The 55,769-nt window shown below is 65.4% G+C and carries 36 protein-coding genes and 3 pseudogenes; 14 read left to right on the top strand and 25 right to left on the bottom strand.

Annotation, left to right across the window (positions count from 1 at the left end):
- Window positions 1-433: 433 nt before the first annotated feature.
- From AC5Y5B_RS24135 to lpqS, 7 genes and pseudogenes are all read right to left on the bottom strand, one after another.
- Window positions 434-695 (bottom strand): annotated as a pseudogene (locus tag AC5Y5B_RS24135) (type II toxin-antitoxin system RelE/ParE family toxin).
- 845 nt (window positions 696-1,540) lie between these two features.
- Window positions 1,541-2,791 carry an MFS transporter gene (locus tag AC5Y5B_RS24130; RefSeq protein ID WP_008257507.1) on the bottom strand — a complete coding sequence of 417 codons (1,251 nt, stop codon included), beginning with the start codon at window positions 2,789-2,791 and terminating at the stop codon, window positions 1,541-1,543.
- Window positions 2,792-2,839: 48 nt separating this feature from the next.
- Entirely contained in the window at window positions 2,840-4,234 is a 1,395-nt protein-coding gene (locus tag AC5Y5B_RS24125) for an MATE family efflux transporter (protein WP_014942261.1), read from the bottom strand.
- An 11-nt stretch (window positions 4,235-4,245) separates the two neighbouring features.
- The gene (locus AC5Y5B_RS24120; protein WP_008257505.1) at window positions 4,246-5,529 is read right to left on the bottom strand and encodes an alanine racemase; all 1,284 of its coding nucleotides are present in this window, start codon (window positions 5,527-5,529) and stop codon (window positions 4,246-4,248) included.
- 80 nt (window positions 5,530-5,609) lie between these two features.
- Complete coding sequence (locus AC5Y5B_RS24115) at window positions 5,610-6,632, bottom strand: ornithine cyclodeaminase (protein WP_014942259.1); 1,023 nt, start codon at window positions 6,630-6,632, stop codon at window positions 5,610-5,612.
- An 81-nt stretch (window positions 6,633-6,713) separates the two neighbouring features.
- The gene (locus AC5Y5B_RS24110; RefSeq protein WP_008257503.1) at window positions 6,714-7,811 is read right to left on the bottom strand and encodes a PLP-dependent cysteine synthase family protein; all 1,098 of its coding nucleotides are present in this window, start codon (window positions 7,809-7,811) and stop codon (window positions 6,714-6,716) included.
- 236 nt (window positions 7,812-8,047) lie between these two features.
- Window positions 8,048-8,479 (bottom strand): putative copper homeostasis (lipo)protein LpqS, encoded by a 432-nt coding sequence (lpqS, locus tag AC5Y5B_RS24105; protein ID WP_225325412.1) that lies wholly within the window; start codon window positions 8,477-8,479, stop codon window positions 8,048-8,050.
- Between the two features lie 514 nt (window positions 8,480-8,993).
- Here lpqS and ricR point away from each other — a divergent pair.
- The gene (ricR, locus tag AC5Y5B_RS24100) at window positions 8,994-9,284 is read left to right on the top strand and encodes a copper-sensing transcriptional repressor RicR (RefSeq protein ID WP_008257501.1); all 291 of its coding nucleotides are present in this window, start codon (window positions 8,994-8,996) and stop codon (window positions 9,282-9,284) included.
- 169 nt (window positions 9,285-9,453) lie between these two features.
- Here ricR and AC5Y5B_RS24095 read toward each other — a convergent pair whose 3' ends face one another.
- Window positions 9,454-10,827 (bottom strand): PPE family protein, SVP subgroup, encoded by a 1,374-nt coding sequence (locus AC5Y5B_RS24095; RefSeq protein ID WP_033717542.1) that lies wholly within the window; start codon window positions 10,825-10,827, stop codon window positions 9,454-9,456.
- 632 nt (window positions 10,828-11,459) lie between these two features.
- Between AC5Y5B_RS24095 and AC5Y5B_RS24090 the strand changes: the two genes are divergently transcribed.
- Window positions 11,460-12,056, top strand: a complete 597-nt coding sequence (locus AC5Y5B_RS24090) for a DUF305 domain-containing protein (protein ID WP_033717556.1) — start codon at window positions 11,460-11,462, stop codon at window positions 12,054-12,056.
- 20 nt (window positions 12,057-12,076) lie between these two features.
- Here AC5Y5B_RS24090 and AC5Y5B_RS24085 read toward each other — a convergent pair whose 3' ends face one another.
- The 6 genes from AC5Y5B_RS24085 to AC5Y5B_RS24060 form a co-directional block, all read right to left on the bottom strand.
- A complete protein-coding gene (locus AC5Y5B_RS24085) occupies window positions 12,077-14,332 on the bottom strand; it encodes a heavy metal translocating P-type ATPase (RefSeq protein ID WP_008257498.1) in 2,256 nt (751 codons plus the stop codon).
- Between the two features lie 80 nt (window positions 14,333-14,412).
- Entirely contained in the window at window positions 14,413-14,619 is a 207-nt protein-coding gene (locus AC5Y5B_RS24080) for a heavy-metal-associated domain-containing protein (protein ID WP_033717539.1), read from the bottom strand.
- A gap of 290 nt (window positions 14,620-14,909) precedes the next feature.
- Window positions 14,910-18,011: a nocobactin polyketide synthase NbtC gene (nbtC, locus tag AC5Y5B_RS24075; RefSeq protein ID WP_014942255.1), complete on the bottom strand. Its 3,102-nt coding sequence runs from the start codon at window positions 18,009-18,011 to the stop codon at window positions 14,910-14,912.
- Between the two features lie 3 nt (window positions 18,012-18,014).
- Entirely contained in the window at window positions 18,015-19,313 is a 1,299-nt protein-coding gene (locus AC5Y5B_RS24070; RefSeq protein WP_008257493.1) for a beta-ketoacyl [acyl carrier protein] synthase domain-containing protein, read from the bottom strand.
- Entirely contained in the window at window positions 19,310-20,068 is a 759-nt protein-coding gene (locus tag AC5Y5B_RS24065) for a thioesterase II family protein (RefSeq protein WP_008257491.1), read from the bottom strand. The genes AC5Y5B_RS24070 and AC5Y5B_RS24065 overlap by 4 nt, the downstream gene beginning before the upstream one ends.
- A 165-nt stretch (window positions 20,069-20,233) precedes the next feature.
- Window positions 20,234-20,785 (bottom strand): GNAT family N-acetyltransferase, encoded by a 552-nt coding sequence (locus tag AC5Y5B_RS24060; RefSeq protein WP_008257489.1) that lies wholly within the window; start codon window positions 20,783-20,785, stop codon window positions 20,234-20,236.
- Between the two features lie 264 nt (window positions 20,786-21,049).
- On the opposite strand from AC5Y5B_RS24060, the gene AC5Y5B_RS24055 reads away from it, so the two are divergent.
- Both AC5Y5B_RS24055 and AC5Y5B_RS24050 read left to right on the top strand, forming a co-directional pair.
- Complete coding sequence (locus tag AC5Y5B_RS24055) at window positions 21,050-26,080, top strand: non-ribosomal peptide synthetase (RefSeq protein ID WP_008257486.1); 5,031 nt, start codon at window positions 21,050-21,052, stop codon at window positions 26,078-26,080.
- A 19-nt stretch (window positions 26,081-26,099) separates the two neighbouring features.
- Entirely contained in the window at window positions 26,100-30,647 is a 4,548-nt protein-coding gene (locus tag AC5Y5B_RS24050; RefSeq protein WP_008257484.1) for a non-ribosomal peptide synthetase, read from the top strand.
- Window positions 30,648-30,769: 122 nt separating this feature from the next.
- On the opposite strand, the gene AC5Y5B_RS24045 is transcribed toward AC5Y5B_RS24050, so the two are convergent.
- Window positions 30,770-32,146, bottom strand: a complete 1,377-nt coding sequence (locus AC5Y5B_RS24045) for a SagB family peptide dehydrogenase (RefSeq protein WP_170320569.1) — start codon at window positions 32,144-32,146, stop codon at window positions 30,770-30,772.
- A gap of 399 nt (window positions 32,147-32,545) precedes the next feature.
- Here AC5Y5B_RS24045 and AC5Y5B_RS24040 point away from each other — a divergent pair, with 399 nt between their 5' ends.
- The 3 genes from AC5Y5B_RS24040 (at window position 32,546) to AC5Y5B_RS24030 (ending at window position 35,340) form a co-directional block, all read left to right on the top strand.
- Entirely contained in the window at window positions 32,546-33,253 is a 708-nt protein-coding gene (locus tag AC5Y5B_RS24040) for a YoaK family protein (RefSeq protein ID WP_008257479.1), read from the top strand.
- A 529-nt stretch (window positions 33,254-33,782) separates the two neighbouring features.
- Complete coding sequence (locus AC5Y5B_RS24035; RefSeq protein WP_225331673.1) at window positions 33,783-33,989, top strand: hypothetical protein; 207 nt, start codon at window positions 33,783-33,785, stop codon at window positions 33,987-33,989.
- Window positions 33,990-34,005: 16 nt separating this feature from the next.
- Complete coding sequence (locus AC5Y5B_RS24030) at window positions 34,006-35,340, top strand: MATE family efflux transporter (protein WP_008257475.1); 1,335 nt, start codon at window positions 34,006-34,008, stop codon at window positions 35,338-35,340.
- 217 nt (window positions 35,341-35,557) lie between these two features.
- Here AC5Y5B_RS24030 and AC5Y5B_RS24025 read toward each other — a convergent pair whose 3' ends face one another.
- Both AC5Y5B_RS24025 and AC5Y5B_RS24020 read right to left on the bottom strand, forming a co-directional pair.
- Complete coding sequence (locus AC5Y5B_RS24025) at window positions 35,558-36,973, bottom strand: sensor histidine kinase (RefSeq protein WP_008257473.1); 1,416 nt, start codon at window positions 36,971-36,973, stop codon at window positions 35,558-35,560.
- On the bottom strand, window positions 36,966-37,691 hold the full coding sequence (locus AC5Y5B_RS24020) for a response regulator transcription factor (RefSeq protein ID WP_008257471.1): 726 nt from the start codon (window positions 37,689-37,691) through the stop codon (window positions 36,966-36,968). The genes AC5Y5B_RS24025 and AC5Y5B_RS24020 overlap by 8 nt, the downstream gene beginning before the upstream one ends.
- 887 nt (window positions 37,692-38,578) lie before the next feature.
- On the opposite strand from AC5Y5B_RS24020, the gene AC5Y5B_RS24015 reads away from it, so the two are divergent.
- The 4 genes from AC5Y5B_RS24015 to AC5Y5B_RS24000 are packed head-to-tail and all read left to right on the top strand — an operon-like array spanning window position 38,579 to window position 41,557.
- A complete protein-coding gene (locus AC5Y5B_RS24015) occupies window positions 38,579-39,238 on the top strand; it encodes a TetR/AcrR family transcriptional regulator (RefSeq protein ID WP_008257468.1) in 660 nt (219 codons plus the stop codon).
- Complete coding sequence (locus tag AC5Y5B_RS24010; RefSeq protein ID WP_008257465.1) at window positions 39,235-40,173, top strand: alpha/beta fold hydrolase; 939 nt, start codon at window positions 39,235-39,237, stop codon at window positions 40,171-40,173. The genes AC5Y5B_RS24015 and AC5Y5B_RS24010 overlap by 4 nt, the downstream gene beginning before the upstream one ends.
- The gene (locus tag AC5Y5B_RS24005) at window positions 40,170-41,144 is read left to right on the top strand and encodes a carbon-nitrogen hydrolase family protein (protein WP_008257463.1); all 975 of its coding nucleotides are present in this window, start codon (window positions 40,170-40,172) and stop codon (window positions 41,142-41,144) included. The genes AC5Y5B_RS24010 and AC5Y5B_RS24005 overlap by 4 nt, the downstream gene beginning before the upstream one ends.
- On the top strand, window positions 41,141-41,557 hold the full coding sequence (locus AC5Y5B_RS24000; RefSeq protein WP_033717552.1) for a hypothetical protein: 417 nt from the start codon (window positions 41,141-41,143) through the stop codon (window positions 41,555-41,557). Before AC5Y5B_RS24005 ends, AC5Y5B_RS24000 begins: the two co-directional genes overlap by 4 nt.
- Here AC5Y5B_RS24000 and AC5Y5B_RS23995 read toward each other — a convergent pair.
- Together AC5Y5B_RS23995 and AC5Y5B_RS23990 are read right to left on the bottom strand one after the other, a co-directional pair.
- Entirely contained in the window at window positions 41,554-42,864 is a 1,311-nt protein-coding gene (locus AC5Y5B_RS23995; protein WP_500007057.1) for a hypothetical protein, read from the bottom strand. The two genes, AC5Y5B_RS24000 and AC5Y5B_RS23995, sit on opposite strands and share 4 nt — an antisense overlap.
- Window positions 42,861-44,744, bottom strand: a complete 1,884-nt coding sequence (locus AC5Y5B_RS23990) for a N,N-dimethylformamidase beta subunit family domain-containing protein (protein ID WP_008257453.1) — start codon at window positions 44,742-44,744, stop codon at window positions 42,861-42,863. Before AC5Y5B_RS23990 ends, AC5Y5B_RS23995 begins: the two co-directional genes overlap by 4 nt.
- Window positions 44,745-44,921: 177 nt before the next feature.
- Between AC5Y5B_RS23990 and AC5Y5B_RS23985 the strand changes: the two genes are divergently transcribed.
- A complete protein-coding gene (locus tag AC5Y5B_RS23985; RefSeq protein WP_008257450.1) occupies window positions 44,922-46,292 on the top strand; it encodes a GMC oxidoreductase in 1,371 nt (456 codons plus the stop codon).
- A gap of 33 nt (window positions 46,293-46,325) precedes the next feature.
- Here AC5Y5B_RS23985 and AC5Y5B_RS23980 read toward each other — a convergent pair whose 3' ends face one another.
- The 6 genes and pseudogenes from AC5Y5B_RS23980 to AC5Y5B_RS23955 all read right to left on the bottom strand — a co-directional run bounded on the left by AC5Y5B_RS23980 (window position 46,326) and on the right by AC5Y5B_RS23955 (window position 52,669).
- Window positions 46,326-47,600, bottom strand: a complete 1,275-nt coding sequence (locus tag AC5Y5B_RS23980) for a DegT/DnrJ/EryC1/StrS aminotransferase family protein (protein ID WP_008257447.1) — start codon at window positions 47,598-47,600, stop codon at window positions 46,326-46,328.
- A 180-nt stretch (window positions 47,601-47,780) separates the two neighbouring features.
- A complete protein-coding gene (locus AC5Y5B_RS23975; protein ID WP_487352189.1) occupies window positions 47,781-48,119 on the bottom strand; it encodes a hypothetical protein in 339 nt (112 codons plus the stop codon).
- A 722-nt stretch (window positions 48,120-48,841) separates the two neighbouring features.
- Window positions 48,842-50,092: a threonine synthase gene (locus AC5Y5B_RS23970; protein WP_225325413.1), complete on the bottom strand. Its 1,251-nt coding sequence runs from the start codon at window positions 50,090-50,092 to the stop codon at window positions 48,842-48,844.
- A 298-nt stretch (window positions 50,093-50,390) separates the two neighbouring features.
- Window positions 50,391-50,684: pseudogene (locus tag AC5Y5B_RS23965) on the bottom strand (transposase); the annotation flags it as partial.
- 216 nt (window positions 50,685-50,900) lie between these two features.
- Window positions 50,901-51,947: a PLP-dependent cysteine synthase family protein gene (locus tag AC5Y5B_RS23960; protein ID WP_008257440.1), complete on the bottom strand. Its 1,047-nt coding sequence runs from the start codon at window positions 51,945-51,947 to the stop codon at window positions 50,901-50,903.
- Between the two features lie 212 nt (window positions 51,948-52,159).
- Window positions 52,160-52,669: a hypothetical protein gene (locus AC5Y5B_RS23955; protein WP_472410102.1), complete on the bottom strand. Its 510-nt coding sequence runs from the start codon at window positions 52,667-52,669 to the stop codon at window positions 52,160-52,162.
- Between the two features lie 481 nt (window positions 52,670-53,150).
- Here AC5Y5B_RS23955 and AC5Y5B_RS23950 point away from each other — a divergent pair.
- A pseudogene (locus tag AC5Y5B_RS23950) lies at window positions 53,151-53,546 on the top strand (response regulator transcription factor); the annotation flags it as partial.
- 366 nt (window positions 53,547-53,912) lie between these two features.
- Entirely contained in the window at window positions 53,913-55,109 is a 1,197-nt protein-coding gene (locus tag AC5Y5B_RS23945) for a sensor histidine kinase (protein ID WP_008257437.1), read from the top strand.
- Window positions 55,110-55,769: the final 660 nt, after the last annotated feature.

Raw genomic sequence — 55,769 nt, 5'->3', positions numbered from 1 at the left:
GCCTTACCACTCACGCCATCAGGGTAGTGGCCTAGCCTGACGCGGAGCAGGGGTTGGCGACTTTGACCTGTATGCCGCCGATATCGACAAGATCTACGTCGAGGGCAAGCCTAAGCAGCTGCTATCGACAATCGATCTCGCTAAGAAGCACGGCGGCTGCGCAGCGAGGTAGTCAGCGTGGACATGGAACTAACCCAGACACAGAGGTCACGAACCATTTCTGGTTTGTGACTTCATGCGTCACAGTTCGTCGAACCGCTCCATGTGGGCGAAAAGTGACTTGCAGTCCGGAGTCCCAAATGTCCGGTCTCGATCTAGTTGGCGGTCACTTACAGGGAGCGCCAGCAAGGATTCGACTCGGAAAGCTGTTGCGTATCTATGAAGTTGGCGGTTCCCAATGAAAATCCGACTGCCAGGTCTTGGCAGTCGCATGTCAGTCTAGGTGCCGCTCGACGTCCGTGTGCCTGTGCAGGATGCGCACTACGTCGATCAGAACTCCGCTGGCGGCAACGCGGTAATAGAGCGTGTGTGAACCCGCAGCATGTCGGCGGTAGCCGACACGAACCTCGTCGCAAGGCCTCCCGATGAGTGGGGTTGTCCGCCACAAGCTCAATAACTCGCTGAATCTCGCGCACGTACGTTTCGGCTTGGTTGGCACTCCACCGGTTACGGGTGTAGTCCCAGATCTGCTCCAGGTTGGACTGGTAGCAGGGGACACCAGGCGCTTATTTCATTGGCTTGACGCGATGTCCTGAGCTTATTTCACTGGCTCGGTGCGATGTCCTGGCAACCAGGCAGACATACCGTCTTGCACTCCGCGGTCTGTCTCTTCCCCTAGGGTGGGGCTGCCCGGAGTAGCTGTGTCTCGACAGCTACAGCTGAGTGTGCCGAACGGATTCGGGTCAGCACTTGTCGCTGGGGCTTGTCCGAGGGAGCCGACAGCGATTGCAGTGCTAACCAGTATCCTGATGATCACCTGGGTTACCCCTCATCTACCGGTGATTTGTCATCGCATCTGCGACTTGATGCGCCCGCAGGCCGCAGAGCTATACGCAGGCCATCATCTGTAGCCAGCGGATACAGTGGCATCGGGTAAACGTCTCTCGGTGTGATCTACACTACCCCCGTACGGTACCTCCGGTCAATGCTCGGTTTCACGCGCCAGGTGTAAAGGCACGCCGTCATCAGGTCTGCGCGCGAGGCCGTGTGACCCGCCACCGGCCGCCCCTGTTGTTCCCGATAGGCCCCAGTCAGTTCCGATCTCGTGCCGGATTGGCACTGTGAGGTGGTGAGCCATGATCAGTCGTTCGCCTTCGCCGCCCCGCCAATGCACATCGTCTAAGCCGGAAAGCTTCCGCTATGGGCGCCCCCGGGAGGTCGCGTAGCCATCACCGCCGCTTTCGTCGGGGTGCCAACGCACCGACTTGAGCTGGCGTGGCCTCGCTGGAGGTAAGGATCGCGTGGGGATTTGATCGCTTACGCATCGCCCTGACTGTATGTAGGCGCCGAACCGTGCTGCGGCCCACCAACAGCCGGCCGCTCAGGTGGGCAAAATGTCAGAGTGGGCGGGCTGCAGGCGGTGGGTCCGGTCTAGGCGGTGTAAGGCCACAGCGGCGACGATTCCGACGAGAACCAGTCCTGCCCATGCCAGTTCGCCCAGGCCCATTTGTCGTGCGGCGCCCATAACCGCGCCCGTGGCCAAATTACCGACGAGGATTCCGGCCCCGATGATGGTGTTGTACAAGCCGTAATGGGTGGCGACCAGTCGGCCGCCCAGCGAGACCACAATGTCCATCTCGAATGGGAAGACTGCGGCCGAGCCGATGGCCAGCAGGCCCGCAGACATCAGAAGCGCCGCGATCGCCGGCAGAGCGCCGAAGCGTTCGCGGTCTGGGACGACGATCAACGGCAGGAACGACGCTGCCATTATGGTCAGGCCCACGGCCAAACTGCGTCTGGTTCCCCACCTCTCGGCGAACCAACGGGTGATGCGCAATTGTCCACCAACCGCGGTGAGCCCTGAAACGGCGAAAAGCGCCGCGACTAGTAATGAATGAGATCCTGGCGCCAGCACCGACGCCTGCAACGGCAGTGCGAGATTGATCTGAAACGAGAGCACATAGGAACCGATCATCGCCGCGGCGAACAACAGGAAAGAGCGGTTAGCGACGACGACCCGCCAATCTTGCAATATCGAGGTCTTCTCCGGCGCTGGGTCGGCGCGGCGGCGAGGCAACGCCAGTAGTTGCACGACTGTGAGCACGGCGAAGACGACCGCCGCGCCGGCCGCGGCGACCCGAAAGTTTATGGCCATCAGGACAAGTCCAACAATTGGGCCAAGCAAGATGCCGGCGTGATTGAAAATATTGAACATCGCGAACGCCTCGACACGGCGGACGCCGACGTCGGCGGCCAGATACGCGCGAATCGCTGGGTTGAACAATGCACCGGCGAAACCGGTAGCCGCGGCGGCGATCAACACGGCGGGCAAGGACTGGCCCGCCACCAGTAACGCGAACCCACCGATGCGCAGTAGACATCCGGCCACGATCAGCCACTTGTAGCCCAGCCGATCGGCCAACGTGCCCCCCACGATGAACATGCCCAGCTCAGAGAAATCCCTGGTACCCAGGACCAGCCCGACAGCCCACGCCGCCAGCGCGAGCGGGCCGGCCAGGTAGCCGGCCAGATAGGGCATCAGCATGTAGAAACCGACGTTGATGCCGAACTGATTGATCAGCAGAATCCGGCTGGGCGTGTCGAACCCGCGAAACCGCGCCACAAAACCCACTGACCGCACCCTATACGTCAATTCCCGCTATCAAAACGCAGGCGCCGGTCAGACTGCTTGAGGCAGATCCTTGCGGAACCGTCGCAGCAGCAGCGCCGCCGTCGCGGCGAAGCCGGTGCTGAGCCCGGTCCACACTCCGGCCCCATGCAATTGCGCCGGGAACGCTAGGAGCAACATGGCGGGCAGGCCAACCAACCAATACCCGATCGTGGTTGCTCGCAAGCCGGCTTTGGTGTTGCCGATGCCCCGCAGCAGTCCCACGGCGATGTTTTGGGTGAAGTCCACGATTTGCTGAATTATCGCGAAGAAGAGGAAGAATTTGGCGATCACAATAGTGGCCGAATCGGCGGGGTCTAAAAATGGCCGTAAAACCCAGTAGGGGGCTACCACGTAGAGCAGTCCGAGTGTCACCGTGCTGATTACCCCTAGGAGAAGCGCGACGACCGCTATCTGCTCGGCCTGCCCTTTATCACCTTTGCCGGTCGCACGGCTGATGAGGATGGATGATCCGTGGGATAAGCCGATGCTGATTTGGAAGGCGATGCGGGTCAGCTGAGTCACCACATTGTGCGCGGCCAGCACGATGGGGCCGAAGGTTCCCATCACCACGGCGGCCAGCGAGGTGATCCCGGCTTCCGAGCCGTACGTCAATGAAATAGGGACTCCCAACCGCAGGATGTGGCGGGCCATTTCAGCGTCGGCATTCCAGCCGTCGATCGACAGCAGCGGGGCGAGGTGATTGTCACGGCGCAGGATGAAATAGAACGCCGCAACAGTGAGTACCTGCACCAGCGTCGTTGCCAGTCCGATGCCCGCCAAGCCCAGCCGGGGGAGGCCCAGCAGTCCGTAGATGAACACCAAATCCAGCGCCGCGTTCAGTGCGATGGAGGCGATGCTGACCGCCAACAGGGGACCGGGGCGGCGCATACCAACGGAGAACTGCCGCAACACATTCAGCCACACCATCGGAACCAGCCCTGGAGCTAAGGCAATCATCATGGGTCGCGCGAGGGCCAGCACGTCTTTGTCCACCCCGAAGACGGGCAATACATAGCCCAAAGCGATCAGCGCGGCGCCGAGAAGGACAGCCGTCAAGGTGGCCACCAAGAAGGCGGATCGGTTGATCTGGCGGATCTCCGTGTGCGCCTTGGTGTCTGGGCGGTCGCTTCCGGAACGTGCCTCCCCTTGAGCGGCCGCAGTGGCGACCAGGTTTCCCACCGCCGTGACTACACCGACGCACATGGTGCGCATCAGGTTGTATAGGATCGCGGCAAGCCCACCAGCGGCGATGGCTTGCACCCCGATGAGGCCCATCATGGCCAAATCGGTGGTGGTCAACGCAACTTGGGCGAATTGCACACCCGCGATGGGCGCGGCCAAAGCGGTGAGCTGCCGGCCGGTGCGCATCAGGGGAGCAAGCCGCACCCAGCGGTTTTCACCCACGGGCGCCCGGCTCACAAGCGATCGCCATTCTGGTCGGGGCGCCAGCGAAACCGGCCCTCGTCGTCACAAGTCACCTCGAGTTTCGGCGGCAAGGGGAGCCCATGGAACTCGGATTCGTTCTTGTCCATCTGGTAGCCAGCGGTATTGGGGTAGATCAGCAGGTCACCATAACGCGGCTGCCGCGGTAGCTCCACTTTTCGCCAGGTCAGCATGTCATAGTCCAGGCAGCTAGCCCCGCCGACGCAGCATCGGACCGGGCCTGTCGACTGCAGCTCGTCCGAGCTTTCTTGCGGCCACAGCGTCGGATCCGGGAGGAACTCGCTGGATTTCCACTGCTCCGACAAGCTCATGCTCAGCCCGAGAACGGTGATGATCCCGTAGTCGCCGCGCCGCTTGAATCCCTGCACGGGAAAAACGGTGAACCCTGCCCCGTTGAGCAACGCGCGGCCGGGCTCGAGCAGGAGCTTGGTTCCCGTCGTGGCGAATCGGTCGCCGACGGTGCCTTGGCCGCCGGCGTCCTCGCTGGAGAGGATTGCGGCCAACATGTCGGCCCCGGTCGGCTTCTGATGATAGGGGTAGAAGTGGGTGAACGTCTTGCCGGCGTGAAAGTCGCTTTCGGTGCTGTCGCGCAAGAACCGGTCCCACGTCTCGCCGTCGAGGTAGCTCACTGCGAATCCGCCGCCGATAGAAATGGACGTTGCCGCCAGGCCCTGCGCTCGTGCCTCAACAACACGGTCAACCAGCTGGGCCGCCAGCTGCGCACGTGGCGCGACCTCGTACCCGTTGAGGTGAAACGAGAATCCTTCCATGGACACACGCGACCGCTGCTGGGCGCATTGTTGTAGCGCGGCGTCCAATTCAGTGGGGTCCAGACCAAATCTGCTGTGCGGGTTCACTTCTGGAAGCACCCGCAACATGATCCGGACGCTCTCGCCGCGATGGGCCAGCGCGATAACCCTGTCGAGCTCGTCGAGGGCGTCCACTGCGATCAAGCAACCGTGGCGGGCGGCTAGCCAGAGCAGATGTTCGCTTTTGGCGGGCCCGGTGACCACGATGTCTGAACCGCGCACACCGCAACTAAGCGCATGAACCAATTCCGGGGCGCTGGCTGCATCGACACCTGCGCCGAGCTGCGCGCAGACGCGCAACCAGCACCCCGCCTTGTTGGCTTTCTTGGCGAAGAATACTTGCCCTTCCACGCCCGCCGAGTCGAGCACATCGGTAAACGCCTTCAGGTTTCGGGCGAACTGCGGCGCGAACAGCACGTGAAACGGGCCTCCGACCGCATGAGCCATATCGGCTACTAACGAACGATCAGATATGACTTCCCGGAACCATTCCGGCTCTACCGCCGGCAGCGACAACGGCGTCTGTGCTAGCTCCACAGTTTGATTTCCTGTCCGCGTCCACGAGCGATCGCTTGGGCGGCCAGTTCGTGCGCCACCGGGATGTCGGTGATGGCCATGCCGCTATTGAAAACGAAGACCCGGTCATCCTTGTCTCGCCTGCCCGGTGCTTGTCCGGCGAGGATGTCGGGAAGCTCGGCGTCCAAGCGTAACGAGCCGTTCTCGTCGGCGAAGCGGGTGCCTGTCACCGCCAGTTGGCCCGCGCTCGTCGCGGCGGCGTAGTCGGCGTCGCGCAGCGAGGACGAGTGCACGCCGGTCCCGTTGACCGAGACGAACAGCGCCCCTGGCTTGAGCCAGCTGGTGCGGAACTTGACCTCGGTGGCCGGGCCAGCCGACGTCGCGACTAGAACATCGGCTTCGTTGGCGGCTTTCTCGGGGTCGGTGACGACTTCGATGTCTCGGTCGGGGTGCTGCTCGCGGACATACGCGCGCACGGCGGCGATGCCATCCGGATGGGTGCCGAACAACAGCAGCCGATCCAAGTCCGGCAGAGCAGTCAACAGGAACGGAAAGGTGTATCGGCCTTGAGCGCCCGAACCGGTCACCAGCGCGGTGCGGGCCCCCGGCATTGCGCATGCGCTCGCGATCAGCGCGGTGTTGGCGGCCGTTCGTAGCGCGGTCACTCGGAAGCAGTCCATAAACGCTATCGGCAAACCCGCCTTATCGTCGTAGAGCGTAATGGTGATGTATTCTTTTTTCCCGTCGTCGTTTTGCATGTAATAATCTTTAAACGCCGTGATTTGTGAACCGCCGTCATAGCCGGGCATCGCATAGGCAGCCGAATCCCGGTACGGCGAGCGCATCATGATTTTCGCCGGCGCCCGAGATGAACCATCGGCCACTCGCAGATAAGCGCCCCTGACCAGCTCCATTACCTCACTGGGACTGATCGCAATGTCGGCGATATCGCTGCGTGTCAGCACGCGCAGCGCAACGTCCTCGCGGTCCAGAATCTGCTGTACCGGTTGGCTGCCTGTTGCTGCAGAAACCATTACTGTATTACGTCCTCTCGTGTTTTTGATTCAGTGCAGTGACCCAATGGGGATCCTGCTCGTGCAATTCGTGCAGCGGGGCTATGCAGGAATCTTCACCTCGACCGAGCCATTCCCCGCCTGAATCCCAGCAGCTGCTTTGCGGATCGGTACCGCCCCGCGCAGCAGTGTGGGGTTGGTGATGGTGGTGGTGCGTGTCCAGGAGGTGATGACGTGTTGGTTGGGGTCGATGAGGGTGGTGGGTTGGGGAGTGGGTTGCCAGCCCAGGAGCTCGTGTTGGCGGCAGTAGTCGTCGTTGTAGATGGTGTCGAAGTAGCGTTGGGGTCCGTCGGGGAAGACGGCGGCGATCCGGGTGTTTTTGGGGTAGGTGCGTGCGGCCCAGCCGGCGACCAGCGCGACGGCGCCGACGCTCCAGCCGCCGCTGGCGAACTGGCTGGCCGCCAAGGTGCGTGCCGCCCAGACGGCTTCGTGTGGGGCCACCCAGTGCACCTCGTTGAAGGCGGGGTAGTCGATGTTGGCCGGGTGGATGCTGGAGCCCAGCCCGCGCATCAACCGGGTGGTGGCCGGTTGGCCGAAAATGGTCGAGCCGATGGTGTCGACCCCGATCAGTTTCATGTCGGGGTTGAATCGGCGCAGCACCCGGGCCACGCCGGCGGAGTGTCCGCCGGTGCCTACCGAGCAGACCAGGACGTCGACGTTGCCGAGCTGGTCCATGAGCTCTAAGCCCAGTGATTGGTAGCCGGTGATGTTGTCGGGGTTGCTGTATTGGTCGGGGCACCAGGCTCCCGGCTCGGCGGCCAGGACTTGGGCGACGCGGTCTTTGCGGGCCTGTTGCCAGCCCCCGATCGGGTGGGGTTCGGTGACCAGGTCGACTTGGGCGCCGTAGGCGGCCAGCATGTGGCGCACGATGGGTTCCATGCCGGTGTCGGTGACCACGGTGACCGGGTGCCCGTAGGCTTGGCCGGCCAGCGCTAGGCCCAATCCGAGGCTGCCGCTGGTGGAATCCACGATGCGGGCCCCGGGCGCGAGCTCGCCGCGGGCGCGGGCTGCTTCGACCATGTGCAGGGCGGGGCGGTCTTTCATGCTGCCGCCGGGGTTGAACCCTTCTAGCTTGGCCCAAAACCCGCGATCGGGTGGGCTCAGCGGGGCCGAGATCCGCAGCACCGGCGTGTTGCCCACCAGGGCGGCGGGTCGCCGGGAGGTGGCGGGGGCGGGTGGTGCGCAGTCCCGCGGCTTGATGACCTTCAGTGCCGGAACGGGGTGAACGCATGTGTTGTCGAGAGGAAGAATTTCAGCCATGGGATTCGTCGCTTTCACGCGGGAGCCGCGAATATCGGTGCGCGGCACATGGTGACAGGGGGTCAGCGATCGCCGGCCGCCGCCACAAAGGGCAGAAACGACCTGGCGCTGACCAGTCAGCGACGAGACAGGCAGAACCGCGTCAAGACGTCTTGACCGGTAAGCGCAAAAGCCGGGGTACGGGGCGGGCCCCGCCCGGCGCGCACCGCAAACCGGGCCGGCCCAGCGGTCAGGGCCACGGCCAGCACCGCACCCAACACCGCCAGCGTCGCCAACGCGGCACCCGAGCGGGGCAGCACCGCTGTGGTGAACTGCTCATGATGGCCGCCCGAGGACCCCTTAGTCGCATGCGGATGATCGACGTTAACGGTGAACTCGCCACCCAGCGAAGCCACCAACGCGTGGGCTGGATGGCCTAGCGAAGACTGGGGATGCCCCAGGATGCTGTGGGCGCCGATCAGCACCCCCCACATCGCCAACCACGCCGCAGCCCCAACCGCCACCGCGTACCGCAGCCGTGGCGTTCCGCTAGCGCTGGCCAATCTCATAACACCCCGACCGTAGCACCGCCGGTCGTGGCCATTCGCGCTCCAAATCGAGTCGATGCCCGGCCGAGACCTGTCCGTGATCGATACCCCATCAGCCGCCCGTGGGGGTCGGCCGAAGGCCCGAACGAAGGCAGGGGAAAGTCCACACCAACGACGATACGGTCTGTACCCCATACCCGCAAAGGGTAGTGCGGCTCCAACTTCGCGTGCCGATACACGCGGCGTCGAGAGGGTCTGCCTTGCGCCGTCATAGCCATACGGGTGACGGCACGTTGCCCTGACGTGCGAGGCTACGCGAGCCCGGAATCGGGCACGGGCCCAGGTGCGCCCTCTAGCGGGCGATCACCCGTTGGGCGCGATACGGCACGGTACGTGCCATAATGAGGCCCATTAGCACTCGCATTTCCGCGATCCTGGCACCGCTTCCACGACACCGACGCCATTGCGATGGCTGACCCTCGTCACTACGCAGTAGGCGCAGGTCTCCCCGATGACCAAGACGCTGGGAGGATAGATGACAACCCCACTCGGATATTCGGCGCAAAAGGACAATTACGCCAAGCGACTGCGCCGCATCGAGGGCCAAGTCCGCGGCATCGCGAAGATGATCGAAGACGACAAGTATTGCATCGACGTCCTCACCCAGATCAGCGCCGCCAGCAGCGCCTTGAGGTCAGTCGCGCTGAATCTGCTCGACGAGCACCTTGACCACTGTCTGACCCGCGCCGCCGCGGAGGGCGGCGACCAGGCCCACGCGAAATTGGCCGAAGCCTCCGCCGCAATCGCACGACTTGTTCGCTCTTGATCGCTGCACGCGTGCATCCATCCGCTGCCGGTGGGGCTCACACGACGCAGTGAGGCGAACGGGCCGCGACAATCCGCGAGCGCGGTCGCACCGCATGACGCAAGCACACGTCGCTCACCCTTCGCGAGGGATTAAGCGCCGGGTAACGAACACACGGCATGGGCCTAAATCATCTTGGCAGCAGGCGCATTCTCTGTTCGTCGAATTCTTGCTGCGTCAGGATTCCGGCGGCACGCAGCGACGCCAGCTCGCGCAGCTCGGCAGCGATGTTGATCGCTCCGACCGGCGAAACCTGCGGGGCGATTGCTGGGGCGTTTGTCTTGTCCTTCTTGTTCGGGTCGCGGGGGGCCTTCGCCGTCTCGGCCCGGCTTCGCTCCCGACCCAACGCGCTCGTGCCGGCCATCGCGCGCCCGGCCATGCTCGCCACCGCCATCTCGCCGAACAGACTCCCGGTGCCGCTGGGGGCGGCCGCGGCGGCGGCTTCCGCGGCGGCGCCGGCGCTGGTCGCCGGCAACGCCAAAGCGGCCGGCCGTATCGCCGGGGCGGCGGCCGTCCACCCGGGCGGTACCGACAGGCCGCCGACGGTGTTGGCCTCACCGAGCCCCGCTGACGCCAGAGTTCCGAATCCACCCGCCGGGTTCGTGATGACCGGGAATGGCGATGGCGGCACCGCGCCCGCCCCCGGCCAGGACTGCACACCGGCCCACCCGCTGACGATGTCATCGGTGTGGAAACCGGTCAGCGCGCCGGCAATGTTGAAGGGAAGAGTCGTCGCACCGAAGGGGGTTACCACGCCGAGTCCAGCGACGCTGGCGGGCCCGTTCAGAAAGACCGTGATCAGATCGCTCTCCACGCCCAGCACGTCCGTCACCGACGGGTCGACGGCAGTTGGCCCCACTGCGGTTCTGGTCAACATGTTGGGTACCGCCGAGAACGGTTGCTGGGCAACCGCGTTGCGTGTGCTCCCGGCGGCGGTGCCGGTGGCCTGCGCTACGGCTCCGGATTGGTCCGCCCCGGGGTTGGTGGTCTGATCCGGCTGGACGAACGGTGTCAGCGTGGTCGCCGACGCCGTGGAACCCGCGTAGCCGAACATCGCCGCGGTGTCACGCGCCCACATCTCCGCATACTCGGTCTCGGTGGTGGCGATCGCCGGCGTGTTCTGCCCGAGGAAGTTCGTCGCGACGAGGGACGCCAGCAGGGTGCGGTTCGCCGTGATCACCGGCGGCGGCACCGTCTGGGCGAAGGCCGTCTCGTAGGCGAACGCCGCGGCCCGGGCCTTGGTGGCGGTTTCTTCGGCCTGGGCGCCGGTGGTCCGCATCCACTCCAGATAGGGGGCGATCGCCGCGGTCATGGCCGCAGCCGACGGGCCGACCCACGGGCCGGAGGTCAGGGCGGTGATCTCGGCCTGGTAGGAGTCCGCCGTCGACTGCAGCGCGGCGGCCAATTCGTCCCAGGCCATGGCGGCGGCCAGCATTGGTCCCGACCCCGGACCGGCGTACATCCGCGCGGAGTTAACCTCCGGCGGTAGTACTGCGAAGTCCACGTTCTCCTCCGATCGCTCTCATGGCCGCGAGGGCATCGACGGCTCCGGTGCGCGTCGTATGGGGGTAGCCAGCCGAACAGCAAACAAATCGCAATCCTTCGGGCAGTGCCGGTACCGCGAAGAAAGGCGACCTAATGAGACCGTCCCGACTGCTGAGGGATCGGCCTCACACCGTCGCAAGCGCTCCCACCTCAACAAACAGGACGAAATTCTCGCTACAGGTTACTTGCACATGACACAAGGACTCACGAAGGGTTTGGCGCCTGGTCCGAGAAATCACGTCCAGCCGCCTTCAGGCGCCGCACAGCCATGATGGGTTGGGGGTTGTCGATGCCCCTGACTGCCATTGGCGGCACAGCCGGATTCATTCGCTGAACGAGAATGCCGTCCGCCGCCGCGATTCGGTATGCCGGTCCACTGGTTCCATCGGGATGTAGCAATACGACCGTTCCTCAGGAGCGTCGTCGGGATCGTGACCGGGTACGGTCTCTATCGAATTCCGTGGAAGCGTCTGGTTGAGCCGAAGCGGCTGCGGGCAGACTTGTAGCTGTCGTGCAGCGGTCGAGAAGTCAGAGCACCGCCAAGGGCCGCCAGGGGAACCGGCCCTCGAACCGAGGAAAGGGCTTGTTGTGATGAGAATCAGGACTCTGACGGCGGCTGTCGCGGCGTTGGCTGCGCTGGTCGGCGCCGGCGCATGTAGTAACTCCCACACTGACCAGGCAGGCGCCACAAAGGGCGCACCGACTTCAGCGTCGGCCCCCGACGGCCATAAGCAGGCTGATGTCGTGTTCGCGCAGCACATGATTCCGCATCATCAGCAGGCCATTGAGATGAGCGACATTGTGTTGGGCAAGCAAGGCATTGACGCCCGTGTCGTAGATCTAGCGAATCAGATCAAGGCAGCTCAAGGGCCAGAGATTGAACAAATGCAGACTTGGTTGGGTCAGTGGGGGACGCCGAGCCAGACCATGATGCCCACGCGGAGCGCGATGCCGGGTATGAGCGGGATGTCCGACGAGGACATGGCCGCGCTAAAGAACGCCCAGGGCGTGGAGGCCAGCAGGCTGTTCTTGACGCAGATGATCCAACATCATCGGGGCGCGATCGCCATGGCCCAGGACGAGGTCAATTCCGGCGGATATCCTGCGGCGACGGCGATGGCCCGCTCGATCATCGCCAGCCAGCAGCAGGAGATCGACACCATGCAGAAGCTGCTGGCCTCGCTGTAACTGTCAAGACGCCCGCGGGATCACCGGATGCCCGGCTGAAACCGGCGAAGCCGCAAGCTATTACTGACGACGAACCCCGAAGAGAGCGCCATCGCGGCGCCGGCCAGCATCGGATTGAGCAGCCCGGCGGCGGCAAGCGGCAGCGCGGCGACGTTATAGGCGAAGGCCCAGAACAGGTTTCCCTTGATCGTGGCCAACGTCTTGCGCGATAGCCGGATCGCATCCGGCACCGCGCGCAAGTCGCCGCGGACCAGAGTCAGGTCACTGGCCTCGATGGCGACATCGGTGCCGGTACCCATCGCCAGTCCGAGGTCGGCCTGGGCCAGCGCGGCAGCGTCGTTGACGCCGTCGCCGACCATGGCCACCACCTTGCCGTCGGCCTGCAGACGCTTGATGGTATCGACCTTGTCCTGGGGCAGCACCTCCGCGATCACGTGGTCGAGGCCGACCTGACGGGCGACCGTGTCAGCGGCGGCCTGGTTGTCGCCGGTGAGCATGATCGGTGTCAATCCAAGCGCGCGTAGTTGGCTGATGGCCTCGGCCGACGTCGGTTTGACCGCGTCGGCGACCACGAGCACGCCGCGTGGCCTGCCATCCCAGCCGACTGCGACGGCGGTTTTACCTTGCGACTCGGCCGCCCGCATGGACTCAGCGAGCTTCTCCGGCAGGTGCTGCGACCAGTCCGCCAGTAGCCGTTCGCGGCCTACCATCACCGCGTGGCCGTCGACCATACCTTGGACACCGAGCCCCTCGAGGTTGGTGAATTCTTCGACGGCCGGAAGGTCACCGAGCTTCTCGCGTGCGGCTTTGGCGATCGCGGTGGCGATGGGATGCTCGGAGGCAGCTTCCAGCGCGCCGGCCACCCGGAGCACCTGATCGGGTTGTCCGCCGTCGTCGGTGATCACATCGATCAGGGTCATCGCGCCAGCGGTTACCGTGCCGGTCTTGTCGAGGACGATGGTGTCGATGCGTCGCGTCGATTCCAGCACCTCGGGACCCTTGATAAGGATGCCGAGTTGGGCGCCGCGGCCGGTGCCGACCATCAGAGCGGTCGGCGTGGCCAGGCCCAGTGCGCAAGGGCAGGCGATGATCAACACCGCGACGGCGGCCGTGAACGCCGCGCCGATCGACCCGCCGACGACCATCCACAATCCCAGCGTCGCCACCGACAACACGATGACAATCGGCACGAAGATGGCCGAGATCTTGTCGGCGAGCCGCTGCGCGTTCGCCTTTCCGGTTTGCGCCTCCTCGACCAGCCTGGCCATCTGCGCTAGCTGGGTGTCGGAGCCGATCCGGTTGGCCCGCACCACGAGTCGGCCGCCGACATTGACGGTGGCCCCGACCACGTGGTCGTCGGGCCGAACCTCCACCGGCACCGATTCGCCGGTCAGCATCGATGCGTCCACCGCCGAAGCGCCCTCGACGACGACGCCGTCGGTGGCGATTTTCTCCCCTGGCCGCACCACAAACTCGTCGCCGACCGCGAGTTGTTCGATCGGAATGCGTTGCTCCACAACGCCTTTGCGCACCACGACATCCTTGGCGCCGAGGTCGAGCAGCGCGCGTAGCGCGGCGCCGGCCCTCCGCTTGGCTCGGGCCTCGAAGAACCGGCCTGCCAGGATAAAAGTTGTGACACCGGCGGCGGCCTCGAGATAGATGTTCCCGGTACCGTCGGTACGCGTGACGGTCAACTCGAACGCGTGCCTCATGCCAGGCATACCGGCGGTGCCCCAGAACAGCGCATAGACGGACCAGCCCAACGCGGCGAGCGTCCCCATCGAGATCAGCGTGTCCATGGTCGCGGTGCGGTGGCGCAGGTTGGCCCACGCGGCCCGATGGAACGGCCACGCCCCCCACACCACCACCGGAGCGGCAAGCGTCAGCGACAGCCATTGCCAGTTGGCGAACTGGAGCGGCGGGATCATGGCCATCACGATCACCGGCACCGTCAGCACCAGCGAAACCAGGAGCCGCTGCCGTAGCGATGCTGTGGGGTCGCCGTCGGGCTGCCCGTTCAGGTCACCATCGGCCGGCTTCGGCTGGGGAAGCGCCGCCGAGTAGCCGGCGTCCGCGACCGCGGCCACCAGCTGATCGGGCGAGACATCTCCGACGTAGGCCACGCTGGCCCTTTCCGTTGCGTAGTTGACCGTCGCGGTGACGCCGTCAAGCTTGTTGAGCTTCTTCTCAATGCGGGCCGCGCACGACGCGCAGGTCATGCCGTCGATCAGCAGCTCGACGTGGCCGTTGGGTGTTGTCTCGATGACGGGACGCACGATGCTCTCCTTTAGGGGCCCGGCCTGCTAGCGGGCCGGCGGACCGTTCGACGGGGGTCGCACACAGTTGAGGGTTTGCTTCAGCCGGCGAGCTGGTATCCGGCCTCTTCGACGGCGGCCTTGAGCGCGTCGTTGTCGACTGGGTTGTCGCTCTCCACGGTGACCATGCCAGTTGACAAATCGACGTCGACTGCGGTGACGCCGGCGATGCTGCCGACCTCATCGTGTACTGAGGATGCGCAATGGGCGCAGGTCATTCCCGCAACCCTGACTGTGACGGTGCTCATGTCGGCTCCTTTCACGTCGACAGGCGTTTCAATCCACACTATACCCCCATAGGGTATCTGTCCAGGTGTCAACACCCCGAACGAACGCGCTGCCGAGCTCACGGGGACGAAGGTTCATTTGGCATAACCACATTTCGCCGAAAATATTGCCCCGATCGAAAGATGGCACGGACCAACAACGGCTGGTTGACGGCCTCACTGCGAAGCGAAGTGCCCATTTCTCGAGTCGCATCGGGCCGGCATGCAGTCCGGCGGCCGAAGCGACGCGACGCACAGGATTTAGTTCCTGGTCAGGGTGCAGCTCGCGGTCCGCCCAACTGCGTCAGAACGTCTGCAAGGGATGCCCCTCCGAGAAGGTCCGAGACCTCTAGATCGTGATTGAATTCGGCCTTCACACGGCGGCGTAACTCCAGTGCCTGCAGGGAATCCAGGCCGATCGCGACCATGGGGGCGGTGGTGTCAATCGTCTCGGCGCGGTCGACACCGATGGCTTCGGCCAGCAGGTTTACTAACCGTCGGGGTAGACCTGTCTCCTCGACGGGCGCTGGAGCTTCGACGATAGAAGTTGCCGCGGCGGGCGAGGTCAGCTGGGACAACAGCGGGCCGTAGCCGTAGACCTCCAGGACTGATCGTGCGCGAGCGAAATCGAATGCCGCGACGATGGCATTTCCAGGAAGTCGGCGCATTCCCAAAGCGATTGCGCCGGCAGGAGACATCGGGACGACGCCGATGGCAGCCAGCTGCGCCATGCTGGCGTCATCGAGATCAAAATGGACGGTCCACTGTCCCCACTGCACGGACACGCAGTCCAAACCCTCGGCTCGGAGTCGGTGCGCCGTAGCGTCGAGCATCCGATTGGCCGCCGCGTAGACGACCTGTCCCCGGCCGCCGATCGTCGCCCTGGCCGAGGAGCATAGGACTACCCGACAGTTGTCCGTCCTGGGGAACGTCCCTAATATGCGGCAGATGCCAACAACTTTGGCGCGTAACGCCTGGTCGACTTTCTCGGCGGTGATGTCCTGGAATTCGACAGCCGAATACTCTACGGCGGCGTGGATGATCAGATCTGCAGGCACGCTTTGGTTTTCGGCAGCCAGTCGTGAGACCGCTGCTTGGTCGCCCACGTCGCACCTAGTGACATGGATCGGCGTCGCTGCGGCCGAACGAATGCGCTGCAGTCGGTCTGCGACGGCAGCCGTCTCGCCCGATCTGCTTACCAACGTGATTCGCTGCGCGCCGCAGTGCGCGAAGTGCTCGCAGAATTCGAGCCCGAGATTTCCTGTTCCCCCGATGATGAGCACATGCTCAGGGGGTGCTGTGTCGCAGTCGCCGGCGGACGTGTCGCTCTCGGCGATGCGCTTGGCGTAGAGGCCGCCGTTGCGGAATGCCACCTCGGATTCTTCAGCCGTGTGCAGCGCCATGAGGATTGCGTGTGCTGAGTCTGACGCCGTCAGTCCGCGCGGCAGATCGAGGTGCCGGAATCCGATGCCTGGATAGTCGGCGCCTATGCTGCGAAACCCTGCGCTGGCTGCTGCGTGAACCGGATCCGGTGGCGCGTCGTCTGCAACAACCGCCTCACCGCCGACTGTTACGAGCCAGCAGTCGGTGACCGCGTCGTGTATCCCCGGCCACCAGCTGCGGTCGGCAAAGAATGTCGCGACCTCGGCTGCGGCGGCGGCGTCGTCCAGTTCGGGCGATTGCGGAACCAGGATGACGAGCGTATTGAGATCGCCACTGGCGGCGCTGTTTTCGGTGTTGATCATGCGACCCGTGGCGCCGATCTCTTCGGCCACGACGCATAAGGTGGTGGCCAGGTCCCCGCAGGCTCCGGTGTGATCCACGAGTCCGAGGGCGCGCGGCGGCATCAGTGAGCGCTGCGACAGCCGGACCCATTCCTCGACGAGGAGGCGCGCGGGTGTGGTTTCGGCGATCCGATCGCGCGCCGAATCGGCCACTGCGGCAACGGGTGTGACAGCGGATGGTTGACGGGCACGCACGGGCAGAACCTCGTTATAGGGCAGCCACAGCCGGGTCTCGTTCATCCGGGTGTTGGGGAAATCGCGTAACGGCAGCCGGACGTGGCCGTCAGATTCGGTGCGCAGGCACTCCCACGAATAGTCGAGGTCGTGTACTGCCACCTGCGCGAGGCCGCGGGTGAACTCGCCCAAATCGGTGGCGGTTCGTTCCGACGTGCCGACCACCACCGCCTCGCGTTCGTCCGCCTGGACAGCGAGATTCTCGTGAATCGCCAACTGCAGCGTCGGATGTTCGGCCAGTTCGACGAAAGTGTCGATGCCGTGCCGCACCGCGGTCGCAATCGCTTTGTCGAAGCGAACGGTGTTGCGCAGGTTCCAGAACCAATATTCGTCGACCGGCAGCTCAGGCATGATGGGGCCGCCGAGAGTGCCTCCGAGGCAGTCGATGTCGGTGTCGAGGAACTGCGGATTTTGCAGTTGGCGCTGCATGGACGCACGTACCGAAGCGGCGAGCTCATTGATCAAGCTGCTGTGCGCGGGATACTGCACGCGAATGACGCGCGCGAACGTGCCGCGCTCGGTCAACGTGTCCACGATGCCCTGCACCGTCTCTTGATCACCTGAAATGCCCACCATGCTCGGGGAATTCACCACCGAGAGCTGGGCCCAGCCCGAGCAACGCGCGAGTAAGTCCTCGCAGGTGTCACGGTCGGTGGCGACAACGGCCATGGCGTAATCACCGGAGGCGAACTCGTCGGCGGCACGTGCGCGGAGCCCGACGACGAGCGCGGCATCTGCCAAAGTGGTCATCCCGGATACGTAGGCCGCGGCGATCTCGCCTTGGCTGTGCCCGATGGTGACGTGGGGCGCAACGCCGAATGATCGCCACATCGCGGCCAGGCCGGCCATCTGTGTGAACAACGCGGGCTGGACGACGCCCGAACTGTCTTCGGCAGGAAAGTTGTCGTCGAGAAGGTATTTCAGCGGTGACTCGCCGAACTGCGTCTGGAATGCCTCGGCACAGCGATCTGCCTCGATTCGGAATGCCGGTATCGCTTCGTAAAAGAGCCGCCCCATCCCCGGTCGTTGGCCTCCCTGCCCGGGAAAAACATAGGCGAGCCGGCGGGTGCTGGCGGGTGTATTGGTGCGCACCAACGAAGGATGTTCGTGTTCATCGATAACCGCGTGCAGGGCGCTGATCAACTCGTCGCGCTGGGTCACCATGGCTAGGGCTTGGTGCCGGCGCGCGATCCGCGTCCGAAACAGCATTTCGGCGATCCGGTCGGGTGTCACCTCGGGATGGTCTGCGGCATAAGAAAGGAGGGCGACAGCCTCATCCCGCAGTAGTTCGCGCGTTTCGGCCGATAACAGGACGGGAATGGTGTCGTTCGGAAGCCGGTAGGTAAGAGGTGCCACTATTCACTCCAGGGAACTTGCGGGCATCGCGATGATCGCATGCGCGTTGGCGCCACCGGCGCCGAACGATGAGACCGCGCCGTAGCGGACGCCGCCTATGGGCTCCCACTGGTGCAGTTTTGTCGCCAATCGCAGGCCCGTCAGGTCCCAGTCCACCGTCTCGGTGGGGTTGTCCGAGAAGAGCGTTGGTGGGATCTGACCGTGCTGGCCGGCGAGTAACAGTTTGATCAGTCCGAGGATTCCGGATGCCGCTTGTGCGTGCCCGGCGTTCGACTTCAACGAGCCCAGCCGCGCCTTGGATCCCGCCGCGCCGTAGGTCTTGAAAAGGGCCAGCAATTCCACCGGGTCGCCCGCGCGGGTCGCGGTGCCGTGCCCTTCAATCATTCCGACTTCGGCCGGATCGATCCCCGACGCGTCAATTGTCTTGCGGATGAGCTGCTCTTGCGCGCGCACCCGGGGTACGAGGATCGGCTTGCCTTTGCCGTTGTGGTTGGTGCGGACGGCCAGGATGCGTCCATAGATCCGGTGTCCCAGTCGGCGTGCGCGGGATTCAGGTTCGACAACGACCATCCCCGCGCCTTCCCCCCACACGGTGCCGCTGGCGTCCTCCGAGTAGGCGCGGCAATGCCCGTCAGTGGAAAGCGCATTGAGCCTTGCGAATTCGTAGAAAGCTCCCGGTGACCCCATGACGCACGCCGCGCCGGCAAGCGCCCATTCGCATTCGCCCGTCCGCACCGCCGTCGCGGCCAGGTGCAGTGCGGTCAACGACGACGCACACGCCGAATCGATACACATCGATGGCCCGGACAGTCCAAGGCAGTGCGAGATACGCCCGGCGGCCCCCAGCTGGCCTAGGCTGGCGATCCGATGCCCGCTGTGGGCATCGGCTAAGGCCGCACGCGGGCCGTACTCCATCGGGGACATCCCGACGAAACAGCCGACGTCGGCGCCGTCGAGCGCGCCGGGGTTTATCCCCGAATTCTCCAGTGCCTTCCACGCCACACGCATCGCCACCCGTTGCTGGGGCTGCATCACGAGGGCCTCGCGATGCGTGATACCGAAAAAAGGAGGGTCGAATGTTGTTGCGCCGTCCAGGAACCCGCCCGCGTCGAAAACCGGCCCCCAGCCGTCTAGCTCGGATACCGACAGGAGATCGTCGATCGGCCAGCCGCGGTCGCGTGGAAAGGGGGCAATCAGTTCCCTGGCTTCGGCAAGCGCGGACCACAAGGCTGCGGGACTGTCGATTCCCCCGGGCGCCTCGACGGCCATTCCGGAAATGACGATTGGGTCGTCGCTGCTCACGCCGTCTGCTCGCGGTGCGCACTAGACGCCAACAACTCCGCGACGGCGCCTATGTGCGATTCCAGGTAGAAGTGTCCGCCGTCGAACATCGTGACCTTGAGGGTGTCGGTATGTTTGCCCCACCCGTACAGATCGCCCAACGTTATATACGGGTCTTGATTACCGCCCATCGCATGTACCGGAGCCGCTACCTTGATGTCGTCGGCGCAGGAGTAGGCGTCAAAGGCATTGTAGTCGGCTTTAATTACCGGAAGCGCCCGTCTCATGATTTCGCGGTCGGTGAACACATCCGTGCTGGTTCCCTCCAGCGCCGCTAGATGGTTGAGGATCCCCTCGTCATCCTTGGGATGCGGTGGCTTGGCCGCGGCGCGGTAAGGGGCAACCGCCGCGGAGACGTTCAACTGGCGCACATCGATTCCGCTGGCTTCGGCGATACGGACAAACTCGAACGCGACCAACGCCCCCATGCTGTGCCCAAACGTGACGATTGGGATCCCGCGATTGTGCTCTGACGTCCAGAATTCGCCGAACGCTCCAGCGGCGATGTCGGGGAGTGATTGCAACGACGCTTCAGCCGCCCGGTCCTGTCGTCCCGGGTACTGGAAAATAATGACCTTGAATGTCGTGCGCAGTGCTTTCGAAAATTCGCGGTAGGCCGACGCGCCAGCCCCAGCATGCGGAAAAATCAGCAACGGAACGCTTTCGGGCAAATCCGGTTCGTGGAACTGTCTGATCCACCCCAGTGTGCGCGGCATGCAACGCTACCTTTCGCTTCGTGTCGCTGTATGCGCCTCGAGGAGCCCGCGCGGCGGCACAACCACCGCATGCGTCATTAACTTAGCGTAGGCTAACATAAGCTCCTCGCCTTCGGGGGATCGCACCGGCCCGCCGTCCGGGTTTGGGGCGGCGCTTGGTCGGCCCTATCGGTCACGGATCATGAGGGCGGCGCGCTTGTTTGGCAGATCGAGGTCCGTGATGCGCTGAAACCCGGCGTGGTCGAGCACCCGGAGCACCCGCACATTGTCAACGTCGGGCTCGGCGACCACCCGTGCGGCCAGCGGATCCGCCTCCAGTTGCCATGACGAGACCGTGCGTAGCAGGTCCACCGCCAGCCGCCGTCCGCGGCACTCGGGTGGACCCAGCAGCATGTGCACGCCTGCGTCGTGCTCGCGGGCGGGGTAGTAGTCGGACAGCGGATCAAGATCGGCGCGGTAAAGCTCCCAGTAACTCATCGGGACGCTATCCAACAGACCCAGGTACGGAACCGAGTGTGCGCTGGAGTGCTGTTGATGCAGATAGGACGCAATCCGGACGCGGGACCACGGCTTCCGCCAGAATCGCGCCACCTCGGGGTCGTTCATCCAGCAATGCATCAGGTCGAGGTCGCCGTCGGGGTCCAGCCGGCGCAGCGAGAATTCGCCCGCGAACACTTCATGATCAACCGCGGCGCGGCATTGCTGCAGATCTTGCATCTGCACCCGTGTACCTCCCGACCAAAGGGGCCCTGTAGTGCGCGACGAGCACATAAAGCGATGGGCGATCCGATCTCGTCGCCGCGGCAGGCGCACGAGCCCTGTAACTTAGTGAAGGCTAACATAAGCCCGCAGTCGCGGTAGGGTGCCGGCGACGAAGGGATCGTTACTGCGTGTCGTGTCGTTCGGGTTCCGGATCTGGGGTGTAGGACGCCCCATGCTCGGACCGATCCGGCGAACTGAATAACGGGAGTGAGGCGAGCCATGGCCGACGACGTCAAGACTTTGGAGCAACGTCGCCTGGAACTGCTACGTAGGCGCATCGCCGAACGCGGTCTGGCGGCGCGGGAGTCGGTCGAGCTGGTGCGGATCTGTGCGGGAGAACGTTACCGTCTGTCGCCCGGCCAGCGGCGGATGTGGTTCCTGCAGGCCATGGACACAAGCGACGTTACGCTGAACATTTGCGTCGCCTACCGGCTCACGGGCGCCCTGGACGAGGCACGCTTGCGCGCCGCCTTCAATCAGGTCGTTGCCCGGCACGCGATCCTGCGTACCACCTACGCGGTGGACACCGAGGGTGAGCCTTATCAAGTGTTTTCCGATGGCGTTGAGATCGGTTGGCGAACAGATGATTTGACCCATCTTTCAGAGGAGGACCGCGATCGCCGGGTCCAGGCGCTGGCACGAGACGAGTTCGGCCGGTCATTCGACCTCACCGAGGAGCTTACGCTGCGGACAACCCTGATCCGCTCCGGCCCAGACGAATTCGTGCTGTTCTTCGTCGTACACCACATTTGTTGGGATGACGATTCCTGGGCTGTCTTCTTCGGCGAGCTGAGCGCTGCCTATAACGGTCTTCAGTTGAATAGCCGTGCGCCACAGTTCGTTTCGGTCGCGGTGCTAGGTAATGAGGCGGAACCCGCGAGTGCCGACGTCGGTTACTGGGCGGACACTTTGCGGCCGTCACCGGATCCGCTGGAGCTTCCCGGTGCGGCTGCCGTGCATCCGTCCAGGCAGGCCGATCGTCGGGCTCGCGCCCTTCCCGCCGGCTTGTTCGGCAGGGTCGAGGATTTTGCCCGAGACCGCTCCGCTTCACCATTTATGGTGTTGTTGGCGGCCTTTGGCGTGCTGATACGCCGCTATACCGGCGCAGCAGATTTTGTGATCTCCGTGCCGGTCACCGGACGCAGCGCCCCGGCCGAGGGGGCGATCGGGTACTTCGGCAACACGCTGTTGCTGCGGATCGTCGTTCGACCGCACGACACGTTCACCTCGTTCGTCGACGCGGTACGCGAAACCTGTTTTGCCGGGTTCGCCCACCAGTCCGTTGGCATCGATCGAGTGGTGCGCGAAGCCAACCCGGAGCGGGCAATGGGGCACGATGGCATGGACCAGCTGGTCCGCTTGGGTTTCAGCATGCGCAACAGCGCAAGTGGATTGATACTGGACGGTGTCACGGTAGGACAACTCGAATTGGGCGCGGTAGCCGCCCAGCTTCCGTTGGCCTTGACGGTTGTGCTCGACCCAAAGGGAGTATCGGTCGAGCTCGAGCACCAGACCGACGTGTTGAGCTCGGCACTCGTTGATCAGATGCTGACCCATTATCTGCAGCTGTTGAACAACGCCCTGGCCGAACCCGAACGTCGCCTAACCAAATTGGACCTGCTCGGCGCCGGCGAGCGGGAAGCCGTCCTGGCGCAGTCGCACGGGGAAGTTGTCGCCACGCCGGCCACCACGATGGTCGCGATGCTTGAAACAGCCGCGGCCGTCGCTCCCGACGCGGTCGCGCTAGTTTCCGACGCGGGTGAAGTCACCTATGCCGACCTGCATGCTCGCGCGAATCGTTTGGCGCGCTGGCTTATCGGACGAGGCTTCGGTGCCGAGGACGTCATCGGGCTGCGCATGACCACGTCGATAGAGTTCATCGTCGCGCTGCTCGCCGTGCTGAAAGCCGGTGCGGCCTACCTGCCGATCGACCCCGCCTATCCCGACGACCGCATCCAATACCTTGTCACGGATGCCCGACCCCAGACGGTTATCGGGCGACAGGAACTCGACGCCGCCGAAGACGCCGCCGCACAGTTGTCGGACGCCGCGCTCACCGATGCCGACCGGCTACGTCCGTTGCGTCCCGACCACTTGGCTTACGTCATCTACACTTCCGGTTCCACCGGGCGGCCCAAGGGCGTGGCTGTCTCGCACCGCGCGATCGCCGAGCACGTGGATGGTTTCATTGCCGAGTGGAGCGTGACCGGAGAAGACCGGTGGCTGCAATCGTCGTCGGTGAGCTTCGATGCTTCACTGGCAGACATCTTCATCCCGTTGTCGCTTGGCGCACAGCTGATCGTGCCCAGGCCCGAGGCCTTCGGTGACATCGATTACGTTGCCGAGCTGATCAATCGCCGCGGCGTCACCGTGCTCCACATGGTGCCCTCCATGCTGAGCACCCTGCTAATGCTGCCGCAGGCCAGCCAATGGCGGCAGTTGCGTCATGTGCCGGTGGGCGGAGAAGCGCTTCCCACTGAGGTAGCCGACAAATTCGCCAGCTACTTCGACGCGGAGCTACGCAATCACTATGGCCCGACCGAGGCCGTCGTGTGCTCGACACACAAGCGGGTCGCGGGGTCGCAGGGCGCGCGCGTAGTGCCGATCGGCGTGCCGAACCGCAACGTCTACGCCTACGTGCTCGACGAGCAGTTGCAACCGGTGCCCGCGGAGGTCGTCGGTGAGCTGTACCTCGGTGGCATTCAGTTGGCGCGTGGGTATCTCGGTCGTCCCGGGCTGACCGCGCAGCGATTCATCGCCGACCCTTTCAATCCCGGCATGAGGCTGTATCGATCCGGAGACCTGGTCCGCCGCAACATCTCTGGCGACCTGGAATTCGTCGGCCGAGCCGACGAGCAGGTCAAGATTCGTGGCTTCCGCATCGAGCTCGGCGAGGTCGAGTCCGTCATCAAAACGCATCCAGCGGTGCGGCACTGCCTCGTCGCCGTGGAAGACACCGAGGCTGGGCCCATGCTGGCCGCGTACCTGGTGCCAGCGGCTGATGAACACCTCTCCGCCGACTTAGATCTCGATGAGATACGCGCACATGCCGCCTCGGCGCTGCCTGAATACATGGTGCCCAGCGCATTTGCAGTTATCCATGAGATCCCGCTGACTGTGAGCGGCAAACTGGACAAACGGGCACTGCCCGCACCTACGCCTATCGCTGTGCGCCGCTACCGTGAGCCGGCGACCGAGACCGAGCGCCGGATGTGCTCGATTTTCGCCGAACTGTTCGGCTGGGAGCGTGTGGGTGCTGAGGACTCATTCTTCGGGCTGGGTGGCCATTCCCTGCTGGCGGCTCGGCTGGTCGCGCAGATCCGTGCCGAATTCGGCATAGAGCTGACCGTTCGCGCCGTGTTCGATACGCCCACCCCGGCCGGATTGGCGGCTGCGCTGGTCGAGCAGTTCCGTGCCGAGTTCGACATCGACCTTGACGCGATGGACGCCGAGGACACTTTCGACGACGCAACGTCGGCTTGGCAATCGAGCCGCCCAGAACTCGTCGAATCGGTTCGCCCGGAGCGGCTCCCGTTGTCCTACTCGCAGCTCGCCGCGTGGTTCCAGTATCGGATGGAAGGGGCGGGGGACGGCTTTAACATGCCCTTTGCGCTTCGCTTCGACGGTCCCCTGGACATCGTCGCCCTCACCGAGGCGGTCAACGACGTCGTTAAGCGCCACGACGCCCTGCGCACGAACTTCGATGAGCACGAAGGCGTTCCGTATCAAATCGTGCACCCGATCTTGCAGTTGGAACTAAAAGTCCGGGAGGTCACCCCGGACGGCTTCGATGACGCGGTGGCGCAGCAGCGCCGGCACGTGTTTACGCCCGAGTCGGGGCCGTTGATTACGGTCACCCTGTTGGCGCTCGGCACGGATACGCATGTGCTGTTGGTGGTCGTTCACCACATCGTCAGCGATCACGCCTCTCTGGGGATCTTCTTTGACGACCTCGTCACCGCCTACCGCGCGCGGCACCAAGGGCAGGCGCCGCAGTGGACCACATCGCCGATCCAATTCGTGGACTACGCGCTGTGGCAACGAGACGCATTCGCTTCCCTATGGGGACAGGCTGAGCTGGCGTATTGGCGTGACGCCCTCGCTGGGTTGCCCGACGAGGTCTCGGTTGCCCACGATTATTCCCGCCCGCCGGCGCTCGGAAAGCGTGGGGAGGTGGTGACTTTCACCGTGCCCGCCACCCGCCGGGCGTCCTTAACACAGCTCGCCGAGCAAAATGGCGCCAGCGAGTTCATGGTTTACCAGGCCGCCCTGGCGGTAGTGCTGCACAAGCTCGGCGGAGGGACGGACATTCCGCTCGGCAGCCCGGTCGCGTCCCGTGTCGAACCGATCACGGCTAATCTGATCGGCTTGTTCGCCAACGTGGTGGTGCTGCGCAACGATCTGTCCGGTGATCCAAGCCTGCGCACCATGCTCACCCGTAGCCGCCACACGGTGCTCGACGCATTCGCACACCAAGAGCTGCCCATCGAACGTCTGGTTGAGGCTCTCAACCCACCGCGCTCACGGTCCCGAAACCCGCTGTTTCAGAACATGATCCACTTTCGCGGAGAGGATTGGGCGCTGATACCGCGCCCTCTCACCGAGACCGGCGGCACCACGGTCGTACCGCTTCCGATGGACTTCGAGGTCTCACTACTGGATCTGGACGTGGGCATGAGCGTGACGCCGGCCGGTGAACTCGACGTGCGCGTCGTCGCCAATGCCGATCTCTACGAACCTGCGTCGGTTGCCCTTATCGCCGCCGCTCTGAACGCAGCACTCGATGCGTTCGCGACGGCGCCGGACCGTCCCGTGTCCAGCCTGGAGTTGCTTCCCACGGATGATTTGGAGAAACTTTTCGCCCCGCCGGCCCCGCCCATCGCTGCGCCCTCGAAACCGGCCACCGCAGGCTCGGTGGAAACCGAGCGGATCCTCATCACCTTGCTAGAGGAATTGCTCGACGTCACCGGTCTCGATCGCGACGACAACTTCTTCGCGCTCGGCGGTGACAGCATCATCTCCATTAAATGGTCGGCGCAGGCCACCGCGCAGGGACTGGCCTTCACCCCGGGAATGGTGTTCGAGTACATGACCATCGGCGAGCTGGCCGCGGCGGTCGACGCGGCAGCGGGTCAGCCGGCGGCCGAGACGGATTCGCCGCCGAAGCAGGAATATACGCCGATGAGCGCGTCGGGCCTGACCCCCGATGCGTTGGCGCAACTCAACGCATCCTGGCTCAACCAGTCGTGACGGCACCCGTGAGGTATTTGTGACCACAGCTCCGCCGCAGATCGAGGACGTGCTCGCTCTCAGCCCTTTGCAGGAAGGGCTGTTTGCGTTATACCGATTGGCGCAGGACAGTATCGACCTTTACAGCATGCAGTTCGTCGTCGATGTCGACGGACCAGTCGATCTCGAGCTGCTCCGCCGCAGCGCTCAAGCCATGCTGGTCCGACACCCGAATCTGCGCGCCGCCTTCTGGGATCGTGATGTACCGAAGCCCGTGCAGATCGTGCCCATGCAGGCCGAGCTGCCCTGGTCCGAACGGTTCGCACCGCCAACGGAATTCGATGCCATTGCACGATCGGAGCGGCGCCGCCCGTTCGATCTGAGTCGTGGACCGGCATTGCGGGTTGTGGTGCTTGGCACTCCCGGCGAGACCAGGCGCCGGATGATTTTCACCGCCCACCATATTCTGGTTGACGGCTGGTCTCTCGCCGTGTTCTTCACCGAGATGCTCACCGTGTATCGGGCGGGAGGATCGACCGACGGGCTACCGAGCCCGCGCCCCTACCGTGACTACATCGTCTGGCTTGCCCAGCAGGACAGGGCGGCCGCGACCGCTCAGTGGATGACGTATCTGCAGGGTGTGTCCGGCCCGCTCATGGTGGCGGATGGGACCGTCGCCGCGGGCGAGGGCGTGCCGGAAAAGACCGAATTGCTGTTGCCTGCGGCCGATACGGTGCGGCTGCGACAGTGGGCGGGTCGCAACGGTCTTACCCTCAACACCGCGGTGCTATTCGCGTGGGCGGTTGTGCTCAGCAGGCTCACCGACCGTCGCGATGTCGTTTTCGGCACCATCGTGTCCGGCCGGCCGGAAAACCTGCCCGGCGTGGAAACCATGGTCGGACTGTTCATTAACGCCGTGCCGGTGGTGCACCAGGTGAGCACCGCCGACTCGGTGGTGGAGCAATGCGCCCGCTTGCAGCGCGAGTCGTCGGCGATGCGCGACATCGGTTATCTCAGCCTGTCGGAAATCCAGCGTGAGCATGGCCGGGGAACCCTATTTGATTCGCTATTCGTCTTCGAGAACGCACCGATCGAGGACGCCATCCGGACGGTGACCACACCAGACGGAGCCCGGTTCAGTCCGGTAGAGATGGAGAGTCTCACGCACTACCCGTTGACTGTGGTCTCGCACATGCGAGACGACGCGCTGTTGGTACTGGTCGAGGCGATTCCCGAGGCACTTCCGCATCTTCGGCCCTCCCAGATCGGCGAGCGCTTGCTCGCCGTGCTGCGCCAACTCCCCGATATTGGCGACGACACCCCCGACACGCTGGATATCCTCACCACGGCGGAGCGCGCCGAGTTCGAAGGACTTGCGACGCGGCCGCTACCCACTGCGGAGAGCACCTCGGTGTGGGAGACATTCGAGCGGCAGGTCCACGCCACACCGCATGCCGTCGCCCTAACTACCGGCGGTGGTGACTGCTATACCTATGCCGAACTACACGCGCACGCTTGCCGGCTCGCGGGGGAGTTGGCCGAACGGGGCATAGGACCGGAAAAAGTCGTTGCGCTGGTGCTGCCGCGCTCGACGAATTCCATCGTCGCCATCCTGGCCGTACTCGCCGCCGGTGGCGCCTATCTGCCGGTCGATATCACGTTGCCGAACGCTCGTATCGAATCTATTTTGCGGCAAGCAAATCCGGTACTCGCCATCGCCGAAGCCGGCTACACGGAGTTGGTAAGCGGCCGGGTCAACACAGTGGTGATCGACGAACCCGCTGCCGCCGGCCGCATCTCGCAACGCGCAGCCGCCAGCTTGGCGGTTCGCCGGCACCCCGAGCACAGCGCGTACGTCATCTTCACCTCGGGCTCGACCGGTGAACCCAAGGGCGTCATCGGCACCAATGCCGCTTTACTCAGCTATTTCGCTGACCACCGCGACCGTGTCTACCGGGCGGCTTCGGCACGCCTGGGCCGCCCGCTGCGGATCGCCCACGCCTGGTCCCTGAGCTTTGACGCCTCTTGGCAGCCCATGGTGGGCCTACTCGACGGGCATGCGATCCACCTGTTCGACGCCGAGGAGATGCGCGACGCAGACCGGCTGGTGCAAGGGATGGCCGCCAACCAGATCGACATGATCGACACCACCCCGTCGATGTTTCTGCAACTGCGTGCCGCGGGACTTTTGGACCACTCTCTTTCGGTGCTGGCCCTCGGCGGTGAAGCAATCGATACCGCGCTGTGGGAGCAATTGCGCGCTCCGTCGCCAACCGCGGTCTACAACTGCTATGGCCCCACCGAAACGACGGTCGAAGCGGTGGTGGCACCGGTCACGGAATACCAAAAGCCGACGATCGGCACCGCGAACGCTGGAACCGTCGGTTACGTCCTGGATTCGGCGTTGCGGATGGTGCCGGACGGTGTGGTAGGCGAGCTCTATCTGTCCGGGGCGCAGCTGGCCCGTGGCTATGTCGGCAGGTCTGCGATGACCGCGGCTCGCTTCGTGGCGGACCCGCTGCGTCCCGGCCAACGCATGTACCGCACCGGTGACCTGGTACGTCGCCTGCCGCACGGTGGATACTCCTATGTGGGACGCTGCGACTGCCAGGTCAAGATCCGTGGCTACCGCGTGGAGATCGGTGAGATCGAGGCGGCCCTGCGCGGTCAGCCGCAGGTGTGCGATGCCGCGGTTTCCGTTCTGCGTCGCGAGACCGGCGCAATTCTGGTGGGTTTTGTTGTGTGGCAGGAGGATGTGGCTGCCGACCTGATACAGCTGCGTACCGCGCTCACCGAACGGCTGCCGCCTTACATGGTTCCCGCCCGAATCGTGGCGATACCTCAGCTGCCGGTGAATGCGAACGGCAAGCTGGATGGCCGTGCATTGGACCGGCTTGCCGAGGATGCGCTCTTGCGTGTCACTGAAGGCGGGGCGGCATCGGCGTCCACCGACACCGAACGATCGCTGTGCAAAATATTCGAGGAACAGTTCAACGGCGTAGTGCCACACGTCGACGACGACGTCTTCTCGCTCGGGTTAGACAGCATCGTGGCGATTTCGTTGGTCCATAAGGCGCGGCGGCACGGCCTGTCATTGAGTCCCCGGATGCTATTCACCGCACCGACAATTCGCCAACTCGCGGACGCGTTGGACCTAGCAGCCGAATCGGGCACCGCCCTCGAGGCCGTCGAATACGGCGAGGTTCTGCCCCTGCCGATGGTGTCCTGGCTCTACGAGTACGGAAACTACCGCCGGTTCACCCATACCGTTTTGCTGCGATTGCCGTCTGAAATCGACCGCCCCTCAATCGAGTCGATGCTGCAGTTGTTGTTCGACGGGCACGACACTCTGCGATCGATTCTGGTTGAGACCGCCGGGGGACCGCGCCTTGTTACGCGCGAACCCGGCGTCGTCCGTGCCACTGATGTGCTTACCCGCGTTGAGCTACCCAATTCGTCCCGCGAGGAACTAAACACGGCCATAACAGATTCGGCGCGTAAGGTCACCGAGGAGATCGATCCCCATTCGGGTGCCATGGTGCGAGCGGTGTGGTTTTCCGGGGCCGTGCACGGCGAGCTGCTGCTGATCACCGCGCATCATCTTGCGGTAGACGTGGTGTCCTGGCACATCATTCTCGGCGACCTCGCTGGAGCTTGGCGCTCACTGACATCGGGCGAAACGCCAAAGACATTGCCAGAGTTTACTTCTTACCGACGGTGGTCGGAGCTGATGTGGCAGCGGGCCGCTACCGCCGAAGTGCAGGCCCAGCGCGATTACTGGAACGCCCAGGTTCAAGGGCCCGATCCTGCGCTGGGTAGGCGGCATCCTGATGCTACCCGTGACACGTGGTCGACTCTGCGGGTCACACGGGCGCTCATACCGATCGACGTCACTGAGCGCGTGCTCACTGCGCTCACCAGAGATAAGGGCATGGACGAATTCCTGCTGGCCGCGCTCACGATGGCCGTCGCGAGTTGGCGGCGTACTCGTGAACAAGATTCGGCGGCTGGCACGCTCGTCACGATGGAGGTCCATGGGCGCGCTGACGCCATTTTGGACACGGACACCACGAACACGGTCGGTTGGTTCACGACTGCATACCCGGTACGGCTCGGAGTGGGTGTGTCAGGCGTCGACGCCGAGCAGGCAGCAAGCGATCCGGCGGCGGCCCGAGCGCTATTCGATTCGGTGGCTGGCCATTTGAGTGCGATTCCGAATGAAGGCCTGGACTTTGGACTGCTTCGTTATGTGGACCATGTTCCAGAACTGCAGGATGCTGTCGAACCTCAGATCATGTTCAGCTACTTGGGTCGCCTCGACCTCGCCGGTGGAACGGATCAGCCCTGGTCCTTAGTTGCCGGCGACCAAGTCGACGTTTTGCCCGTCGACCCTGAGCCAGATCTGCCACTGCGTTTTGCGCTGTACCTAGCCGCGGCAGTACGGGGAACATCCGAAGGTCCGCAACTGACGGCTAACTGGCTCTGGAGCGATGCCCTGTTCGCGTCCTCCGACATCGACCGGCTAACGCAACTCTGGCAATGGGGCATAGCCGCGCTCGCGGCTGGATTGAATGAAAGCCCGGCGTAGAAAGTGGAAAAGAAATGACCCGCCGGTGAAGCTCAGCGTGGCAGGCCGGAATGCCTGCCCGTCATCGCGCCCCACTGCCTCGACGTCGCAGCATTGACCGACGAGGAGGTTCTCGCCGAGGGCTAGTTCGGGGCGGGTGACCCGACGATGATACTGCCGACGCTGCACTCCTGTAGTTCATCGACACCGGTGGCCGCGACGAAAGCGGCGGTATCACCGAAGCCTTGCGCGCACGCGCCGAGGCCCATCGCGGTCGCGGCCAGGTAGATCGTCTGCATGAGGACGCCGACATCTTTGAGGATGGCGGCATAGGCGATCTGCTCGTAGGTCCACATGATGCGACCGCAACGCGCAGCCATGACGACGAGCACTTGCGGCTCGGCACCTCCGGTGAGAGTTGCTGCGGCCGGTTTCAACAGCTGGGACACGGCCTTCGAATCTGGTCCAGCGACAGGGCGTAGGACATGGTCGAACGAGTCGTAGTGGTACATTGCCGGCTCGAGTCCGGCGACATTGCGCACCACAGGGTAGAGCTCCAGCTCATACAGACTGCCACCAGAAGGGTACGGGCGTGACACGAGTTCCTCCCCGTCAGCGACGAGTTCGGTTCTCCGCGTTCGCGCTGTGCGGTAGAGCAGTTCGGCCAACTGCCCAACAGTAATCGGGCGGGCGTCATCGAATGTCCTTGTGGAAACTCGGTCTTCGAGGACGGCCGTCAAAGTCGGGTCCTGCATTCGTTTGGCCGCCAGATCGGGAACCAGAAGGGCAATAGGCTCACCCGGATAATTCGTCCTGCGCGCGGGCGGCTGTGGGAATCGACCCTTCGCCCACTTGGTCGGGCCGAAACGCTCCCAGGTGACGGTGCGTTGCCCCAGAGTGCTGCGGCGGTGAAACCACAGATCCGGTGCGCTCCAGCTGAGAGCATCGAATCTGCTGTCTTCGGCGCCGAGGTTGGTGAGGATGCCACACCAGTGCAGATCCTCGATGAACCGCGAGGTGACGGCGCTCGGCACGCCTGAGACGTCTGCTGCAGGCCCGTCGAGCAGGACAAGCAGGCGTGAGTCGTGAATGCGCACATCACACCACGCCAGCGGATGCTCAAGGACGAAACCCTCTGAGTCTCGGTGCAGTACAGCAAATTTCGATAGCGCGAAGGACCGTGGCGACATCGGCGCCGGCCGTTTTGCGGGCCGCTCGAACGGCAGGATGGAGTAAAAATCGTTCTTTTCGTCGCGCACAGTGACCGTCAGCCAACCGCTCGTGGCGAGCTGATCTATCAGCGTGCCGACACCGCTTTCGTCTGTCGCCGTGAGTATCTCCGACAGCGTTGCCGGCCCGAGATTCAGCGTTTTGAGTGCCTGTAGCTGGCCAGGGGTCAATCGGGTCAGCTTCTCGCTGCGCGGAGGATTCAGCAGCACCGCTCCAGCGGGCGTGACCAAGCAGGTGACACCGGAACGGAACGCGAATCTCGTTTGGCCGGGGTATCTGACGTCGGGCAATCCGCGAACCCTTCCGCTTCCGAATTAATCCACCATCTCGACGCCCTCAGCGTAAGCGAGGCACAGTTCGTGCGGGTTAGCAGCTCCGGCGCGGGCTCACCAGTAAGCCAGCGGATAGCGTGCACGTGACGGGACCCGTCGCAAAACGAGGAACGCGAATCGCGAAGTGCACAATTGCCACGCGTAACACGGCGCTGCTGTTCGGTCTTCCGTGAGAACGGAAGGGGAGTATGACCATCAAATGGGTCGCTCCGGGCACGGCGGGGCGGCGGGTCGGTTGGGATGGGGCAATACAGTGGCCGCCGAGCCCCGCGCCGAGGTTTCCGCGCCCGCCTGGGGTCTTGATAACATTGCTGTGTTTGCGTATGTGGCCGACCGAGCACCGACAGGGTAGAGACGATGCCAACCTGGCCAATTCCCGAGACCTGGATCCCGCGGGTGGTTCTGCTCGGCTACAGCGGGTTGCTCGCCGCGGTCGCCGGATTCGTCAATTCGGTGGCCCTTTTGGTGTGGGCATTTCCGGTGGGCAACCTCACCGCCTTAACCACCAAGGCGGGTATGCATAGCACGAATCCTCTTATCTACCAGGGCCGGATGATCGCGGCGATCGTGTTCGGATTTCTATTCGGAGCCATTGCGGCGGGTGCGGTGCTGGCGGCCGTACGGACTATTGCTGGCCCTCGTCACGCTGCCGTCCTGCTGGCCGAAGCCGCGCTGCTGCTCGCCGCAGCTGGCGTTGAGCACCCGATCGGCAGAGCGCTCCTCGCCGCGTGCGCATGCGGGCTGCAGAACGGAATGACGTCCAATCTTCCGGGGATGCCGATTCGCACCACGCACTTCACCGGCACGATTACCGACCTCGGTCTGCTCTTGGGCCGCAGCCACCGCCACCGGGTGGACAAGTGGAAGGCCACCGTGCTGACGACGACCGTGGTGCTGTTCGTGGGTGGCGCAGCCGCCGGCGTGCTGCTTGGCAACCGGATTGGTGACCACGCGCTGATTCCCCCCGCCGTCGCCTGCCTAGCTCTGGCCGCGGTCATCATGCTGCAATACCGCCGTCGCGGCGCCCGCGGGGCTCCAGTGGCAGCGGTCGTCGAGCCCGCGTAGCGAGTCATCTCAGCTCGCCGGATCGCTCAGCAGCGACACGTGCACTACTGATGCCGAAAATCCTGTCGCAAGCGGTCATGCGCTGCCTCGCAATGTGCGCCCTGAGTGCCGGACATAGCAAGGGTAAGAACCCTGGTGCGGCTACGGGGGCCGGGCTTTATCCCAGCCACCACGACGAACATGCACGCTGAGGGGCAAAAACCTCCATCATGTTCGACGCCGACCACAGTCGTCCTGGCTGGTAGGCGGGCGACCACCACGCGACCGAGCGCCCCTAAACTGAGGTGGCACTCATTTCCCACGGGTAACGACCGACACCGGGTCGTTTCGCTCGCCCTGCCCCGCGCACATCGGCTGGCCACACCGCTGGACAACCCCGCGTTCGCCTGCCTGACGATACTGTCGTGGGTGTTGGGCTCGGCCGCCACGGTTGCCCGAAGCCGGCGGTGGTCGAGCTGGTCTATGCGGCGGTCGGAAACCGGCGGTGGTCGGCGCGCGCCCAGGGGAAGTGGAGAGCATCATCGGTATCGTGTGCACCACGCGACAGCCCGAGGTGGCGACGGTGGTTATAGAGACCGAGCCGCAACAGGGGTCGGTGCCGATGCGGGCCAAAGCCGCGGTGGATGCGGCCGCGATCATGTCGACGCTCGGCGGCGGGGACATGCTGGCCGCCAGCGATACATCCGCCGGTCCTGCCGCCGAAATGGTCACTGCCCTGGTCACGGCAGTTGCCTGACGAGCGCCCGGCGGCTGTGCCGCCGACAGGTCCGCGAAGCCGCCGCGTCGGCGACCTGGAGCGGAGCATCACCGGCCTGGCCCTGCCGGCGCTCGCGGTGCTCGCCGCCGAACCGCTTTACCTGTTATTCGATACTGCGGTGGTGGGCCACCTGGGTGCGGTGAGCCTGGCCGGGTTGGCCATCGGCGCCGTGGTGCTCGGCCTGGTCGGAGTCCAGTTCCTGTTCTTGTCGTATGGCACGACGTCACGCTCCGCCCGCCACTTCGGCGCCGGCGACCGGGCATCGGCAGTCACGGAGGGAGTGCAGGCCACCTGGTTGGCGCTCGGCCTGGGCGCGCTGATCGTCGTCATGGTGCAGGCCGCCGCGGCGCCGCTGGTGTCGGCGATCGCCGCACGCGGGCAGATCGCCGGCGCGGCGTTGCCGTGGTTGCGGATCGCGATCGTGGCCGCCCCGGCGATCCTGGTGTCGCTGGCAGGTAACGGGTGGATGCGCGGGGTGCAAGACACCGCGCGACCGCTGCGCTATGTGGTCGCCGGTTTCGGGCTGTCGGCACTGCTGTGTCCGTCGCTGGTGTACGGCTGGCTGGGCTTGCCCCGCATGGGCCTGGCGGGCTCGGCGGTGGCCAACCTGGTGGGCCAGTTGCTGACAGCATTGCTGTTCGGGCGCGCGCTGTTGGCCGAGCGGGTGCCGCTGCGGCTCGACCGCACTGTGCTGCGCGCCCAAGTGCTGATGGGCCGCGATCTGATCGTTCGGACCCTGTCGTTCCAGGTTTGTTTCATCTCCGCCGCGGCGGTGGCCGCCCGGTTCGGCACAGCGGCGGTGGCCGCTCACCAGGTGCTGCTGCAGCTGTGGGATTTAGCTGTGCTGGTGCTTGACGCGCTGGCGATCGCGGCGCAGTCGCTGGTGGGCGCGGCATTGGGGGCAGGCCAGACCGTGCGCGCCAAGTCGGTGGCCCGGCATGTGGCGGCGTATTCGCTGGTCGCCGCGACGTTGCTTGCTCTCGTGTTCGGCCTGGGCGCTCCGGTACTGCCCACGTTGTTCACTCACGACCGGTCAGTTCTGGACGCGATCGCTGTGCCGTTGTGGTTCTTGATCGCCCAGCTGCCGATCCAAGGGATCGTATTCAGCCTGGACGGAGTCTTGGTCGGCGCCGGCGACGCCAAGTTCATCCGCAACGCCACGCTGATCAGCGCATCGGCCGGGTTCTTGCCGTTGATCTGGCTGTCGTTGATCTTTGGCTGGGGACTCGCCGGGATCTGGTCGGGTTTGGGCACCTTCATGGTGGTGCGATTGGGTTTCGTGGGGTGGCGCGTCTTGTCCGGTCGTTGGACGGTGCCGGGCACCGGCTAATGCCCTTGTGGGCAATGCGCCGAAGTTTCGTGCACGGTTAGCCCAACGCCTCGTCGGCCAGTCGGCCTGCACGCGCACCGAACGACGGATTCCACCACCGCGAGCAGCCGCCACTCATCCCACGTCAGCTCATCACCCATTGTCGGCACTCACTGTGACTCGGTGACCGCGATGAATCGATACCGCTTCGCTGAAAAGCCGCTACAGGCCGCGCGGGTCAGACCGTGGGCCGCTGGTCGGCCCGTGCCGTCCGGGCTGTGCCATTCTGCCGCAAGGCGGGAAGTCGGGTGATGAATGTTGCGCCGTGGCCAGGAGTGCTGTGGGCGGTGATGGTGCCGCCATGGGCCTTGACCAGCTGGGCGACGACCGCCAGTCCGATGCCGGAGCCGTCGGCGCGCGCGGTGCGACTGCGATAGAAACGGTCAAAGATGTGCGGCAGGTCGTCGGCCGAAATGCCGGACCCGGTATCTGTGATGGTGAGTTCGGCCCATCCATCGATCTCGTGCAAGGTGAGGGTGACTGCCCCACCGGCGGGCACGAACTTCAGCGTGTTGGTCAGCTGATTGGCGACGATTTGGGCAACTCGCACCGGGTCCGCGTCAACCCATACCATGTCGAGGTCGGTGCGCACGGCTATTGCAGCTTCGTCGAATCTGCCGGCCAGCGAGTCCGCGGTGTCGGCCACGGTGCTGGTCAGTGAAATCGGATGCCGCTCCAGGGTGAACGCGGCAGCGTCGGCGGACGCGAGCGCTTCCAGGTCGGCGACCAAGTGGGTCAAGCGCAGGGTTTCGTTATGCAGGGAGCGGATGACGCCGTCGGTGGGTTGGCGAATTCCGTCTTGCACGGCCTCGAGTTCACTGCGAAGGATTGCCAGCGGCGTGCGCAACTCGTGGGCGACATCCGCGGTGAAAGCGCGGCGCAGTTGATCCTCTTTTACGAGGTGTTCGACCATGGTGTTGAAAGCCTTTGCCAACTGCCCTATTTCGTTGTTAGGAACAGTGCTGGCGCGTCGGTCCCGATGTCCGGCGGCGAGAGCGCCGGCGGCGCTGGTTAATTCGGTGATGGGTTTGGTGGCGCGCCGGGCGGTGTACACGCCGACGAGCAGCGCTACCAACGCCGCGATCAGCGCGCCGGCCACCAGTAGCCGGTTGACCGATGAATGGAATTCCTTGTCTACGGTAGATACTGAGCCCTGCGGTACGCGGACGACCAGGGTGCCGACCGGCCTGCCCGCGACAACAACGGGCAAGCTGCGGGGTGGTCCGAGACTACCGGCGGCCATCATTTTGCGATGCATCTCGGGTGTGCCGGCATCAGTGTTGGCGTCGGCCACTGACCACACTCGACGACCAGACGCATCGTGAAGTTCGGCCTCAGAGCCGGTCATGATCACGGTAGGCGCGATGCGGTTCAGCGAGACGGGATTCCAGGCATCGTTGCGGCGATAGTCGGCGGCAAACAGCGCCACCAGCTGCTCCTGCTGAGCGTGTTGCTGCTTATCGAGGTAGTCCTGGAACCGTCCGGCGAAGGCCGTGTTGACCAGGACCGCGGTCAGCAGGGCGGAGCCGACGCCGAGCGCGGCGAAGGCGAGGGCGAGCCGGCGGGCGAACCGGCCGGGTAGCAAGCTAGGCATCGCGGTCGAGTGCGAATTTATAGCCGATACCCGGCACGGTAGCCACCACCTGGAACGGTGCGGTGTCGCTGAGTTTGCGGCGCAGGTTCTTCACGTGCACATCGATGGTGCGTTCGTAGGCATCAAATGCGTGGCCCTGGATGCGGCCGACGAGTTCCAGCCGTGTCCAGGCCCGTCCCGGCCGGGACGCGAGCGCGGCGAGCAGATCGAACTCGCTCCGGGTGAGCTCGACAAGCGCATCGCCGGCACGCACTTCGCGGCGATCGGTGTCGATGCGTAGCCGTCCATCCCCGTAGGAGATATCGGTGGACGATTCGGTGGCCGAAGGCCGACTGCGGCGCAGTACCGCCTCGACGCGGGCCACCAGCTCGCGCGGACTGAATGGTTTGACCACGTAGTCGTCGGCTCCCAGCCGCAAACCGGCGACTCGGTCGTTCTCGCTGGCCTTCGCAGTGAGCATGACGATTGGAAGGTCGCTGTCCTTTCGCAGCAGGCGGGCCACTTCGTCACCGGGCAAGCGGGGCAGGCCGAGGTCGAGCAGCACCAGATCAGGGCCCGCGGTCCGGGCCAGATCGAGGGCCGTTTGGCCGTCGGCGGCTTCGAGCACCGCGTAACCCTCGCGTTCGAGGTATTCGCGCACCAGGGTCCGCAGTTTCTTCTCGTCGTCGACGACCAGTACCGTGGGGCTCACGAGTTCACGGTAGGGCACGCCGATCACGGTTTGCTGGCAAGGCGGTTGTTCGAGCGGGGCCGAAAGCTCGTGCCTTTGCCGTTGAATTTGCACATCATCCTGCTGCTGTTCGTCGCGCCTCCGTCTTGCTCGTCGCCGTCGTTCCCGACCCGACGCCGTCGGCGTCGACGTGGTTGTCGCGCGACGACCACCTGCCAGGTGTCTGAGGCGATTCCTCCGACAACCGGGGTGAAGGACATCGGCTCGACAAGAAACCACACCGGCCGCATATCGCACGCTCATCGGTTCTTCACATCCCCGGCATACGTTTGAAGTCGATCCGAACCCCGGATCGCACGCCGAACGGAATCTGTGGAAAAGGAATTCAACCATGACCATCTCAATGCGTCGCGCCGCGCCGTTGTTTGCTGCTGCCACCGCCACGGCAATCTTAGGAATCGGCGTCGCCACCGCCTCCTCCGCGTCCGCCGAACCCAGTGGCTCCGGCTCGGGCAGCGTCTTCGGCGGGTCGGCTGGCGGGGTGCAAACCCCGTTTGGCGGGGGAAACTTCGGGTCCAACACTTCTGGTGGAGTGCAAATCCCGGGCCTGCAACACCCGTTCGGCGGGGGGAGCGTTGCCGGCGGGTCGAGCACCTCTGGCGGCGTGCAAACCCCGATTGGCGGGGGAAACATCGGATCGGGCACCTCGGGCAGCATTGGAGTGGGGCATCCCCGCCATCGTTGAAACCGTTGAACGCATACTTTGCAGCCCAGGCGACCGATACCTCGGGAAGCCGGACAGAACCGTACGAATTGATGACCGCCCGCGGGTTGTAGAACCCGCGGGCGGTCATCGATGCGGCCGGCTACAACCGACTCACCGCCGCCGATCAAATATTGCAATGCAATTCTAATATTGCTATGTTGTTACAACTATGCAGACAGGGACGGCTGCCGAGACCCGGCAAACCCGGCGCAAGGCCCGCACCGCAAGTGCGATCCTCGAGGCCGCCGAACGCCTCTTTTTAACCCGCGGCTACCACGCGACCACCGTCGAGCAGCTCGCCGAGGAGGCCGATGTCGCGATCGGGTCGCTGTACGGGCACTTCGGCGGCAAGGAGGGGATCTACGCCGCCTTGATCGAGCGCGCGCTGGAGCTTGACCAGCGCTACTGCGACCAGGGGTGGGCCAGCGGCGGGGAGGACCCGATAGGCCGCCTGGTCGGGCTCGCCGACGGGTACTTGCGATTCGCGAGCGAGAACCCCGGCTACTTCCGCATCTTTCGTTTTCCGCCCCCGGATGCGCCGACCGACGGGCCGGTCGTCGCCGCCACCGAGCGGGTGACCGAGCGCATCCGGTCCGAGACCGAGCGGATGGCCGGGGCGATCGCCGAGGCCATCGAGGCGCGGGTGATGCGTGACGTCGATCCGCGGCGCGCGGCGGTGTTCCTGTGGGCGGCCTGGGATGGGGTGATCGCGGCCCACCTGCTTCCCGGCAACATGGGGCTCACCGAATCGGAGTTCGAACAGGTGCTCTCGCTCGGTCGCCAGGTGCTCACCCTCGGCCTGCTGGCGCCCCAAGGGAGTGTCGAATGATCGAGCGCATCCCGGTGGAAGGCGACTACGGCCGCCCGGCCGAGCCGGCCTGGCGGAACACGGACTGGTCGGCGCGTGAACGCGACGCCCTTATCCGCGGCCGCCGGCTTCGTTACCTCGACACGGGCCACGGCGACCGCACGTTCGTCCTCGTGCACGGGATGGGCGGTCGCTGGCAGCATTGGCTCGAGGCGATCCCGACGCTCGCCAAGCAGGGTCGGGTGCTCGCCCTGGATCTACCGGGGTTCGGCCAAAGCGAATCGCCCGCCGCCGGCGCATCCCTCGACGGTTTTGCGGACGCCGCGGCTGAGGTCGTCACCAGCCTCGGCATCGAGCGCGCGGTTTTCGTCGGCCACTCGATGGGCGGCCCGATTGCGCTGCGCTTCGCCGCACGCCATCCGGAGCTGGCCGAGGGAATCGTGCTCGTCGCCGGGGCGGTGTTCCAATTCAGTGAAGTGCTCGGCCTCCGCGGGGTTGCCCGGTTCGCTCGGGAGCGCCCGCGGGAGACTGCGGCAATCGCGATGGAGATCGCGACGGCGGGACTGCCGGCACCGGCATCGCTGCGCCGCCTCGTCGTGCGATCGCCCGCGTTGCGTCGCGTCTTCCTGTCGCCATACGTCCTCGATCCACCGGCCCTGCCCGCCGACACCGCCGCTCTGATCGTCGACGGAGCCGGCGCCCGCGGTGTCTTTCCGACCGTGCGGGCGATCGGGCGCTCGGACCCCCGCCAGGGGTTGGCCGACGTGCGCTGCCCTCTCCTTTCGCTGGCCGCCGAGCACGACCGCATCGCCCCGCTGGCAGATACCGAGGCGCTCGACGCCGAGCTATCCGGGGCTCGGACGGTCGTCCTCGAGGGTTCCGGCCATATGCCGATGCTCGAACGCCCGACGGCGTTCAACGCCCAGCTTGTGCGGTTCGCGGAGGAGCTGGGATGACCGAGGATCTGCGCGTCGCGGCCGTCCAGCTCGAGCCCGTCGTGGGCGACGTCGAGGCGAACCTCGACCGGGCCGAGCGGCTCGCTCGGCGCGCCGCCGACGCGGGAGCTGAGGTGATCGTGCTGCCCGAGTTCTTCACCACCGGCATGGCCTTCCTGGCGCAGGTGGGCGGCGGCGCGCTGCCCGCGGACGGCGCGGCCACCGAGATGCTCGCCCGGGTCGCGTCCGCCAAGCGGGTCATGGTCGGCGGATCCTTCCTGTGTCGCGGGCCCGACGGCGACGTCCGCAACGCCTTTCTGCTCGCCGGGCCCGACGGGCTGATCGGCCGTCACGACAAGGACCTGCCGACCATGTGGGAGAACTACTTCTACGCCGGCGGCGACGACCCGGGCGTCATCGAGGCGCCGGGGGGCCTCAGGATCGGCGTCGCCCTCTGCTGGGAGTTGATGCGCGCCCAGACCGTGCACCGGCTCCGCGGTCGCGTCGACCTTGTCCTCGCCGGGTCCGGGTGGTGGAGCGTCCCACAGTGGCGGCCTCGGGCGGTGTTCCGGCGGTGGGAAGCGGCCAACCGGGAGCGGGCGCGGCGCAGCGTGCTCGACTTCGCCCCGCTCGTCGGCGCCCCCGTGGCACATGCCTCGCTGTGCGGGCCGATCGTTTGCCCGCTACCGGGAATGCCGGGACGCTACCGCGGCGAATACGAAGGCCCCAGCGTGATCTGCGACCGCGACGGCGTGGTGCTCGCCGAGAGGCCGGCCCAGTCCGGCCCCGGGGTGACGGCCGCCACGGTGCCCACCGGCGCCGCCAACCCCTCGCGGGATCCAGCCCCGGGCTTCTGGCTTCGCCCGCGAGGCCCGCTGCCCGCGTTCGCCTGGGCCTATCAGGGCTGGCTCGGTCGCCGCGCCTACGCCAGTGGCTTGGGAGTCCCCCAGCGGGCAACGGGCCCGCAGACGATTCGGAGGTGGAGCGCATGACCCGCGTGAGAACGAACGAGACGCTCGTGCTGTCCGGCCTGGTCGAGCTCGCAGCCGGGGCGGTGACGGGATGGCCCTACGCGCTCGCGATCGCCGATGCCGAGCGTGCGCGTCGGATCGGGATTCGCTCGACGCCGCGCCTGCGCCAGTGGCATCTCGACCTGATTGCGCTCGGTGCACTCTCCGTGCTGGTCGGCGCCGCGGTGCCCGAGCTGCCGCGCCGCGTCGCCTGGCCGCTGGCCGCCGGATGCTGGACTAATGCGAACGCTTTCGGCTTGCTCGCCTTCCGCCCCGAGGCCGCCGAAACCCCCGCCTACCGCACAGCGGCGGCGGCGTCGTTCACCACCGTCAGCTGGGGCTTCGTGTCCCTCGCCGCGCTCGCCCTTCGACGCCGCTGGCGGATGGATCGCTAGAGCGGCTCGCTCACCAAGTCCTGCACTGCCATCAACCGGTCGAGCAGGCCGGGCGCCCGCCGGATTCGGACAGACAGCGCGGCCGACCGGTTCTCGACCCAGAGCGACTCCAGGGTCAGACCCAGGGCGGCCAGGCAGTCCTCGATCATCTCGGGGTCGTGCGGGAAGTAGCGCAGCGTGGTGGTCAAAGCGGCACTGATCTCGGCAAGCAAAGCCTCCTTGTCCCGACCACGCAGCGTCGAAAGACGGACCAGTTCGATCGAGTCGGGTGGCGCGACGCGCACCGGATCGACCCGGGATGCCCGGAAGCGGCAGGCGCGCCACTGGCCGACGGTCGGCACGCCGTGGGCGAGATAGGCGGGCAGCGCACGGCGGGCGCTGATATGCACGGCCCGGCGCCACAGGTCGATCAGGACGTTCTCGCACGCGGGATCGAAGTCCCAGGTGGCGGTGATCGCATCCGTGCCGCCGAGGCCGTGCACATCGCGCACCAGATTGGTGATCTCGTTGAGCGGCGCGAACCCGCCGGCCTCGCGCACCGTCGCGGCTCGCACGGCCAAGTTGCAGCTCAGCGCGATCGCTTCGGCGTGGTCACCGAACTCCGCGTGGGCGGCCCGGGACGAAGTGCCCGGTTGGCGCAGCCGGCGCAGAGATCTGGCCGCCAGCAATGCGCGGAAGGCATCGGCGGCAAAGAAGGCCGGCAGCATGGCGGCTGGGGTGGATTGCGGGCTGTCGAACAACACCGGGCCGAGCGCCAGCCGGGCCTGACCGGTCACCACCCGCAGCAGCCCGGCCAGCGTTCCGGCCGGTAGCCGCACGATGTCGTCGTCGGCCACCACGCAGCCAGTGGTTTCCGGATCACATTGCTGCGCGTCCAAAACCGCGTCCAGCATCAGCTGCCGCAGCACGCCGAGACGGGTGCGCTGCGCTAACGCCACCTCGGCGACGGCGAACCGCACTGCGTCACAGCCCAGCGCCGCGCCCAGACGACGTGCCCGGGTGGCGGTGTCATCCGCGGGCCGGGTCTGCGGCCGGTTCACCAGCAGCACCACCGAGATCGGCACCGACGCCCGCTGCCTGGACAGCTCGCGCATGGTGTGGCTGAGCACCCGGACGCTCTGCCCCCCGAAACCGACGGTCGGAATCAGCACCGGCAGCGCGGGGCCGACCGGCAGCTGAGCGGCCAGCTGGTCACGCACGGTGTTCAGCAGTGTCCGATAGGTCGCGTCGCGCTGCACTGCGGCTGACCGCCAGCTGGCCGCCGGGCCGGGTATCGGCGCAGTGTCAATGTCCCAGAGCGCGCTCATTGGTCCTCCCCCTGCCCAACCGGTGCATCCGCCTCGGCAATTGCTGTGGCCCGCTCGGCGATGGTGCTCGCCAGTCTAGCCACCTCCGCAAAGCCCTGCATGGACAGCGGTTTGCGCAGACCGTCCCGAACGGGGTCCCACTCCGGATCGCCGACGGGACGGTTGCCAGGGCCGATCTCGGCGACCGGATCCAGCGCGGGCACCGCCTGGATCACCAGGTCGCGAAGCCGACAGAGGAGATCGATCTGGGCGAACTCGCCGTGCGACAGAATGGGTGCGGTGGTCCACCCGAAGCACTCCTGATCATCGCCGTCGGTGACGGAGACCGTCACGGTGAGCAGGTCCGGCGTCTCGGGAACCCGGATCTCGCAGGTGTGCCGTCCGGGCACCGACTCGGCCGCGCCGTCGCCCACCGCGACCGTCCAACTGAACCGCGCGGTCCCCGCGACCGGGCGGTCGACATCGACCAGGAAGGTCGCCACCTCACCGGCGACCAGCAGCCAGCGGCGGTGACGGACCGGGAACGGCCCCAGCACGCGGACACCGTGCCGGGCGAGGCACCCGATGACGTTGCGGGTGACCCCGGCCACCACCGGGTCGTCGCCGCGGGCCAGCACCCGGGGCCAGTCGGTGGTGCCGCACGTGAAGACCGTTCCGGTGTCGGTGTAGGCACCGAGCACGGCGTGCGCGGCCGGTCCCGCCGGCCGGTCCTGCCATCCCTTTCCCAGGCGCGCCACCCCCAGCACCGCGAAGTCCGCCGGTGTCCCGTCGGTTCCGGCGGCCCGCAGCCGCGCGGCGGGGCCGGGCTCGACTACCGCACCGTCACACTCATAGCCCACCAGGTGCTCGCCGGCGCCGAAGACGTCACCCGAGTGCAGGCCTAGTCCCTGGTAGACCCAGTGGCCGGCGTGCTGGACGGTGTAGCCCAGCGGCTCCCGTTCGCCGTCCCACCAGCCACCGCCCTGCCGGTAGCTGACTCCGGTGAGCCCGTTCTCTGGCCGGCTGCGCCACCAGTTGCCGCCCAGCGGGTGGCTGACCGGCGGATGTACGCAGGTCAGATCGCCGGCCGCGTCCAGGTCGATCCGCCACCAGGCGGTGTTGCCGCTGAAGAACGCGACATTCCCGCCGGCACGGACGAAAGCGTGCACCCCGTCGCGCATCCGGGCACTCCAGTACTCGTCGTGCCCGACGCTGAGCAGCAGGCGGTACCCGTTGAGGACGGTGGGATGGTGGTGCAGGTCGAAGTCGGTGCAGTAGTCGAGCTCGATGCCCTCACGTTCCAGCCACGAGATCATCGGAGCGTCCCAGTGCGCGAAGCCCTCCCGCGGGGTGGTGGTGTCGTAGACGTCGACGTCCTCGGGGAATGAGAGGGCCCCTCCGGTTCCGCCGCCGGGCCGGCGTGTGGTCAGCCGAGTGGTGGCGATCGAGGGTACGAACGAGGCCGTGTGGTACATGCTGCCGCCGCCGGAGAAGTTGTAGGCGTGGTAGGTGGCCAGCGAGAGCTTGTACAGCACAGCGGCGCGTTTGCTGGTGGCCGCGGGCCGCACCACGAACAACGCCTGACCCGACCGGGCGTCGACGTCGGGCAGCCGGCCCGGCCCGTCCGCGTCCGATTCGTCGTCCAGGATGACCGCCAGATAGGCGCCGGACGGCCAGTCAGCGGGGATGTCGAATGTTTCCGGCGGCCATCCCCAGTCCCGGTCGGGCAGACCGGTCGGCAGCAGTTGGCCCCGCCGCCAGGAACTGCTCCCCATCGGCGCGATGTCGCGACCCGCCCGGTAGAAGCCGACGCGGTAGCGCTCGGCGGCCGTGGACACGTGCAGCACCAGCCGCCCACCGGCCGGAACACTCGGATTCGACGGATACGCCAGGGCGGTCACCGGCGCACGGCCTTGGTGTCCGCCGCGCGGTTCGCCTGAACAGGGCCTGATCCCGTTCGTGTCGACATGATCCTCCCGTCCCGGTTCAGCTAGCGACATGGTAGGCAGGTGCCGGGTGAAATGCCGGGGCGGCGTGATCTGGCATCAGCCGGCCAGGGCGGGAAGCGGAGGCGCGGAATGGGTGTCACGGCCGATGCCGTGGTCGTCGGCGCGGGCCTGAGCGGCCTCGAAGTCGCCCGCCTGCTAGCCGCCGGCGGTCTCCGGGACGTCCTGGTGCTGGACTCGGGCGGGATGGGCACCGGATTCGGGCCGGGCACCGCGGCAGTGCGGTGGCGCAGTTCACTGCCGCCGCACTACCAGGTCGTGCGGCGTTCCGACCAGGTCGGCGGGCGGTCGCTGCGCTGGCACGGCGTGGTCATCCGGATGGACGACTGGGCGCTGGCCGATCCGTGCTGGCCAGAGCGCGTTCGTAAGGCGCTGCTCGAGTCGTTGTATGACGACGTCGAGCGCGATCTCAGGGCTTGGGCCGGCGGGCCGCTGGCGCCGACGTCGCCCGTGCCGCCCGACCCGGTGTCGGCGGCGCTGGACTCGGCGCTTCGCCCGGTTCCGCAGGCGGTCCGATCCGAGGGCGAAGGCCGGCGCGCATACACCCCGCTCGACCACTGCGCTGGCGGGCGGGATCCGCGGATCCGCGCCCGCTGCGAGGCGGTGGAGCTGGTCTCGGGTCGGGGGCGGATCACCGGGGTTCGGGTCCGGGGTGCCGACGGCGCGGACGAGGTGATCTCCGCGGGCGTGGTCGTGTTGGCTGCTGGGACGCTGGAGAACACCAGGCTGGTGGCCCAGCTTCCGGAGCTGGCCGGTCACGGCCCGGCGACCGGGCTCAATGACCACCTCGTGCGCGGTTTCGTGGTCCGGTTGCCGGCTGCGGCGCTCGGGGTATCCGGCTCGGTCGACGCCCTGTGGTACGCACCCGGTGATGCGATCGCCCGCTGCAACGTCTTCGTCCGCCTGAGGGACGCGCCCGACAGCCACCCGGAAGAGGTCCTGCTGGACGTGTGGGCAATGGGGGAGCAGGTGCGATCGGAGCACACCCGGGTCTCGTTCACGCCGATGGCCCGATCGCCGTGGCCGGGCCTGATCGAGCCGGGCTTCGCGCCGGACGACCTTGAAATGCTGGCCGGTCAGCGTGAGCTGCTCGGCCGTGTGTGGGCGAACGTCGCGGCTGGCGTCGGCCTCCGCGCTCTGGACCTGTGGTTCGGCGATTTCCGCACCGCCCCCGAACCGTTCGACACGGCGATGATGCAGGTGACCGGGCTGCCGCTCGGGTCACCGGCAACCTACGGGTGGCCACTGGGGTCCGTCGATCACGAGGCCGGGACGCTGCCGCTCGGCGGTGATCTCGTCGACGAGCACGGAGGGCTGCGCACAGTGGACGGCGCTTACGTGGTCGGCCCGGCGTCCTTCCCCCGTTCCGGGGCGGCCAATCCCTCGCTGACCACACTCGCGCTCGCCCACTGGACCGCGACCGGGCTGACGTCGACGTCCTGACCATGCGCCGGCACGCTGCAGGCCAGCCGGCGGTCAGTCAGCGGCTCGCAGCTCGTCCGCGTGTGTGGCGACTTTGTGGAAGGCCGCCACAATCGCCTCTAGGCCGGCGGGCTCGGACAGTAGGGCGCGGTGGGGCAACAGGATCAGGTTCTCGTAGAGCGCCTCGGCCGCAGGGAAGCGTTGCTGCGCCGCCGCGCGCAGTCGGTCATGCAGCCACCGGTAGCGTTCCTTGGTCTGCGGGCAGTACAGGATGTTGTCGTGCAGTGGCCGATCGGACCGGTACACGCGCAGGCCGAGTTCGGCCGCCAGCGCGGCGCACACCCGCTCGGTGGGCGCGCCAGCGAAGGCGTCCGGGTCGCGGCGCACGGTGTAGGCGAAGATGCTCGGCAGCTCCAGCCGAGCCGGCCAGGCCGTGGGCCGTACGCCGGCCACCCCGGCGAGTTCGGTGTCGAGCAGCTCGGCCGCCCGTGCCCGCTGTAGCAGCTGCTGGGGCAACCGTTCGAGTTGATCGAGCAGCAGCGCCGCGGGCAGCTCTGCCAGGCAATGGTTGGTGCCCATCACCTCTCCGGCCTCGACCAGGTAGGGGTAGCCGATGTCGGGCTCGGCGGCCGGATAGCGCCGGGCATCCGCCCTCAGCTGTTGGAGCCGGTCGTAGAGCGCCGCATCCTTGGTGACGACGGCGCCGCCCTCACCGCAGGTGAGCACCTTTCCCTGCTGCATGCTGAAAGCGCCCACATCACCCAGCGAGCCGGCCGGCCGGCCAGCCCAGCGGGCGCCGTGCGCCTGCGCGCAGTCCTCGATCACCGGTAGCCCATGTTGGGTTGCCAGAGCGCCGATCTCGTCCATGTCGGCCATTCGGCAGTGCAGGTGCACGACAATGACCGCGCGGGTCCGCGCGGTCACCGCGGCCGACAGGGCCCGGGGATCCAGGCATCCGGTTTCCGGGTCGACGTCGACAAACACCGGGACCGCGTTGACATTGAGCACCGCCGTCGCCGTGGCGACCCAGGTCAGCACCGGGACAATCACCTCGTCCCCGGCGCCCACCCCGAGCGCCTCCAACGCGATCATCAGGCTGCTCGAGCCGTGATCGGTGCTCACGCAGTAGGGCACCTCGACGAATTCGGCGAACCTACGGGCGAACACCTGCTCGTAGGGCTGTGTTCCGGTCCAGCCGCCGCTGACCGTCCACCGGCCGCTGCCCAGCGCGGCGATGACCCGTTCGGATGTGCGCGCGTCGTGCTGGGGCCACAACGGCCATGCCTCCCGCCACACAGGCGAGCCGCCCCCGATCGCGAGCCGGGCCATTCGCATTCTCCTCGTCGTGCCATGCAGCACTCGGTATCGATGCGCCGAGCCAGTCCACGTCGTACTTAACGTGAGAGTGTGTGCCAGCGCGACGTCTTCGAATGCCGTCTCTAACGATCGGCGATTATGTGTTACCTAGGGGCAAGGAATTTTCGCGCGGCGATTCCTCGCGTTGCGGTTTCACCGCCCAGGGGTGGGCATCGGCATGTTCGGCATCGGGGACATGCTCGGCATCGATGGCATTGGCGACATCGACGGCATGCCAGGCGTATTCGGCATGTTTCCCATCGGCATCTTCATGCCGTCCATCATTTTCTTCATGTCCTCTCTCATGGCGGCACAACACGGCATGTCGCCATTCATGGCGCCACAACAGTTTGGGTGCGCAAACAGAAGGTATAGACCGGCGACGATGACGAATATGCCGACCGCGATGCCGGTAATGGCACCGGCTGGGTAAAGCCAGCGAGTCCACCGCCGGGTGGTGCTGGCCGGAGGGGTGGGGGTGGTGTCGGTCATTGGTTCTTACCTTTCTGTGGGTCTTCCAGGCCGAACCATACACACTTAGCCCGAATCCACCGATGGGCTTGCGTTTGAACTGAGGCTGCCTGGTCTGATCTTGGTTTCGGTGTATGGGCAGGCTGTACCTAGTTCGGCGGACCGGCGTACTCGAATCAGCCGACTTTCTCCATCGTCTGCCCGCAGCAGCAGGTCGGATTCTGCTGGCACCGGCGATCCGGGGGTGCGCTCTCGGTTACCGTCACCTCGCATCCGCAATCTGGAAGCGGGCAGCGGCAGACGTCGCCTTCGCGGAATGGCATTTGTCACCTCCTTGTGGTGTTGATCCTGCCCGGATACGCGACGGTAGAAGCTGGCCCCTGGGGCCAGGTCAAATCCATCGGAGTCATGTGTGGCGCAACGAGGTGTCCGAAGCCTTCGTGCAGACGGTGGCGGCCCCCTGGTTCGCGCGAGCACGTGCCGTCGTCGACCCGCTGGCAGGGAAATCCCATCGCGCCGTGGGTGTTCCGCAAGACACGCCGGGGCCGGGCGATCGGCGGCCAAACCGAGAACATCGCCGCGTGAGGAATCCTGCCGAGGCGGCCGGAAAAGTGCGCGCGCTGGCGCCGCCGTGATCGAGCCGGAGCTGAGTCGCGCTACGAACTTCCACTTGGAATACAACGTCGCAAGGAACCAGCTGTCGGGTGGGGCCACGATCACCGCGGTCACGCAGGCCTGCAGCGTCACCGGCACATGCCTTTCGGCAGCGCACCTTCGAGAGCTGTCAGGGTGGGTTCAAGCACCGGTAGATCCGGCAAATGGCTCGCGGACGAGCCGGGATCCTTCAACCCGGTCGACGTCGACAACACCACCACGCTCTCATCAGGATCGATCCACCTCCGCTCGGCAAGTTGTTGAGCTGCGAGCACCGCCAACACGGACGCCCCTTCTGCGTAAATGCCTTCGGTCGAGGCCAATTCGAGTTGCATGCGCGCGATCGCGTCATTGCTTGGTTCGGCGATCGCCGTCCCGTTGGTGGCTCTTATGGCGTCCAATCCCTGATAGGTGGCCCTCCGCGTCGCCACGGAAAACGCCATTGACGGCTGAGTGGCAACAGTTGGCTGCTCTCCTTCTTCGCGATGGAGCCCGCCGACGTAGGCGCCGAACGGGTCGACCGCGACCAACCTAGGCATGCGGCTGATAAGACCCAAACCGACGAGGTCGGAAAATCCCCGGCGAAGACCGGCCAACCCGTCACCGTGGGCGGTTGGCACCACGACAACGTCGGGCGTTTCGCCGAGTTGGCGCCACAGCTCGAAGGCGATCGTCTTGTACCCCTGAATGCCAAACGGATTGGAGCCGATCTGGGGAGTCACAAGCCCGGATACCGGCATCCAGCCGAACGCCTCGACGGCCGCCCGCATCACCGCCCACCGGTCCGGGCCGTTGTCGTAAGCGACGACGCAGGCGCCGTAGGCCTGCATCAGAATCCTGATCTCGCGCGGCACTGACGACACGGTGAGCACCACGCAGCCAAGCCCCGCGGCGGCGGCGTAGGCGGCGACCGCTGCGCCGTGGTTGCCGGTCGAGGAGACGACGACGGTTGAAGCTCCAAAGGCCGCCGCCTTCGTGACGGCGACCGCTGCGAGCCTGTCCTTGTATGACCATGTCGGATTGCGCGCTTCGTCTTTGAGCATGAGTCTGCGCAAGCCCAGTCGTGTCCCCAGCCGACGCAACGAAACCAGAGGCGTCCCACCTTCGCCCAGGCTCACCGGGACGTCGTCTGGCGCCAACGGCAACAATCCGCGAAAGCCGAAAATGCCCGGCTGCGACGCCTGCCACGGCAACGGACCCGGCGCCAACGCGTATGCAGGGGCCAGATTGACTCCGATGCCGTGGCGGGCGCAGGCCGGGCATCCCAACGATGCTTGGTCTTCTGGTGCTTGCACTCCGCACCGGGGACAACGGAGAAACCCAAGATAGCGTGCGTTCATAGTGTTACGCCGGCGAATTCCCGATCGAGCATGGTTAGAGGTCTGACCCATCTTCGGTGACCACCCAGGCATTTTCCGGTCGACCACCGCGGTGGTTTCGGATGAAAGTGCGGTGATGCGGGCTGACGTGGCATGTTCTTCCCCAGTCGAGGCAACCATGACGCGCAACTGTATGACAGCGTGGGAGCTGAATTACGCCACTGAAATTATGCGGGCAGCGCACAATCAGTTGTCATACCCCCTGTTCCTACCGCCGGGCACCTGGCGTCGTGGGCGCGCCTGTCACCGGGGTCCAACGAATCACGACGGCGCCGGTGGTGTCGGTCAGCACCGTCTTGGAGCGCGTTCCATTGCCAATATTGCCGCTACCCGCACCCGCCGGGTCATGCTTCTCATAGCCCAGGTGCTCGGTCATCTCCTCGTTCAAAGCCGACTCGATTACCGTTTTGGTCAGCTGTTTGAGCAGCCCGTCAGGGCCGGTCAGCGACAGCCCCTGTTCTTGCGCCAGCCGCACCAACTCGACCGCGGCCTGCTGCTCAGCCGGGAGTTCGGCCGACTTATTCTTCGTCACATCATCCAGTGTCGTCATCACGGCACCTTCCTCGCCAAGCAACGCCTAGCGTGTCAGGCCGGAAACACCGTTAGTCGCACAGTCCCAGGCGGCCTCGTATTCCTCGGCCGAAACGTAGTCGAGCTTGTGCTGTGCCGCCGGTGTTGAACCAATCGACCCACTCCATCGTCGCGTTGATGCCGAACTGGTTACATCCGGGCTCGGCGGACCAAGCTGCGGGGCTGGCGATGAAGCCCGTCAACGCTTTCCGGCGGCCGGGTCGATGACGACGGGGCAGCGGGTCCAGGACTGCACGACGCGTTCGGTGGGGTGCCTGATGACCGCCGGTTCGCGCGGCGCTTCGACGTCGAGCAGAGCGTGCTCGCGGCAGTAATCGTCGTTATAAATGGTGTCGAAGTAGCGTTGCGGCCCGTCCGGGAATACCGCGGCGATGGTGGTGCCGCGCGGGTGTGTTCGGACGGCCCAGCCCGCGACAAGTGCGACCGCGCCCACACTCCAGCCGCCGCTGACGTATTGGGTCGAAGCCAGGGTACGACATGCCCATACCGCCTCTGCAGGGGCAACCCAGTGTGCTTCGTTGAAGGCTGGATAGTCCACGTTGCCGGGATAAATGCTTGACCCGAGGCCGCGGATCAGTCGGGGGGCGGCTGGTTGCCCGAAGATGGTGGAGCCGATGGTATCCACGCCGATCAGCTTCAGGTCAGGGTTGTATTCGCGCAGCACCCGCGCCACCCCCGCCGAATGTCCACCGGTTCCCACCGAGCACACCAGTACGTCAATATTTCCTAGTTGGGAAATAAGTTCCAAGGCCAGCGGTCTGTAGGCGTCCACGTTGTCGGGGTTGTTGTACTGGTCGGGATACCAGGTATGCGGATCTTCGGCCAACAGCTCGGCGACCCGGTTCTTGCGCGCCTGCTGCCACCCACCGACCGGATCAGGCTCGGCGACCAGATCGAGGTGGGCGCCGTAGGCAGTGAGCATGCGCTCGATGATCGGCTCCATGCCGGGATCGGTGACCACGGTGACCGGATGCCCGTACACGGTCCCGGCCAACGCCAAACCCAAGCCCATGGTGCCGCTGGTGGATTCGACGATTCGCGCACCGGGCAGCAGGTCTCCGCGCGCCCGAGCTTGTTCCACCATGTGCACCGCAGGGCGGTCCTTCATACCACCGGGATTAAGTCCCTCGAGCTTGGCCCAGAAGCCGCGGTCCGGTTCACTGAACGGCGCGGACACCCGCAACACCGGCGTGGTGCCGACAATCGTGTTCGCCCGTCCCTGCATGCCCAGCGCAACAGGCTGAGATGCTATGGGTCGGTTGTTCTCAGGAGGTAAGGCAGAATTCATGTGATCGTCGCTTCTGCGTGAAAGCCGCGGCACAGCGCGGCAGCTGACAATGACAGCAGTCACCAACCGTGATGGCAGCAGAGCCACCGGTCTGACGATGACCGGTCAGCGACGAGTGATGCATAACCGGGACAAAATTTGGTTGCCGGTCACGAAGCCGCGAGCCGACCGGCCGGCGGCCGCATCATTGGCGACAGCATGGCCGCCAGCCACCCGGCAATGGCGATGCCCGCCATGGCGATGAAATCAGAACCGGCCCGCGGCGCGATTCGCGGTAAGACCGCAGCAGCAGATATGTCGGACGAACAGATGGATTCATCCTGAACATGGTCGTGACTGGCAAGCGCGAGAACACGATCCGCAGATGCCGATACCGAGCGATGTGGATGGACCGGGGAGGCTTCACAGCAGGGCAGGACGACTCTGGCGCCCAAGACGAGTAGCACCGCCGCGCCGAACACGAGAACGGTGGACCTCAGGCGAAAACTCGTCGGGGTGCCGCTGAAACTTACAATGACCCGACTGTAACAGCACCGCGACCCAAAAATCGGAACCGCGCACCTGACCTGTGCATTGCGAACCAGCAACTTACAAGGTCCTACTTGTTGCGAAAGAACGCACGGCTTGACGGAGCAGTTTGAACTGACTTCGCCGAGCATCCTTGCTCAAGAGGCGCAGTCGTTAAGGGCGACAAGGATGTTGGATCCTTCATGGCCGAGGCCCGGCGGCAACGGCACGTGCCCGTCCGGTCACTAACGATCAGCGCGGCGATGATCCTTAAAGCCATCAGCAAAGTCAGCGTAGAATCACGCGGGCGCGGCGCGCCAGTCTGATGATGTGGTGACAAGGGTGGTGAGACCACCGCGCCTCACTGATCCCAACTTGCTCCCCCAGAGTATTGCGCGAGTCATTCTCGCCGGTGAGGAGAAACCGGAGCCGCAGCGGTCGGGGCGGTGAGAGCCCGCGCGGCAGAAGCAGGCTCGGTAAGAATTCGGTCATGACAATCCGAGGACACCGACAGGTTCCCGGTCGAAGGGGACGATCGCCGCGACACCAGCGCAGAACGCGCGAAGATTCCCTCGACATCGCTCAAGCGCCGGAAAACTGATACAGCATGATCGCGGCAGGCATTATGGACGGATGGAAACAGTGCCGCAGACTTCAGTGACCGGCGCAGGCCATCGGGCATTGGTGGTCGACAACGAAGTTTCGCTGGCGGGAGTGGTCGCCAGTTATCTCGAGCATGAGCAGTTCGAAGTATGTATCGCTCACGACGGGTCCGATGCGCTCACTTTGGCCCGTGCGTTTCACCCTGATGTTGTTGTTCTTGATCTGGGCTTGCCGGGGATGGACGGCATTGAAACCTGCCGCCAGCTGCGCACCTTCTCCGATGCCTATGTTGTGATGTTGACTGCCCGCGGCACCGAGGCGGACACGCTGATCGGATTGTCGGTCGGCGCCGACGACTATGTGACCAAGCCCTTTAGGCCCCGCGAACTCGTCGCCCGCATCCTCGCGATGCTGCGCCGACCGCGCACTATGCAGCCAGGGAGCGGGGACGTCGGCACCAAGGCCACGGCCGACTAGCAGGCGGAATTTCGGTGCGTCGCCTTCGTGCACTTCTTGCCTGGCACGCAACTTGACTCCTGCGGAATGGCGAAAGGCCTAGACTGCGACCCAGAAGGGCAGTCGACCGAGTCACCTCTCACATCACGACAAAGGGCTTGACCCGCGTAGACCTTGGGGAGGAAAGATCACCTCGTCCAGACCGGCTCGGCAAGGCCCTTCGCATACAGTCGAGCGAACACGGCGACGACAGTCGAACGAACACGGCGACGAGCAATTGGGCCGCGATCGATTATCGCCCGTGACCGGCGTCGAATATCGGATGGGAATTGGCCAATGAGTGACAACACCACACCGGGTGCGAAGCCGCGCCGGTTCTTGCGCCGGCCCGGCATCGGGTTGCGCCTAGTGCTGGCCCAGACACTAGTGCTCGCCGCCGGTGCAGCGGCCACCTGGGCAATTGCCGCCGTCGTCGGACCGCCGCTTTTCCATAAGCACATGCATGGGAAGGTGCCCGTCAACTCTTTCCTGGAAATACATGCCGACCATGCCTACAGATCGGCCACCGCCGTGGCCGTCGGCGGCGCCCTTGCCATTTCCGCGTTGATGGCGCTGGCGGTCAGCTGGTATGTCAGCCGCCGGCTGCAACGGTCGGTCACCGAGGTCGCCGCAGCTGCGACCGAGGTCGCCCGCGGCCGATACGACATCCGGATTTCGCCTACCCGCCTCGACGAGGATTTCGACACCCTCGTTGACTCGTTCAACCAGATGGCGGCGCGGCTACAGACCGTCGACGCTACTCGGCGCCAGTTGTTCGGCGACCTGGCCCACGAGATCCGCACCCCCGCTTCGGTGCTGGATGCCTATATGGACGCGCTCGAAGACGGGGTGCGGTCGCTGACCCCGCAGACCACCGCGATGCTGCGCGACCAGACCCGCCGGCTAGTGCGGTTCTCCGAGGACACTGCTGCACTCGCCCAAGCCGAAGAGAGTGCCTTCTCGATGGCCTTTAGCTGGATCGACGTGCGCGAGCTGATCGATGCTGCCGTGACGGCCGCGCAGGAACGCTATCGAAGCAAACATGTCGATCTGGTCGTCACGTTACCTGCCAACCTGCCCCCGCTGCGGGGGGACTCGCAACGGCTATCTCAGGTTCTAGGCAACCTGCTTGACAACGCGCTGCGCCACACGCCGCCGGGAGGACGCGTCGAAGTCCGCGCGGCTGTGGAGGGCGATGAGTTTACGCTCTCGGTCGTCGACAGCGGTGAGGGCATCCTCGCCGAACACCTACCCCATGTGTTCGAACGGTTCTATCGAGCCGATCTCACCCACGACCGGGGCTACGGCGGAGGCGGAATCGGACTAGCCATCGTCAAGGCGCTGGTCGAGGCCCACAACGGACGCGTCGCTGCGGCCAGCGACGGCGTCGGTAAAGGCGCCGCGTTCACCGTCACTCTGCCGCTGGCTGCATCGGGTGCCGAGCGCACCCTTGAAACCGTGATATCCGCGGGCGAAAGAGCCAGCTCTACTTAGTGTCGACGCCGATCCCGACTGGGGCGGCCCCCGGGCGAGCAGTGCTGCCACCGAGTTCGCCTCTAGTAACGACATCCCGCGATTGGTAAGGCTGAGTTGGACGCCATTTGAAGGGCGCTGATGCGGTCTGGTGTTCGCTGCGGCACGACGCCATGGCGGCGCGTCCCGACACGGCTATGGTGCTCGCCGCATACGTCCGGACGGCCGCGCACATATGTGTGCTCCCGCGCCGGGAGCCTTGCCCGGCTGTGTGCGACGATGATGGCCACTCGATGCCATCACCGCGATGCGCCGGCCCGCCAAAACCTGCCGCAGAATCGTCCGAGGCCTAAGCCAAGCATCGATTTTGCCACAAAGTCGCTGGATACCCATTACATATGATTCCATTGGTGAAGCCACAGCGCTTTGCTTTGGCGACCGCCGTCATGACCGCTGGTTTGGGACTTGCCAGCGCCACCTCCGCAGCCGGTGCCCAAGCCCAGCTCGGACCCTTGCCGACACCCCTGCTACGGGTATTGGAATCCTGGCTGCGAGGACCCCGGACCCGGCCACGGTTACTATGGCCACGGAGGCTATGACCACGGAGGTCCAGGGGGACATGGTGGTAGTGGCGGCCACGGCGGCGGCGGACATGGTGGCGGCGGACACTAACGCCGCAGT

Source organism: Mycobacterium sp. NGS33, from assembly GCF_059812885.1.
The sequence above is the reverse complement of the archived record's forward strand: the minus strand, read 5'-3'. Positions and strand labels throughout refer to the sequence as shown.

Excerpts from the sequence above, each read along its gene's own strand:
- AC5Y5B_RS24120 (WP_008257505.1), bottom strand. The coding sequence starts at position 5,529 with ATGGCTCATGCGGTCGGAGGCCCGTTTCACGTGCTGTTCGCGCCGCAG.
- AC5Y5B_RS24115 (WP_014942259.1), bottom strand. The coding sequence starts at position 6,632 with ATGGTTTCTGCAGCAACAGGCAGCCAACCGGTACAGCAGATTCTGGAC.
- lpqS (WP_225325412.1), bottom strand. The coding sequence starts at position 8,479 with ATGAGATTGGCCAGCGCTAGCGGAACGCCACGGCTGCGGTACGCGGTG.
- ricR (WP_008257501.1), top strand. The coding sequence starts at position 8,994 with ATGACAACCCCACTCGGATATTCGGCGCAAAAGGACAATTACGCCAAG.
- AC5Y5B_RS24090 (WP_033717556.1), top strand. The coding sequence starts at position 11,460 with ATGAGAATCAGGACTCTGACGGCGGCTGTCGCGGCGTTGGCTGCGCTG.
- AC5Y5B_RS24080 (WP_033717539.1), bottom strand. The coding sequence starts at position 14,619 with ATGAGCACCGTCACAGTCAGGGTTGCGGGAATGACCTGCGCCCATTGC.
- AC5Y5B_RS24065 (WP_008257491.1), bottom strand. The coding sequence starts at position 20,068 with ATGCCGCGCACACTGGGGTGGATCAGACAGTTCCACGAACCGGATTTG.
- AC5Y5B_RS24060 (WP_008257489.1), bottom strand. The coding sequence starts at position 20,785 with ATGCAAGATCTGCAGCAATGCCGCGCCGCGGTTGATCATGAAGTGTTC.
- AC5Y5B_RS24055 (WP_008257486.1), top strand. The coding sequence starts at position 21,050 with ATGGCCGACGACGTCAAGACTTTGGAGCAACGTCGCCTGGAACTGCTA.
- AC5Y5B_RS24040 (WP_008257479.1), top strand. The coding sequence starts at position 32,546 with ATGCCAACCTGGCCAATTCCCGAGACCTGGATCCCGCGGGTGGTTCTG.
- AC5Y5B_RS24025 (WP_008257473.1), bottom strand. The coding sequence starts at position 36,973 with ATGCCTAGCTTGCTACCCGGCCGGTTCGCCCGCCGGCTCGCCCTCGCC.
- AC5Y5B_RS24015 (WP_008257468.1), top strand. The coding sequence starts at position 38,579 with ATGCAGACAGGGACGGCTGCCGAGACCCGGCAAACCCGGCGCAAGGCC.
- AC5Y5B_RS24010 (WP_008257465.1), top strand. The coding sequence starts at position 39,235 with ATGATCGAGCGCATCCCGGTGGAAGGCGACTACGGCCGCCCGGCCGAG.
- AC5Y5B_RS24005 (WP_008257463.1), top strand. The coding sequence starts at position 40,170 with ATGACCGAGGATCTGCGCGTCGCGGCCGTCCAGCTCGAGCCCGTCGTG.
- AC5Y5B_RS24000 (WP_033717552.1), top strand. The coding sequence starts at position 41,141 with ATGACCCGCGTGAGAACGAACGAGACGCTCGTGCTGTCCGGCCTGGTC.
- AC5Y5B_RS23995 (WP_500007057.1), bottom strand. The coding sequence starts at position 42,864 with ATGAGCGCGCTCTGGGACATTGACACTGCGCCGATACCCGGCCCGGCG.
- AC5Y5B_RS23985 (WP_008257450.1), top strand. The coding sequence starts at position 44,922 with ATGGGTGTCACGGCCGATGCCGTGGTCGTCGGCGCGGGCCTGAGCGGC.
- AC5Y5B_RS23980 (WP_008257447.1), bottom strand. The coding sequence starts at position 47,600 with ATGGCCCGGCTCGCGATCGGGGGCGGCTCGCCTGTGTGGCGGGAGGCA.
- AC5Y5B_RS23975 (WP_487352189.1), bottom strand. The coding sequence starts at position 48,119 with ATGACCGACACCACCCCCACCCCTCCGGCCAGCACCACCCGGCGGTGG.
- AC5Y5B_RS23970 (WP_225325413.1), bottom strand. The coding sequence starts at position 50,092 with ATGAACGCACGCTATCTTGGGTTTCTCCGTTGTCCCCGGTGCGGAGTG.
- AC5Y5B_RS23960 (WP_008257440.1), bottom strand. The coding sequence starts at position 51,947 with ATGCAGGGACGGGCGAACACGATTGTCGGCACCACGCCGGTGTTGCGG.
- AC5Y5B_RS23955 (WP_472410102.1), bottom strand. The coding sequence starts at position 52,669 with ATGCTCGGCGAAGTCAGTTCAAACTGCTCCGTCAAGCCGTGCGTTCTT.
- AC5Y5B_RS23945 (WP_008257437.1), top strand. The coding sequence starts at position 53,913 with ATGAGTGACAACACCACACCGGGTGCGAAGCCGCGCCGGTTCTTGCGC.